Annotated in this window: 48 protein-coding genes, 3 pseudogenes and 1 riboswitch (2 of these 52 cut by a window edge); of the genes and pseudogenes, 18 read left to right on the top strand and 33 right to left on the bottom strand. The window is 34.6% G+C overall.

Annotation, left to right across the window (positions count from 1 at the left end; translation table 11 throughout):
• The 5 genes from NST14_RS02250 to NST14_RS02230 form a co-directional block, all read right to left on the bottom strand.
• Positions 1-2,409: the 5' portion of a YhgE/Pip domain-containing protein gene (locus NST14_RS02250; RefSeq protein ID WP_000810114.1), read on the bottom strand. It extends 597 nt beyond the left edge of the window; 2,409 of the gene's 3,006 nt are visible here — the first part of the coding sequence; its start codon is at positions 2,407-2,409; the stop codon falls past the left edge of the window.
• Positions 2,410-2,715: 306 nt separating this feature from the next.
• Positions 2,716-3,507: an endonuclease/exonuclease/phosphatase family protein gene (locus NST14_RS02245; RefSeq protein WP_061131268.1), complete on the bottom strand. Its 792-nt coding sequence runs from the start codon at positions 3,505-3,507 to the stop codon at positions 2,716-2,718.
• Between the two features lie 4 nt (positions 3,508-3,511).
• Positions 3,512-5,149, bottom strand: a complete 1,638-nt coding sequence (locus tag NST14_RS02240; protein WP_000705536.1) for a PTS transporter subunit IIBC — start codon at positions 5,147-5,149, stop codon at positions 3,512-3,514.
• Between the two features lie 205 nt (positions 5,150-5,354).
• On the bottom strand, positions 5,355-7,019 hold the full coding sequence (locus NST14_RS02235; protein WP_001044728.1) for a glycoside hydrolase family 13 protein: 1,665 nt from the start codon (positions 7,017-7,019) through the stop codon (positions 5,355-5,357).
• Between the two features lie 238 nt (positions 7,020-7,257).
• Positions 7,258-8,550, bottom strand: a complete 1,293-nt coding sequence (locus NST14_RS02230; protein WP_000410248.1) for a methyl-accepting chemotaxis protein — start codon at positions 8,548-8,550, stop codon at positions 7,258-7,260.
• A 207-nt stretch (positions 8,551-8,757) separates the two neighbouring features.
• On the opposite strand from NST14_RS02230, the gene NST14_RS02225 reads away from it, so the two are divergent.
• The 4 genes from NST14_RS02225 (at position 8,758) to NST14_RS02210 (ending at position 13,127) form a co-directional block, all read left to right on the top strand.
• Entirely contained in the window at positions 8,758-10,482 is a 1,725-nt protein-coding gene (locus NST14_RS02225; protein ID WP_000912973.1) for a methyl-accepting chemotaxis protein, read from the top strand.
• Between the two features lie 170 nt (positions 10,483-10,652).
• Positions 10,653-11,375: an amino acid ABC transporter ATP-binding protein gene (locus tag NST14_RS02220; protein WP_000616931.1), complete on the top strand. Its 723-nt coding sequence runs from the start codon at positions 10,653-10,655 to the stop codon at positions 11,373-11,375.
• A 121-nt stretch (positions 11,376-11,496) separates the two neighbouring features.
• Positions 11,497-12,291, top strand: coding sequence for an ABC transporter substrate-binding protein (locus NST14_RS02215; protein WP_000823748.1), 795 nt, complete (start codon positions 11,497-11,499; stop codon positions 12,289-12,291).
• 143 nt (positions 12,292-12,434) lie between these two features.
• Positions 12,435-13,127 (top strand): amino acid ABC transporter permease, encoded by a 693-nt coding sequence (locus NST14_RS02210; protein ID WP_000461604.1) that lies wholly within the window; start codon positions 12,435-12,437, stop codon positions 13,125-13,127.
• A gap of 52 nt (positions 13,128-13,179) precedes the next feature.
• On the opposite strand, the gene NST14_RS02205 is transcribed toward NST14_RS02210, so the two are convergent.
• Positions 13,180-14,265, bottom strand: a complete 1,086-nt coding sequence (locus NST14_RS02205) for a fatty acid desaturase family protein (RefSeq protein WP_000661225.1) — start codon at positions 14,263-14,265, stop codon at positions 13,180-13,182.
• Positions 14,266-14,846: 581 nt separating this feature from the next.
• Here NST14_RS02205 and NST14_RS02200 point away from each other — a divergent pair.
• Positions 14,847-16,373 (top strand): FAD-dependent oxidoreductase, encoded by a 1,527-nt coding sequence (locus NST14_RS02200; RefSeq protein WP_000199956.1) that lies wholly within the window; start codon positions 14,847-14,849, stop codon positions 16,371-16,373.
• A 143-nt stretch (positions 16,374-16,516) separates the two neighbouring features.
• Positions 16,517-17,818: an MFS transporter gene (locus NST14_RS02195; RefSeq protein WP_073541579.1), complete on the top strand. Its 1,302-nt coding sequence runs from the start codon at positions 16,517-16,519 to the stop codon at positions 17,816-17,818.
• A gap of 13 nt (positions 17,819-17,831) precedes the next feature.
• Here the strand turns inward: NST14_RS02195 and NST14_RS02190 are convergent, their stop codons facing one another.
• The gene (locus NST14_RS02190; RefSeq protein WP_071743008.1) at positions 17,832-18,614 is read right to left on the bottom strand and encodes a nucleotidyltransferase domain-containing protein; all 783 of its coding nucleotides are present in this window, start codon (positions 18,612-18,614) and stop codon (positions 17,832-17,834) included.
• 121 nt (positions 18,615-18,735) lie between these two features.
• Positions 18,736-19,845, bottom strand: a complete 1,110-nt coding sequence (locus NST14_RS02185; protein ID WP_000147495.1) for a PRK06851 family protein — start codon at positions 19,843-19,845, stop codon at positions 18,736-18,738.
• 149 nt (positions 19,846-19,994) lie between these two features.
• Positions 19,995-20,107, top strand: a riboswitch (SAM riboswitch).
• Between the two features lie 86 nt (positions 20,108-20,193).
• On the opposite strand from NST14_RS02185, the gene NST14_RS02180 reads away from it, so the two are divergent.
• On the top strand, positions 20,194-20,826 hold the full coding sequence (locus NST14_RS02180) for a cyclase family protein (RefSeq protein WP_000862960.1): 633 nt from the start codon (positions 20,194-20,196) through the stop codon (positions 20,824-20,826).
• Positions 20,827-20,853: 27 nt separating this feature from the next.
• On the opposite strand, the gene NST14_RS02175 is transcribed toward NST14_RS02180, so the two are convergent.
• The 6 genes from NST14_RS02175 to NST14_RS02150 all read right to left on the bottom strand — a co-directional run bounded on the left by NST14_RS02175 (position 20,854) and on the right by NST14_RS02150 (position 25,455).
• A complete protein-coding gene (locus tag NST14_RS02175) occupies positions 20,854-21,234 on the bottom strand; it encodes a hypothetical protein (protein WP_000424100.1) in 381 nt (126 codons plus the stop codon).
• A gap of 425 nt (positions 21,235-21,659) precedes the next feature.
• A complete protein-coding gene (locus tag NST14_RS02170) occupies positions 21,660-22,925 on the bottom strand; it encodes a hypothetical protein (RefSeq protein WP_000434741.1) in 1,266 nt (421 codons plus the stop codon).
• A 237-nt stretch (positions 22,926-23,162) separates the two neighbouring features.
• Positions 23,163-23,831 (bottom strand): hypothetical protein, encoded by a 669-nt coding sequence (locus NST14_RS02165; RefSeq protein WP_001004282.1) that lies wholly within the window; start codon positions 23,829-23,831, stop codon positions 23,163-23,165.
• Positions 23,832-23,993: 162 nt separating this feature from the next.
• Positions 23,994-24,443: a spore coat protein gene (locus NST14_RS02160; protein ID WP_000432501.1), complete on the bottom strand. Its 450-nt coding sequence runs from the start codon at positions 24,441-24,443 to the stop codon at positions 23,994-23,996.
• A gap of 20 nt (positions 24,444-24,463) precedes the next feature.
• Complete coding sequence (locus tag NST14_RS02155; RefSeq protein ID WP_000051521.1) at positions 24,464-24,979, bottom strand: hypothetical protein; 516 nt, start codon at positions 24,977-24,979, stop codon at positions 24,464-24,466.
• A 236-nt stretch (positions 24,980-25,215) separates the two neighbouring features.
• Positions 25,216-25,455, bottom strand: coding sequence for a helix-turn-helix domain-containing protein (locus NST14_RS02150; RefSeq protein WP_001004507.1), 240 nt, complete (start codon positions 25,453-25,455; stop codon positions 25,216-25,218).
• A 181-nt stretch (positions 25,456-25,636) separates the two neighbouring features.
• On the opposite strand from NST14_RS02150, the gene NST14_RS02145 reads away from it, so the two are divergent.
• On the top strand, positions 25,637-26,005 hold the full coding sequence (locus NST14_RS02145; RefSeq protein WP_000235473.1) for a hypothetical protein: 369 nt from the start codon (positions 25,637-25,639) through the stop codon (positions 26,003-26,005).
• Between the two features lie 195 nt (positions 26,006-26,200).
• Here NST14_RS02145 and NST14_RS02140 read toward each other — a convergent pair whose 3' ends face one another.
• Positions 26,201-27,250 (bottom strand): NAD(P)/FAD-dependent oxidoreductase, encoded by a 1,050-nt coding sequence (locus NST14_RS02140; RefSeq protein WP_073536170.1) that lies wholly within the window; start codon positions 27,248-27,250, stop codon positions 26,201-26,203.
• 331 nt (positions 27,251-27,581) lie between these two features.
• On the opposite strand from NST14_RS02140, the gene NST14_RS02135 reads away from it, so the two are divergent.
• The 3 genes from NST14_RS02135 to NST14_RS02125 are packed head-to-tail and all read left to right on the top strand — an operon-like array spanning position 27,582 to position 30,592.
• Positions 27,582-28,499, top strand: a complete 918-nt coding sequence (locus tag NST14_RS02135) for an iron-hydroxamate ABC transporter substrate-binding protein (protein WP_000732578.1) — start codon at positions 27,582-27,584, stop codon at positions 28,497-28,499.
• A gap of 48 nt (positions 28,500-28,547) precedes the next feature.
• Positions 28,548-29,588, top strand: coding sequence for a FecCD family ABC transporter permease (locus tag NST14_RS02130; RefSeq protein WP_000823048.1), 1,041 nt, complete (start codon positions 28,548-28,550; stop codon positions 29,586-29,588).
• Positions 29,585-30,592 carry a FecCD family ABC transporter permease gene (locus NST14_RS02125; RefSeq protein WP_073541577.1) on the top strand — a complete coding sequence of 336 codons (1,008 nt, stop codon included), beginning with the start codon at positions 29,585-29,587 and terminating at the stop codon, positions 30,590-30,592. The genes NST14_RS02130 and NST14_RS02125 overlap by 4 nt, the downstream gene beginning before the upstream one ends.
• A 39-nt stretch (positions 30,593-30,631) precedes the next feature.
• Here the strand turns inward: NST14_RS02125 and NST14_RS02120 are convergent, their stop codons facing one another.
• From NST14_RS02120 to mtnK, 3 genes are read right to left on the bottom strand one after another with little or no spacing between them, the layout of a single operon-like run.
• Positions 30,632-31,273 (bottom strand): L-fuculose-phosphate aldolase, encoded by a 642-nt coding sequence (locus tag NST14_RS02120; RefSeq protein ID WP_000926545.1) that lies wholly within the window; start codon positions 31,271-31,273, stop codon positions 30,632-30,634.
• Between the two features lie 52 nt (positions 31,274-31,325).
• Positions 31,326-32,369, bottom strand: a complete 1,044-nt coding sequence (mtnA, locus tag NST14_RS02115; protein ID WP_000392482.1) for an S-methyl-5-thioribose-1-phosphate isomerase — start codon at positions 32,367-32,369, stop codon at positions 31,326-31,328.
• Between the two features lie 12 nt (positions 32,370-32,381).
• Positions 32,382-33,611, bottom strand: a complete 1,230-nt coding sequence (gene mtnK / locus NST14_RS02110) for an S-methyl-5-thioribose kinase (protein WP_000033261.1) — start codon at positions 33,609-33,611, stop codon at positions 32,382-32,384.
• A 588-nt stretch (positions 33,612-34,199) separates the two neighbouring features.
• On the opposite strand from mtnK, the gene ahpC reads away from it, so the two are divergent.
• Both ahpC and ahpF read left to right on the top strand, forming a co-directional pair.
• Positions 34,200-34,763, top strand: coding sequence for an alkyl hydroperoxide reductase subunit C (gene ahpC / locus NST14_RS02105; RefSeq protein ID WP_000924422.1), 564 nt, complete (start codon positions 34,200-34,202; stop codon positions 34,761-34,763).
• 14 nt (positions 34,764-34,777) lie between these two features.
• On the top strand, positions 34,778-36,304 hold the full coding sequence (ahpF, locus tag NST14_RS02100) for an alkyl hydroperoxide reductase subunit F (RefSeq protein WP_000599492.1): 1,527 nt from the start codon (positions 34,778-34,780) through the stop codon (positions 36,302-36,304).
• Positions 36,305-36,351: 47 nt separating this feature from the next.
• Here the strand turns inward: ahpF and NST14_RS02095 are convergent, their stop codons facing one another.
• Together NST14_RS02095 and NST14_RS02090 are read right to left on the bottom strand one after the other, a co-directional pair.
• A complete protein-coding gene (locus NST14_RS02095) occupies positions 36,352-36,960 on the bottom strand; it encodes an SAM-dependent methyltransferase (RefSeq protein ID WP_229143093.1) in 609 nt (202 codons plus the stop codon).
• A gap of 213 nt (positions 36,961-37,173) precedes the next feature.
• A complete protein-coding gene (locus NST14_RS02090) occupies positions 37,174-38,289 on the bottom strand; it encodes a M20 peptidase aminoacylase family protein (RefSeq protein ID WP_000853524.1) in 1,116 nt (371 codons plus the stop codon).
• Positions 38,290-38,582: 293 nt separating this feature from the next.
• Here NST14_RS02090 and nhaC point away from each other — a divergent pair, with 293 nt between their 5' ends.
• Entirely contained in the window at positions 38,583-40,004 is a 1,422-nt protein-coding gene (gene nhaC / locus NST14_RS02085) for a Na+/H+ antiporter NhaC (RefSeq protein ID WP_000711545.1), read from the top strand.
• On the opposite strand, the gene NST14_RS02080 is transcribed toward nhaC, so the two are convergent.
• Positions 39,993-41,264, bottom strand: a complete 1,272-nt coding sequence (locus NST14_RS02080; RefSeq protein ID WP_000972842.1) for a hypothetical protein — start codon at positions 41,262-41,264, stop codon at positions 39,993-39,995. The two genes, nhaC and NST14_RS02080, sit on opposite strands and share 12 nt — an antisense overlap.
• Positions 41,265-41,356: 92 nt before the next feature.
• Between NST14_RS02080 and NST14_RS02075 the strand changes: the two genes are divergently transcribed.
• Both NST14_RS02075 and NST14_RS02070 read left to right on the top strand, forming a co-directional pair.
• Entirely contained in the window at positions 41,357-42,466 is a 1,110-nt protein-coding gene (locus NST14_RS02075; RefSeq protein WP_229143092.1) for a mandelate racemase/muconate lactonizing enzyme family protein, read from the top strand.
• Positions 42,467-42,480: 14 nt separating this feature from the next.
• Positions 42,481-43,176, top strand: coding sequence for a GNAT family N-acetyltransferase (locus tag NST14_RS02070; protein ID WP_229143091.1), 696 nt, complete (start codon positions 42,481-42,483; stop codon positions 43,174-43,176).
• Positions 43,177-43,360: 184 nt separating this feature from the next.
• On the opposite strand, the gene NST14_RS02065 is transcribed toward NST14_RS02070, so the two are convergent.
• The 8 genes and pseudogenes from NST14_RS02065 to NST14_RS02030 form a co-directional block, all read right to left on the bottom strand.
• Entirely contained in the window at positions 43,361-44,068 is a 708-nt protein-coding gene (locus NST14_RS02065; protein WP_000233732.1) for a M48 family metallopeptidase, read from the bottom strand.
• A gap of 95 nt (positions 44,069-44,163) precedes the next feature.
• The gene (locus NST14_RS02060; RefSeq protein ID WP_001251709.1) at positions 44,164-44,682 is read right to left on the bottom strand and encodes a YehS family protein; all 519 of its coding nucleotides are present in this window, start codon (positions 44,680-44,682) and stop codon (positions 44,164-44,166) included.
• 77 nt (positions 44,683-44,759) lie between these two features.
• A complete protein-coding gene (locus NST14_RS02055) occupies positions 44,760-46,778 on the bottom strand; it encodes a GAF domain-containing sensor histidine kinase (protein WP_000947566.1) in 2,019 nt (672 codons plus the stop codon).
• A 314-nt stretch (positions 46,779-47,092) separates the two neighbouring features.
• Positions 47,093-48,082: a tRNA dihydrouridine synthase gene (locus NST14_RS02050; protein WP_000566689.1), complete on the bottom strand. Its 990-nt coding sequence runs from the start codon at positions 48,080-48,082 to the stop codon at positions 47,093-47,095.
• 255 nt (positions 48,083-48,337) lie between these two features.
• Positions 48,338-48,709, bottom strand: coding sequence for a hypothetical protein (locus tag NST14_RS02045; protein WP_229143090.1), 372 nt, complete (start codon positions 48,707-48,709; stop codon positions 48,338-48,340).
• A 14-nt stretch (positions 48,710-48,723) separates the two neighbouring features.
• Positions 48,724-48,909 (bottom strand): recombinase family protein, encoded by a 186-nt coding sequence (locus NST14_RS02040; RefSeq protein ID WP_431093765.1) that lies wholly within the window; start codon positions 48,907-48,909, stop codon positions 48,724-48,726.
• Between the two features lie 57 nt (positions 48,910-48,966).
• Positions 48,967-49,428, bottom strand: a pseudogene (locus NST14_RS02035) (recombinase family protein).
• Positions 49,429-49,547: 119 nt separating this feature from the next.
• Positions 49,548-50,323 (bottom strand): annotated as a pseudogene (locus tag NST14_RS02030) (recombinase family protein).
• 130 nt (positions 50,324-50,453) lie between these two features.
• Here NST14_RS02030 and NST14_RS02025 point away from each other — a divergent pair.
• Positions 50,454-51,740, top strand: coding sequence for a hypothetical protein (locus tag NST14_RS02025; protein ID WP_229143088.1), 1,287 nt, complete (start codon positions 50,454-50,456; stop codon positions 51,738-51,740).
• Positions 51,706-52,926, top strand: a complete 1,221-nt coding sequence (locus tag NST14_RS02020; RefSeq protein ID WP_229143087.1) for an SIR2 family protein — start codon at positions 51,706-51,708, stop codon at positions 52,924-52,926. Before NST14_RS02025 ends, NST14_RS02020 begins: the two co-directional genes overlap by 35 nt.
• Before the next feature lie 291 nt (positions 52,927-53,217).
• Here the strand turns inward: NST14_RS02020 and NST14_RS02015 are convergent, their stop codons facing one another.
• From NST14_RS02015 to NST14_RS02000, 4 genes and pseudogenes are all read right to left on the bottom strand, one after another.
• Entirely contained in the window at positions 53,218-53,409 is a 192-nt protein-coding gene (locus NST14_RS02015) for a hypothetical protein (protein ID WP_229143086.1), read from the bottom strand.
• Between the two features lie 98 nt (positions 53,410-53,507).
• A complete protein-coding gene (locus tag NST14_RS02010; RefSeq protein WP_229143085.1) occupies positions 53,508-54,911 on the bottom strand; it encodes a hypothetical protein in 1,404 nt (467 codons plus the stop codon).
• Positions 54,912-55,326: 415 nt separating this feature from the next.
• Positions 55,327-55,875 (bottom strand): annotated as a pseudogene (locus tag NST14_RS02005) (M48 family metallopeptidase).
• Positions 55,871-57,671 carry the 3' portion of an AIPR family protein gene (locus NST14_RS02000; protein WP_229143084.1) on the bottom strand. Its footprint extends 200 nt past the window's final position, so the window shows 1,801 of its 2,001 coding nt (coding positions 201-2,001); the start codon falls outside the window, past its right edge; the stop codon is at positions 55,871-55,873. The pseudogene NST14_RS02005 and the gene NST14_RS02000 overlap by 5 nt, the downstream one beginning before the upstream one ends.

The raw sequence follows: 57,671 nt of genomic DNA, 5'->3' as shown, positions 1-57,671 counted from the left end.
CATCGCTGAACCGTAGTTCGGCATTGCAAATAATTTATTCTCTTTTAAATTTACTGGATTCGCAAAGTAGTCACTTTGCTTCTCAACATCGTTTTTCAATAAGCGTATGATGTCTTTTAAATCCTCTTCAGATTCAAAATCACGAATTTTATCTGCCAATTCTTTAATCTTTTTCTCAGTAGCTGGCATTTCAGCTTTAATGTCTGCTAATTTCTTTTTACCATCTACTAAGCCTTTTGATGAATCTTCTAGTATTTTTTTAACATCTGGAAGCTTTTTGTCTGCTTCTTTTAAAATTTGAGATGTGTTTTTAGACATCTCTTTTGTACGAGCAATTGCTTCATTAAAGTTTGGAACGATTTCTGAATCGTATTTAGCTAAGATGTCACTTATTTGGGCCGAAGTACTTTTAGATACTGCGTTAATACTTTCAATAACATCTGCTGCTGGCTTTTGACCTTTATTAATAGCGTCAATTCCTTTATCAGTTAAATCGATTCCTTTTTGAAGACCATCTTTTACTTTATTCAATTTAGAAATCGTGTTATTCGTGTTCTTATCACTATTTACATCTGCTAAAACTTTATTTGTATTTTCCAGAACTGGAATCATATCATTAACTAAATTCCATGCTGCTTTGAACTGTCCATTTAAATCATTTAAGGCTACTTTTGTAGAGTCTAATCCATTAACACCTGCGTTGCTTAAGTCTTCTCTTGCTTTTCCAAGTTCTGTTTTTACTCTGCTGTAATCACTTACAGCCTTATCGTACTTTTCTCTACCATTGTCTAATGCCTCATTGGTTTGATTTACTAACTCATTCGCTTTTTTTATATCTTGATTTAAATTACCTCTAAGTTGCTGAGCATCTTCTTTTACATTTTCAGCTTTGTCTTTCAATTGCTCAGCTTGGTTTTTCAATTGCTCAGCTGTGCTTACTGCTTTTTCGAAATCTGCTACAAACGTAGCATTATAATCTGCTTCTGCTTGATTTACCAAGTTATTTATTGCATCTAGCTTTTTATTAGTAGCATCTCTTACATCTTGTTTCACTTCTTGCCCTGTACCAATAATATTGGCAATATCTTTAACGCCACCATTTGCATTTACAATTGCTGTTTTAAGGTTTGTTAATTTCTCTATTCTCTTTTGGAAGAATTCTTTTCCAAAATCAGTTGATGCCGACTCTTTAAATTTAGTAAAGATATCAATTACATATGAAACACTATCTGCTCTACCTTGTAGCGTCTCAGAAACATTATTAAGATCTTGTTTCGCTTTCTCTGGATCAAAATTACCATTTTGCAACCCGTTTATAACACCTTGTGCGTAAGTTGTTCCGACACGTATCGAACTAAAAACATTATTTACAGTTTGATTAATATTTTTAGCAATATTTTTATACCCCTCACCATTCACTTGCGGTAATGCTGGAATTTCTGGTATTTCTGGTATTTGTGGTATTTGCGGAATAGTTATATTAGGTAACACTGGTAATTTAGCTGGATCTGGAAGTGTCAGATTAAAATCAAATGAAGGATTTTTTAAGTAATCTGTAATTTTCGCTGCAGCATCCAATCCCTGCTTCGTTACAATTAAATTATTCTTAATAGTTCCTGGAGCACGATTCAATGTTTCATCGTTTCTCGCAAAGAATGCATCTAAGCTCTTAAGTGTATCCTGACCATCATTAATAACACTCTCTACAACCGGCAACTCTTTCTGCGCTACTTTCACAACATCCTCTGCTCGAGTCGCATCATCTAACGCCTTATCCATCAATGTATTCATTTCTGGGAACTGCGCTTCTAACTTAAATACAAGATCTTTTACTTTCTCAATACTTGGTAAGTTTGTTTCTAAATCGATTCCAAGGTCATTGAAGATTTTAAAAATCTCACCGTTCGCTGTTTTAACAAAGTTTTTACTAATTTCTTCTGTAATACCTGATGCACCTTTTGCTGTAATCTTCGGTGCAATCGCATTTACCTTTTCATTTACATAGTAATCAAGTTCTGGTTTCTGTGGATTTTCATCCAGAACAGTTGCAATCTTTTCAGAGAAGTCTTTTGGAATTGTAATGCTTGCATAGTAATCCCCGCGTTCCACTCCGTAAATTGCTTGTTTTTCATCTACAAATTTCCAGCCAAGATTTTTGTTTTTCTTCAGAGAATCTACAATCTCGTTCCCGATATTGATATCTTTTCCTCTTAAATTAGAGCCTGCATCTTCGTTAGAAACTGCAATGGGAACTTCTTTTGTATTTCCATATGGATCCCAAGAAGCTTTAATGTTAAACCATGCATATAACGATGGTAAAATCATTAACCCTACAACAATAACAATTGCAGCCCAATGTTTTGCTACATTCCGTAAATCTGTCTTATAAATACGCCAAATTTGTTTCATAGAAGTTATCACCTAATTATATATTTTTCCTTCTTTAGAAAATGATACATACATTTTGCAATTATATCACTTTCTACATCGTGGATTAACCAAAAACGAACTATTTTTTCCCATTAACTTTAACTTACTACATTATATAACGAAGTAAGTCAAAGTATGAATACAAAATGACCAAATCGGTTTTACATTCAATAATAACAAATATATAGGAAATGTCATAAAAAATACAAGTATTTTCTCTTGGAAATACTTGTATTCTTCAAAAAAATCCTCACAGCTTTTTATCAACTGTGAGGATTTCTTCTATTATATATCTACTTGTACTTCTACACCGAAATGATCTGAAATTACATTTCGGTTTGTACCATTAAAAATAACTTTTGAAGAACGAACTTTTTCACTTCGGTTACACAATATTAGATCGATTCGTAGATTATGTTTATTTTCATCCCAACCAGCAATTTCCCCTTGGACAGTTGTTCCTTCATCCTTCTCTATTGCTAGTTCATATGTGTCATGCAAACCTTTTTGCATCATATATTCATAGCCCTCACCTTGCAAACGGGCATTATTATTAAAATCACCCATTAAGAAGGAAATTCCATTGCTATCTACATGCTCCATCAAACGATTCACTTGATCTTTAAATGATTCTTCTTCATCATTCCACCAACCGAGGTGGCAAGAGTAAAACGTGATGTTCTTACCATTATAAGCAATTGTTGCACTTACAATTTTGCGTGTTTTCCAATACGTTGTATCCTTATTTTCTGAAATAAAGAACGTATCTTCTTTTACAACATTATGCTTCGTTATAATCGCTAATCCTTCTTCATACACATCATAACCAATATGAGAGAAATCCCAAGTAATATTGTAATCTTTTACATGTAACGCTTTTAACTCTTCTAATAGTAAAAGTCCAAAATTATCTTCTTTCTTGTTACCGCATACATTTTTAGCTCCTATCGACTGACTTACTTCTTGCAATGCGATAACATCGTACTCTTCTTCTTGAATGACTTTAGCAAGATATTTTATCTTTTCTATTTGATTTTCTTCTTGCCAAGAGTGACAGTTTAAAGTTAGCAATTTCATATTATTACGCACCTAACATATCTTGAATGTCTGACTTTAATACGTCAGCTTTCGGGCCATATACCGCTTGTACACCTTTATCTTTTACGATTAGTCCTAAAGCACCATTTTGTTTCCACTGCGCTTCTGGTGCAACAACATCTAAATCTTTTACTGTTACACGTAAACGTGTCATACAAGCATCTACGTCAGCAATATTTTCTTTTCCACCTAATAGATCAATAACTTTTGTTGCTAATGAACCATCTTGTACATTTCCTGTTCCTTCTGATGCCTCATCTTCGTTATCGATATAGTTACCTGCACGTCCTGGTGTTGGTAAGTTGAACTTTTTAATTAAGAAATTGAATAATGTAAAGTTCAGACCGAAGAATACTAATGAAACGATAACGAAATTGATTAAATCTCTAGTTAGTCCTGCATTAACCATCATCGGTGTACGAGTAATTAACTCAATAAATCCGAATGCGTGAACACGTAAGTTAATTAAATCTGCTAATGCGAATGCAAGTCCTGTTGTAATTGCATATACAACATATAATACTGGAGCAATAAACATGAACATGAATTCAATTGGTTCTGTTACACCTGTTAAAAATACTGCTAATGCTGCTGATAAGAACATTGGTTTATATTTTGAACGTTTTTCTTTATCAACATTACGGAACATCGCGAAAGCAATACCCATTAATGCTGCTGTTGAACCGATAACTTGTCCAGCTTTGAAACGAGCTGGTACAACGTTATTTAATAGATCGTTATATGCTTTTGTATCTCCATTTGCTAATAAGTTATTTAAATCTGTAATCCATGCAAGCCATAAAGGATCTTGTCCTGCTACAACTTGTCCAATTTTCGAGCCAGTTAACATCGTATATGTTCCACCTAGCTCAGTATAGTTCATCGGAATTGTTAACATATGGTGTAAACCGAATGGTAATAGTAAACGTTCTAACGTTCCATATACAAATGGTGCAACAATTGGTGCACTATCTTTTGAAGCTGCAATCCAGCGACCAAATTCATTTAATCCACTTTGGATGAATGGCCATAAAAGTGATAATACAATTGCAGTTACTGTAGACCAAACAATTACAACGAATGGTACGAATCGTTTTCCGTTAAAGAATGCTAATGCTTGTGGCAGTTTGTTATAGTTATAATATTTGTTATATAAAGTAGCTCCTAAGAAACCTGTGATAATCCCTACGAAAACTCCCATGTTTAATGCTGGTGCACCAAGTACAGAAGTAAAGTAATCTTTTACAATTAAATCTCCCGCTAATACTGAAGAAACTTTCGCTTTTGAATCCGCTAACATTTCAGCGTTTACGCCAAATATAGCTCCTGTAATTCTGTTGGTTAAGACGAATGCTAATAGCGCTGCAAATGCACCACCTGCACGATCTTTCGCCCAAGATCCCCCAATTGCTACTGCGAATAAGATGTGTAGATTAGTAATAATTGCCCAACCGATGTCTTCCATTACGCGAGCGATTGTATGAACTGCGTTAATATCCCCAGCAGACATTCCAATTAACTTACCGATAGAAATCATTAAACCAGCTGCTGGCATTACAGCTACAACAACTAATAACGCTTTCCCGAACTTTTGCCAAAAATCAAAAGACGTAATTTTCATCTGTTCTTCCTCCCCTTTATTTATAACAACATAATGATTTAAATTATAATTTCTGTTTCCTTTATGAAAACGATTCCTTATGTTACTTCATTTTTATCTTTACGCAACCGTTTTCATAAATCTATTTTAATAAAAGCGTTTTCACTTTGCAATAGAAATTTATTATTTTTCATAAAAAAAGATGCTCTAAGAGCATCCTTTTTTATTATGAAATGCGATAAACCCTTGTTTCATAAGGCTTTAACGTGATTGTAGTTACTTGTTCATGTTCCGCAACTTCATAGTTATTTAAAAGCAAACGTTTGCGTTCTAGTGCAAATGAACCCTCATTATATACAGCTTCCTCTTTTGAGATATTACTAATTACAATAATCTTTTCATCATTTAATGTACGAGTATATGCATAAATTTGCGGATCATCTTCTAAAAGTAAATCGTACGTACCATAATTGAGTACATCGTGCTCTTTTTTCAAGGCAATCATTTTCTTATAGAAATTGAAAATAGAGTTCTCTTCATTCTTTTGCTTTTCAACATTAATTTCTTTGTAGTTTTGATTCATACTAAACCAAGGTGCACCTGTTGTGAAGCCAGCATTCATCTCATCGTTCCACTGCATAGGTGTACGTGAATTATCACGGCAAGAAGCCCATATAATTTCCATCATATCTTGATGTGATACGCCCTCTGCAATTTTCTCACGATATAAATTTTTAGTTGCAACATCATCGTAATCTTCAACATTTGGTAATTGGACATTTGTCATCCCAATTTCTTGCCCTTGATAAATAAACGGTGTGCCATGCATAAAGAAGTACATTGCGCCTAGAGCCGTTGCACTTTCACGCCAATATTGTTTATCATCCCCCCAAGTTGAAACGATACGTGGTTTATCGTGATTCTCAATATATAAGGCATTCCACCCTTTATTTTCTAACCCTTTTTGCCATTTTGTTAATACCTTTTTCAGTCCTACAACATCAAGGTCTTTCTTCTTTTCAGCATCCCATAAGCTTAAATGTTCGAATTGGAATACCATATTAAACTTACCTTGCTCTTCTCCAACCCAAAGCTCAGCATCTTCAATCTTAACGCCATTCGCTTCACCAACAGTCATAATATCGTACTTAGAAAATGTATTTTCTTTTAACTCTTCTAATAACGGTTGAATACCATCCACATTCATATGTTTATCAAAGGATGGTACATACTTTAGTTCTTTTGGATTTGGCATATCTTTAAAGCCATCTTCTTTTTTAATATGGCTGATCGCATCCACACGGAAACCATCAATTCCTTTATCAAGCCACCAATTAACTGTGTCGTATAACACTTCTCGAACTTCTTTATTCTCCCAGTTTAAATCTGGTTGTTTACGCGAGAATAAGTGTAAATAATATTGTCCTGTTACTTCATCATATTCCCATGCCGAACCATTAAAAATACTTTCCCAGTTGTTTGGTTCCGCACCATCTTTACCATCATGCCAAATATACCAATCACGCTTCGGATTGTCTTTAGATGAACGAGACTCAATAAACCATGGATGTTCATCACTTGTATGATTAATAACTAAATCAATAATAAGCTTCATATCACGTTTATGAACCTCATCTAGTAAAGCATCAAAGTCTTCCATCGTACCAAACTCATCCATAATATCTTGATAATCACTAATGTCATAACCATTATCATCATTAGGTGACTTATACATTGGACAAATCCAAATTACATCTATTCCTAAATCTTTTAAATAATCCAGTTTCGCAATAATACCTTGTAAATCTCCAATACCATCGCCATTTGAATCCATAAAGCTACGTGGATAAATTTGATAAGCAACCGCTTCTTTCCACCATGTCTTATTCATAGTCATTCTCTCCTTTTGCATCCCATCGGAATTTTATGCAAACGTTTTCGTAACACTATCATAACAAAATATGAATAGTTTGCAACTGTTTTCATTGAACTCTATGTAGTTTCTTGATTCTTATGCTTTATTTATTTCTCACAAAGGCAAATCTCATTCTTCTCATCTCCTTGTCCACGCTTATTACAAACCTTGTTCATATATAAAAAAGGAAGAACAAAAATGCTGTTCTTCCTTTTCACATTGAAAATCTTTCAATTGTCTGTTTCAATTCTGTTGCTTGTTTCTCTAAATCCTTTAATAATTGATCGATCGCTATCATATTTTTAGATTGTTGCAACGTTACACGTGCTACTTCTTGTGAACCAGCTGACGTTTCTTCAGCAATTGCTGCTACGGCCTTCGTCTGTGCCCCTGTTTGATGAATGTGACTCACTTGTTCATTCATATAGCTACTAATTTGCTTCGTTGCATCCGCTACTTCCATAACACTTGATGACATTTCTTTTAAAATTAATTCGGTAGCTTCCCCACGTTTCGCCTCTTCCTTAGCTATTTTCACTTGTTCTGTCATTTTCGTTGCAACTTGTTGCACTTCCTCTTGCATATTCCTTAATAACTGCGATATATTTCTTGCAGAATGGTCACTTTCATCTGCAAGTTTACGTACTTCTTCAGCTACAACGGCAAAGCCCCGTCCATGCTCTCCAGCACGAGCAGCCTCAATAGAAGCATTAAGTGCTAATAAATTCGTTTGGCTAGCAATCTCACTCACCACAGATACAATGTGTTCTACTTGTTTCATTCTTTCCTCTAACTTCTGTACATTTTGCATTGAATCTTCATTTTCTTTCGCCAATGTTTGAATACCTTGAATTAAAGACGTAAAGACACGAGTACTATGCCCTAAAGCTTGAACCATTTCTGAAGACAACTCATCAGACTGTTTCGCTTTCTCTTCTACTTCACTTGCAATAGAAGTTGTTGTATCAACAGCGGAAACAATCGCTTGAATTGATGCCGCTGATTGCTCAGCGCCAGAAGAAATCTCTGCAAGAGTTTCAGAAACACCTTGTGCTTGTTTCGTTGCTTCGCCTGTTTGTTTTCTAATTTGCTGTACTTGATTGTTTGTATACGAAAATGTTGTATCAATATTTTTTACCATGCCCCTTAAGTTCCCAAGCATCATATTAAATGCAACACTTAAAGATTTAATTTCATCATCAGTCTTCGGTAACGGAACATCTTCACGAATGTCTCCTTCAGCCGCTTTTCTCGCCGCCTCCTCTAACTTTCGAAGCGGTTTAATTAAAAATACGGCTGCTCCATATGCTAAAATTCCAGACCATACTACTCCTAATAGCATAACGATAATATTATATGTAGTTTGACTTACATAACTTTGAAAATAATCATATATCACATAAATAAAAAATATACTTGTTGAATATGTAATTAAAGCTAAAACTGTAGTGAATAGCATAAGTTGTGTACGTAAGCCAAAGGAAAATACCTTCCTTTCTTTTTCCATCTCTTCTTTCCCCCTTTTTATAAGTAATATAAGTACTACCTATATATTATTATCCATATTTTCTTTATAGAAAGATATACAGATTTCCATTTTTTTATTTACATATTAATTACATTACTTTTTCTGTATATAATATGTAAATAATGTATAATTTTATTTGGATGCCCATTATATATTCAACTAAATAATTTAAGGTTAGGTGATTCTATGTTAAAAATTCTATATCGGTTAAACGTTATAAACAGATTAATATTATTAGTAGCAGTACCCATTATTTCCATATTAATTATTAGCGTTGTAAATTATATGAATTTACAACACATGCACAACCAACTTCAAACAGTATATGTCGATCGGCTACAACCTATTAAATGGCTTGGATCTATTGAGAGCAGCCTGTACCAAGAATTTAGTTATGTAAAGGAACTCATTATTACTGAAGATGAAAATCGACGTACTACAATTTTAAATAAATTAAATGATACAAATAAAGAAACCGAAAAATTACAGGCTCAATACGAAAATACATATATAACAGGCGAAGAAAAAAAACTCCTTAGCCAATATAAAGAAAAACTAGAAAACTATAAAAAACATCGTGCTCAAATGCTAGATTTCATTAAAGAGAATAAACTGAATCAAGCATATTCATTCTACCTAACTACAGTTGAACCTAATTTATCAGCTACAGTAGGCGCTTTAAAAAATCTTAGTGATTATAATGAAAAGTTAGCTGAAGGTCTGTATAACGACAGCGAACACTCTTATAAACAAGTGATAAGCATAACTATTATTTTATTCATTGCCTGTTTAGTTCTTTGCATTCTTATCTCCTTATTTACTGCTAAATCAATTATAAATCCAATCAATTCATTACGGAGCATAATGAATACAGCTGGAAAAGGGGATTTAACCATTGCCGTACCAAAACAATATCATCATGAATTTGGTCATATGTTTAATAGTTTTGATCAAATGATATCAAACTTACGACAAATTATTAACAATGTGATTCAAACAAGTGCAAAAGTCAAAAGCTCTACAAATCATATTGTTGAAACAGCAACCGTTTCCTCTTCCACTATGGATAACATCGCAAATGCAATGAAACAGTTGTCTCACCATATTAATGATCAGTCTGCAAATATTAAAGATAGTTCTACAGCAATGGATGAAATAGCAAATGGAGTGCAAAGCATAGCTGAATCTTCTACAACGATTTCAAACTTAGCTATTTCTACTTCTGATAAGGCGAATGTAGGAACTGAAATCATTGAAAAATCCATTTCTCAAATGACAACTATCCATACTGTCATGGATGAAATATATAAAGTAGTAGATCAATTGGTTGTTCGTACGCAAGATATCGATAAAGCATTACAAACTATTACTTACATTTCTGAACAAACAAATCTATTATCTTTAAATGCCGCAATTGAATCTGCCCGCGCCGGTGAACATGGAAAGGGATTTGCTGTTGTGTCTGAAGAGGTTCGTAAACTTGCTGAACAGTCAAAACAAGCAGCTACAGATATAACCAAACTGAACTTACTCGTACAAGATGATACAAAAGACGTAGTCAACGTTATGGGAAAAGGACAACAAGAAATTCAAGAAGGCATTCATGCCGTTCAAAATGCAAAATTAGAATTCCAAAATATCGTAAATCATATTAATGAAGTTACAGATCAAATACAAGATATTACAGCAAGTGCAGAAGAAATGTCAGCAAGCTCAGAAGAAATAAATAGCGCACTTATTAATATCTCTTCAATTTCACAAAATATAGTTTCGGAGACTAATTATACATCCCAATCTTCACAAGCTCAGTCGGTATCAATACAGGATATTACAAATATGTCTCTTCAAATGCAAAAACTTGTTGAAGAATTAGAAACGTTCGCAACTCAATTTAAAATCAAAAACTTATAAGTATATAGAAAGACCACCAATTTAGGTGGTCTTTCTATATGAATTATACATTCAGATTTACTTATATAAGAACTGTCACCTAAAAAAAATAAAGGATTCTGACAATTTATGACTAATAACAGAAATAAGGGGCAACATTTGTAAAATATATTTTTGACTGGGGGTTTTGTATGATTCAAGTTCGAAATCTAGTAAAATCATTCGGCTCACTTGATGTTTTAAAAGGAATTGATTTAGAAGTAAAAGAAAAAGAAGTTGTTGTTTTAATTGGCGCCAGTGGTTCCGGTAAAAGTACATTACTTCGCTGTCTTAACTTTTTAGAAATGTACGATGAAGGTGAAATTCACTTGCAAGGTGAACGAATTGATCCAAAACATTCAAATTTAAACAAAGTCCGTGAAAATGTCGGTATGGTGTTTCAGCACTTTAACCTCTTTCCCCATATGACCTCACTAGAAAACATCATAGAAGCACCAATTCATGTAAAAAAATTAGAAACAGCAAATGCAAAGGAGATTGGAAATCAGCTTTTGCAAAAAGTCGGCCTACAAGATAAAGCAGATGTAACTCCTCACCTCCTGTCAGGTGGTCAAAAACAGCGTATTGCCATTGCACGAGCTCTTGCTATGAACCCTAAAATTATGCTATTTGATGAACCTACCTCAGCCTTAGACCCTGAACTTGTTGGAGAAGTATTGCAAGTTATGAAAGAACTTGCTGAAGAAGGAATGACTATGGTTATTGTTACTCATGAAATGAATTTCGCAAGAGATGTAGCTGATCGCGTCATATTTATGGATGATGGAAAGATTGTAGAGGACGCTCCGCCAGCACAATTCTTTTCGGCTCCATCACATGAACGAGCAAAACAATTTTTACGCAACGTTTTATAATGTAACTTCTGTTTCAAACGAAAAGAAATACATTCATACGGTGCACAACCAATCATCTAAATAAAATATCTCAATACCATACTTAAAACCACCCGTATGATCAATATATAGGAGGGGTTTTATGAAAAGAAAATTATTAACCATTGTTGCGAGTATTACGTTATGTACATCCTTCATACTAGGAGCCTGTAGTAAGGAAAGCTCTACTACTTCTTCAAATGGTGAAAAAGAATTTCGGTATGCAATGAGTGGCTTATATAAGCCTTTTAATTATAAAGAAAATGACGGAAAACTTGCCGGATTTGATGTAGAAATAGGTGAGGCACTTGCAAAAAAAATGAATATGAAGCCTACTCCTATTACAAATCCATGGGAAACGCTAATCCAAGGCCTCAAAGCAAAAAAGTATGATGTAATACTGGGCAGTATGGCCATTACAGAAGAACGTTTAAAAGCTGTTAATTTCTCAAATCCTTATTATCGTTCTGGTGCCCAAATTTTTGTGGCTAAAAAGAATACCTCTATCTCTTCTCCAGAAGATTTGAAAGGTAAGAAAATTGGTGTTGTAAAAGCTAGTACCTTTAAAGACCTTGTTGCAAAACATACAGATCAAATTACAGAATACGATAGCGATATTACTGCACTTATGGACTTAGAGCCTGGGCGTATTGACGCAGTAATCACAGATCAAATGGTTGGCTTGCGCATGATCAAAGAAGGTAAGTCAAATATAAAAGAAGCTGGAAAACCATTAAACCTTGATGAAATGGGAATTGCTATTCGTAAAGATGATAAAGAAATGGTTGAGAAAGTAAATAAAGCTTTAGATGAAATCATTAAAGACGGTACGTATGAAAAGATCAGTAAAAAATGGTTTGGGCGTAATATTCTTGGTGAAGAGGAAAAAACAAAGTAAACTAGCTAGTAAAATGTTTCATGAATTATGCCCCACTTTTTATCCCGCAATTTATGGGCAGTAAAACTCCCAATTGGTGCGGGCTAATAATTAGTGGGGTATTTCATTCCCTACCAAAATCCATACAATATGAGGTGACACATATGTTTGAAATTTTTATGTCTACTTATCCCACACTCTTAAAGGCTACTATTCTCACATTACAATTAACAATAACATCCCTATTACTCGGCTCACTAATTGGATTACTATTCGCTTTTTTTCGAATCTCTAACAATAAAGTTTTAAATAGTATTGCTCATGTATACATCGCCATTATTCGTGGTACACCTTTAATTGTTCAAATCGCTATTCTCTATTTTGGGATTACATCCGTTGTTGTTTTTACCCCTTTTTGGGCAGGAGCCATTGCTTTAGCAATTCATAACGGTGCATATATTACTGAAATTTTCCGCGGCTCTATCCAATCTGTCGATCGTGGACAAATGGAAGCTGCTCGCTCTCTCGGTATGCCGTATCCTTTAGCGATGCGCCGTATCGTATTACCGCAAGCATTTCGTCAATCTCTTCCTCCTTTAGGAAATCAGTTTATTATTGGATTAAAAGATTCTTCACTTGTTGCTTACGTAGGAATGGCCGAATTATGGGGATCAGGTTTATCTATTGCTGCAGGTAACTTCCAACAATTAGATACATATATAATCGTTGGTTTATATTATCTCGTGCTTGTTCTCCTATTCACTTACCTTGTTAACCTTTTGGAAAAACGACTACAGCGAAAAGAAACAAACTCAGTTCAAGTTAGTGCAAAGAAGAAAAAAGAAGTCTCTTTATAAGAAAAAGCAAGCCAGAGATGGCTTGCTTTTTCACTGCAACATATATCTATTTTTATTGATTTACTTTTTTAATACTCTCTTCTTCCTCTATATGTTCCTCACGATATGAAATATTATGAGGATCTAGCCCATTTCCTAAAGAACCATAGAAATGCTCTCTATGCGGATCCACTAATTCACTTCCTTGATAATACACACGTGGTGTATTCCATAGCGCTGCCAAAGCTTTTGTCATCGGCATCTCATGATAGCGTTCCGGCCACATTTCTTTAATTTTCTCTTTTACTAACGGGTAGTATTTAGAGCTCATAGCAGGGAACAAATGATGTTCTGTATGATATGAGAAATTGAAATGTAAAACGTCTACCCAACGCGGCACTGTTACTGATAAACAGTTTGCTAACGGATCATTTACTGGAACAATTGGATTTAAGCGGTGATTTGTTGCGATATATGCCATTACAATAAAGTTAGCAATTAACAATGGAATCACATATGCAAATAACCATTTTCCAGGTCCCATAATAAACAATAAACTAATCCAAACAGTCCAAGGCAAAAGAAGTTGAAGCCATACAGATTTTTGATTGGATGACTTAAACTCTTTTATAAAATGAAAGAACATTCGAGTCGAATGCAATGTAAATTGAATTGTTAGTGACAGAAAACTAAAGAATGAACGTACATGAAGAGGCATGCGATATACCCAGCTCAAAAACTTACTCTTTTTAAGCTTCTCAAGTGTAGGCCATGCATCTGGATCATTCTCTTCATGTTGTGTATGAACGTGATGCGTTGCATTATGCCACTTTCGCCAAAGTTTAGGACCTGTTGATAATGGCATAAATGCAATCGCTCCTAAGAAATCACGAAGCCATGCCTTTCTTACAACAGTTCCATGTAAAATTTCATGCCCTAAAAACCCAAGTGAAGCAAAACATAATCCAAGAACGATCGCAATTCCTAGATTAGCCCACACATTCAATTCAAATACACCAATCGATATTAACCCCGCCAATGCCACAAGTAAATAAGCCAGTCCGCCAAATAAACGAGTAGGAACTGGTTTAAATGCTTTTTTCGGCAAATGTGGTGATACACGTGCTGCATACCACCCAAACGTATGAAGCTCCTTCATCCTTTTGCCCCTTTCTTATGCCGCGCCTTGCGCAACTTACATATATCAATTCTTGCTTCCAGATTGATTTTACTAGGTGATTAAAAAGCATCTAGTATAAGGAAAATATACTCACTCTATCGTCACTTATTTTTCGCTTTTATTATCAATGAAAAACATTTATCTTTTTACTCTCTATCAACCTTTCCACATGATGAATCATATCAATAGAATTTCTACATTGTCAATAACTTTTATGACCTAGTAATAAAAGTTGGTTATATTTTTATAATTATACTTTATTTCAATAAAGAAAAAACACATATTTTATAAGGTTTTATCTATTATACATATACGTACCTTGACATGCTATAGACTCTATCTTATTCAAGAACCCTCTGTGTAAACAACAAATACACTCACTTAAATTTAAGCTTTACACAACTTCTACCTCTTCATACCAACAAGACCTAATAATTATACTGAAATAATTTTATCTTTCTTTTAAATAAAAATAGCCTTCCTCTAAAACAGCACACATGAATTTCATCTCATATGGAAATATTAAAAGGAAAATTGTTCTAAATCAGGAGGTTTCCTTAATGACAAGCGATACATTTCCACAATTCCCATCATCTTATTGGATTGAATCTACTCAACTCCCTGCTTTTCCCCCTTTATCTGAAAATATAAAGACAAAAGTCGCTATTATAGGTGCTGGTATTACAGGTATTACTACTGCCTATTTACTTGCAAAAGAAGGCATCGATGTTGTATTAATTGATTCTGGTCTTATTTTAAACGGGACGACTGGACATACAACAGCGAAGATAACAGCGCAACATGATCTTATTTATGATGAATTAATAAACCATTTCGGTATGGAAAAGGCCGGGCTTTACTATGAATCAAATAATCATGCCCTACAATTTATTAATGAAACTTTGCAAACATATAAAATCGACTGTAATTTCTCAAATGAAGATTCATATTTATATACAACTACTGATAAGGGATTAAGAAATTTATCGAAAGAATATGAAGCTTATCAAAAATTAAATATACCTTGTGACTATGTTCAATCTCTATCGATTCCAATTCCAGTACAATCTGCACTTGTCATGAAAAATCAAGCCCAGTTTCATCCCCTTCTTTATTTGAAAACGCTTTTAGAAAAGTTTGTGGAGATGGGTGGAAAAGTTTATGAACAAACGACTGCTATGGATGTAGAAAAAGGAGATTCTCCACAAGTCATTACAAAGGACGGACATCGCATTACGTGTGAATATGTTGTCTCTTGTTCACACTTTCCTTTTTATGATGCGAATAGCTTTTTCTTTACGCGAATGTACGCAGAACGCTCTTATGCTCTTGCTATTAAAACAAAAACAGATTATCCAGGTGGCATGTATTTAAGTATTGATGACCCAAAACGCTCCTTACGCTACACAACAAGCAATGGGGAAAAATTAATTTTAATTGGCGGAGAAAGTCATAAAACAGGCCAAGGAATAAACACGATGCTTCATTATGAAGCACTGTATTCTTTTGCAGAAGCAACGTTTGGGGTAGATGAGGTTCCTTATAGATGGTCAGCACAAGATTTAATCACGCTAGATAAGGTCCCTTATATCGGACATATTAACGAGAGCAATCCAAATATATTTGTTGCAACTGGATATCGTAAATGGGGGATGACAACTGGAACTGCTGCCGCTCATTTACTGAAGGATTCCATTCTAAAAGTAGACAGTCCATATAAAGAACTATATGCACCTTCACGCTTTCATGCAAATCCAGATATAAAAACGTTCTTCTCCCAAAACATTGATGTTGCGAAACATTTAATTGAAGGAAAGATTGAAACTGCATTACGTAAGCCAGAAGATCTCGAAGTTGGTGAAGGATCTGTCGTACATGTTAACGGGAAACGAGCAGGTGCTTATAAGGACAAAGATGGAAAATTACATATTGTCGATACAACTTGTACACATCTCGGCTGCGAAGTGGAATGGAATAATGGTGATTGTACTTGGGACTGCCCTTGCCACGGTTCCCGTTTTTCAATTGAAGGAGATGTTATTGAAGGTCCGGCAGATCAACCGTTAAAACGAGTTGATAATGAGTAAATAAATAAAGAAGTTCAACAGAATGACTGTTGAACTTCTTTATTTGCTATAAAACTTTTTCATATAAATTCCGACATAAGAAGGGAAATATTAACATCAAATGAAATAATATATTCATCTACAAATCAAAAGGGGTGAACATTATGCAACCTTCAGCTCCACCTCATCTAGAACCTACAAAAACTATTTTTTCGAACTCTATTACAAAGCTTGTTGTTTTTATTTGTTGGCTAGCCATTCTAGCTGACGGCTATGATTTAGGTATTTACGGGGCCGTTCTGCCTAAGCTACTGGAAGACAACAGCTGGGCACTATCACCAGCTCATGCTGGTACAATTGCCAGCTATGCTTTGTTTGGAATGTTTATTGGCGCTATTCTAGTTGGAACTATTACAGATCTAATTGGACGAAAATGGACACTTATATGCTGTTTAGCACTTTTTTCTACTACAATGGGCCTAGCTGCACTTGCTCCTTCTCCTGAATTATTTGGACTATGGCGATTTATCGGAGGAATTGGACTAGGCGGTGTCATTCCTACAGCTTCCGCACTTACTGTTGAATATTCACCCAAAAAGCGACAATCTTTTATTTATGCTCTTATGTTTACTGGCTATCCTTTAGGTATCGTGTTAGGCGCTATTTTGTCCATGTTTATGTTAGAAGACTTCGGATGGAGAATTATGTTTGGCATCCGAATGATTCCACTACTCCTCATTCCTTTCATTATTCGTTATTTACCTGAATCCATTCAATTTTTGTTATCACGTAACCGCCAAGAAGAAGTGGATAAAATTCTTAATCGTTTTCAAATTGAATTCCATGCAAAAGAGAAAACTCATCAACCCCCATCTAATATACGAAAGAAAAATGGATTTCTTACTTTATTCTCAAAAGAATACATAAAAGCAACGCTGCTTTTTTGGATCACTTATATAATGGGGATGTTTTTAATATACGGTTTAAATACTTGGTTACCTCAGATGATGCGACAGGCAGGATATCCTCTTGGATCTAGTTTATCATTTCTACTTATGCTAAATATTACCGCCGCTATCGGTGCATTATTTGCTGGAGCAATCGCAGATCGTATAGGAGCCAAAATTGTTATTAGCATTTCCTATCTTATGGCAGCTATATGTATTGGACTATTAACAATTAAACCATCTGTTACAATCATTTATCTTTTAATTGGTCTTGCTGGAATTGGATCGGTCGGTATTACTCAAATATTAAATGCATATGTGACACAATACTTCCCATCCCATATCCGAGCTACTTCCTTAGGCTGGGGACTTGGACTTGGCCGAGTTGGCGCAATTACTGGTCCTATTCTTGTCGGTATTATTATGACAATGCAATATGACTTAGTATGGAATTTTTACTTATTCTCATTTGCAGGTCTTCTTGCAGCTATATCTGTTTTCTTTATTCCTACAAAATAAAAAGAGCACAAACTTACTTGTGCTCTTTTTCGTATACCGCAAACAACATATCTCGAAACAATGTATTTAAACTCTCAATATCGATCCCTGATCCCTTTTCAATTCCTTTTACATATTGCTGATAGTAATGAATTTGTTCTTCTAAAAATTGATTCAACACATCAATTTTTAATCCAACATCTAATTCAGTACCTGCCTTTTTCTTTATTAACAACTGTTCAATTTCATCTAATACGCTACGCTCCAATGATAATTCTGTAATTAATCGATCGAATTCTACAGGAGGCAAAGTTGTTTTCTCCTCTAGCCACTTACAAGCCAAAATAGGACGCAATACATAAAAGTACTTTTTTAATTTTACATTCTCACCTTGCAAAAATTCACGATAATTTTTTGAAGCCATATGTAAGTAATGATATATCGTTGCTTTCGGATCGAAGTTCTTTTCACTCATTTGCTGAAGCTGTTCTGGAAAATTAGAGTTTTTCGAATAAAAAATGGGTGATCGAATCCATTCGAGTAAAGCTGGGTTTGACTTTGCAAATAGTTGTAACGCTTTTTTAATATCCCATCCGCTTATATCTAAATCATCACTAATCGGATACTCAATTACATCTCGTTTATCATGAATGGATAAATACCATTCTACCGGGTGCATATAAACGAATCTAACATCATAATCACTATCTTTTGATGGAAATCCCCATGCACGACTCCCTGACTCCACAGCGAATAAAATTTTCACATCATTTTCTTTCTCAATTCGTTCTAACTCCAACTTAATTTTCTCTCTCATTTCATACCCTCTCCATTTTTTGATTATTTCCTTGGAAATTCGACAAATATATTACTAAGTTTACTACATACTAAAATAGCTGTCAGAAAATTTCCGACAGCCTGTCAAAATTCGTTATTTTTTACTTGTTCTTTTCAGTTACACTAACCGCAATTCGTTCAAACTCTTTTTGGATCTCCTCTTTGTATGCATCTACTTTTGAAAAGTCCATAGCAGCAATATAAATTCGTTCTAATTTATCACGAACTGATTTCGCTTTCGCTAAAAAAGACATTGCCTCATTCATTTTTGCTTTATATTGAATAGAGACGTCACGAATTTCCTCCGCATACTTCTCATCCGTCCCTGGTGTTACAATAAGGGCATACATATCTATAATTTCATCACCTTCGCGGCTCGGAAAATATTCATGTGGTGCCGTGCTATCGAAAATCGCAAACCCTAATTCTCTTACGATCACCATATCAAGACTATTTGGATCAAACCCACAATGATATACTTCAACTTCAAATCCTTTTTCTTCTGCTGCCTTAGCTAATTTTTTGAGCATTGTTGATTTCCCAGAACCTGGGCGTCCTTTTATAAAATAACGATGTGGTAATCCTTCTGTTAAATTAGGAACAAAATCAACTGCTCCTTTCGGTGTAGCTGCTCCTAAAAACCGATGTTTCACAAGCGATTGTTTCCCAACTTTATCTGTAAATAATTTCTGAATGAGCTGCTCGGTTAGTTCGTTCGCTTTATTAAAATCAATATTACTAATATATATTTTCTCCCACTCATCATGTATAACTAATGCCTCGTTAAAACGAGCGTAAGCAGCTTGAAAAGCTTTGCTTGCTTCTGAAACAAATCGTTCAATTTCCACTTTCTGCTTTCTTAACTTATCTGAATCCCAAGCAATTCCTAAATTAATATACTCCTCGACAACTCCTGGCATTTTTGGCTCAATAACATGCGGTGATGTTCCATCAACAATTCCTACTTTTAACTTCGGGATAATGACACCATCAACCGATTTATTATCAGAAGAACAGTGTAAAAATTCAATATCATATCCCTTTTCAACCCATTCACGACCTATTACCTTAATTAAAGAAGATTTTCCCGTTCCAGGTCCACCCTTTAAAATAAATAATCTGTTTAGTCCTTTTAAATTCTCTTCATATAAATTATGAAATCCTCTAGCTGTATTTCCACCAGCATAATAATTCAATACATTCCCTGTCACTGCACTCACTCCTTCGCAGCATTCTATTTACATAAGCTACAATATGCGAGCAACTTTATTTGGGTGAATACCTATTTTGTGTTGCACAGAAAAAGGAAATGAATTACAATTTTATTATCACGAAAATTCCGAACTTTAAATTGCATATACCTTTATCAAGAGAGGCAGAGGGACCGGCCCTTTGAAGCCCAGCAACCTCAGTTTATACAAACTGAATAGGTGCTAATTCCTGCAAAATGCATTGCATTTTGAAAGATAAAACGTAACTATTGTGTGCAAAACTCATCTTTCTTGATTATGAAAGGTGAGTTTTTTATATTTCAAAATATATACTTGGAGGTATTTAAAGTGAAAGTAATTGACCTATCCCAAACATTTGAAAACAATATGTCTCAATTTCCTGGAACACCAAAAATCAATTTAGAAGCCATTACAAGCGTTGAAGAAACAGGTTATCAAGTTACAGATTTTCATTCTGTCGTTCATGTTGGTACACATTGTGATGCTCCTGCTCATTTCATTTCAGGCGCAACGACTATTGATCAATTGCCCCTAGACCAATTTGTAGGTGAAGCTGTTCTTATCGACGTAACTCATGTACAAGAACGAAAACTACCTAAAGAAGTATTACACAATGCTGACATAAAAGAAGGTGATATTGTCATTTTCCATTCCAACCTATCTAATAAATGGAATACAGAAGCGTATGAACAAGAAGCCTTTTATCTTTCTGAAGAATTAGCTGAAGAATTAGTTCAATTAAAAGTAAAATCTGTCGGTTTAGATTTCATTTCTCCTGACGAGGTAACGACAGAAACATCGCCAATTCATCACATACTACTTGGGAATAATATTTATTTAATCGAAAACTTAACAAACTTAGATGCCATTAATGCGAAACGTTTCTTTTTCTCAGCGGCACCTTTAAAAATTAAAAATAGCGACGGTGCTTTCGCAAGAGCATTCGCTGTAATTTTTTAAACAAACTATACAAAAAAGCAAAGATCATCATTGACCTTTGCTTCTATTTCTTTTATTTAAACTAAGAAAGAATTGCTCAACGCGAGGACGTAACCAAGCTAAATAATCTTTCTCTTTCTTCTTTGTACAAGCTATTTCTTCCCCATCGACCATTCCGACAAGTTCTAGCTCTAACAGTTGCCTCGTAAATGCTAACATATTTATTTCTTCTTCCGGATACTCTTCTTTTAATTTCTCCTCAATTTCCCCTAATAAAAAACCGTCACGCATCATTGCCAATGCATCAATCCAAAGTGGCGGCATTTCATATTTTTCTCCTGTAATTGTATCTTTTACAATATAATTCTTTTGCTCTTTTCGAAATTGAATCGCGTGTAAGCATACAGTCGAATTTAATGTTAATTCCATCATACCACCTCTTTCATAATATCTGCATAGAAAAAAGGATGCGCGTGCACCCCTTCTTTTTCTAACACTACCGAACCGTTACATGAATAACAAATCTCATGTCGATATTTTCCTCCATTATAAACGAAGTATTTTATAAAAAAAACCCTTCTCGAAACATTTTATAAAATGTTTATATTTACGCAACAAGAACACTTTTCTGAAAAATATTTTCTTCTAGCGCATTATGCTATCGGTAAAAAAATCTCCACCTTCATTCCTAGCTCTCCGCTACTTTGAATCGCAATACTTCCTTGCTACTCCTCATGATCAATACAAAAACTCTACATATTATCTCATTAAATGATAAGGAAATTACTTTCAGAGCAATCTGTAACCTTATAACGAGAAAAGGAAGGAGATTTCCCCTTCCTTTTCATCACAATTTATATCCACCTTACTCGATCATGTAGCAATCCATCCGTAAAGTCATTTCCACCAACTACAAAATCATTCATATATAAATTCAAATATTCTCCGTACTTACTTTCTGTATTTAATAATAATTCCTCTACATAATAGGCACCTTGTTTAAAGTTATCGAACAGTAAACTACACAAGCCAGCATAAATGCCACATCCTACTTGGAAGTATGTCGCATTCGTTTTATATTTATGAAAAACTTGACTGCTATTCATCACGTTATACATATAGGTCTCGCTATTTTCATAAACGAGTAATACACCGACTAGATCCTCGCCCGCAATCTCTTCTTCGGCTGGATTAAATACTTTACGATTCCAATTCCATAGATCTTCTACCTTATCTAAGTTCTGTCTAATTATATTTGTTGTATACTCGTTAATTCGGTAAAGAAACCCTACTTCCATGTTAAAGTTTTTCCCTAAAATTAAAACTTCCTCATGCGGCATCAAACAACCATAAAATTCTTTCTCTCCCAACTTTACTTTATACTCTGAAGCATATACATCTTCATAAAAGTAAAGAGGACGATGATGACTCATATACATCGGATAACTCCATATCGCTTCATCTAGAAATCGCTCTACTGCCCATGAAGCATACAGTGTATGAGGCTTTATAAGTGCTGTATCATTCAAAAATGACGTATCATGTTCTACTATATAGCATGCTCTTGGCTTTTCATTCGGGCGTTCCTTCATAAGTTCAACAACCATCCATTGAACGACACCTGGATTCATACCTGAGCCTATAATTGCTTTTGTATTTTTAAATTTATCTTTTTCCTTCTCAAATCTCGTATATCTTTCCGTAAGCTGAAAGCCGATTAAACTATCGTCCTGATCTACTGCCTCGTTTTCCAAAGCTGAATTAATATAACAAATTCCAAGTTCATTACAACAGCTTAATACTCTGATCGTATCTGCCCCTGAAACATCAATCACAACGCTCGTACTACTTTCTTTTAAATGTTTTTTAAATGTCACTACATCTTGGAGATCTATTTCGGATAAAAACAATTGATCTTCCAAATTTGGAAACAACTCGTCATAATACGTCCTATCTTTTTGTTTTATATCAACCAAATAAAATGTAACATTCTTTATCACTTCATAAATCGGGTCTTTTTCATTTACTATCGCTTGATTTAAAATCGCTAAAACTGCTTTTGCTGCTCCACCAGCACTACCAAGTAATGTAATCGATAACGAATTTGGAAACTGCTCCACCAACAAAACCCCTTTAATATATTAGTTAAGCAGTTCTCCCTCAAAAAAATAAATTGAATACATCAAAAGATAGCTCGTACATATTCTTTATAATTTAGTACAAAATTTCCTCTTCAACAGCCATACTAACATATTTATATTCAATTCATTTTTCCCCTCATATTCAGATCAAGCTAAACAAATAGGCTCGACCTTTTCTTCTGCATATAAAAGAGAAAGCCAGCCCTTTCAATTAACTTACGGACAATGGACAGATTTTACATGTTGAATATTTACATACATTTTCGCATCACGCGCTTTTAATATTTCAATATGCCCTTCATCAATCTTCGCCATCTTTCCGATTTTATTATATTCCTCACCTAAATCGAACACCATAATTTTTCCAGACATTTTAATAAGTTGTTCTTCAAACGTTCGAGCTAACGTAATATTTAAGGGATTCACGGGGAGTTCATTTTTATTGAGGGCGTAAGGCACTTGATTTTCTTTATACGGAATTAACCATTTCAAGTGTTTTAAAGATATATATACAGTTTTATAAACTGGACTATAAAAAACAATATAATCGTTCATTACACTTGTAACATACCCATGTATTGGAGCATTTCCTGCTACATAAATTTCCGTAAAAATCCCTTTGGAAGTACTTAATACTTTCCTCAAAGAAATTGAAGGTGACTCTCTCTTAATTACAGAATCCACATCTGGTTTTAAGATTTCTTCATCATGTGATCGTAAAAATTTATAATATTGTACATGGTATAAAGATATATATACGTAGTCTTGTCCATTGTAAAGAACAACGATATCATTTCCTACGTCTATTAATACACCTTTAAACCTTTTTTCACCAATTAATTTAACATATATATTTTCTCCAATACTTTTGTTTAACTCATTCATCTATATCCTCCTTCCTATGAATTTCTTCTTTCCTGTCTTTCATTTCTAAAAAAATAATCAGGGCAAAGTTCTGTTTTAATAGTAAGTAATTCCTTTTCATACTATTGAAATAAGAAATTGTTCTTCTCTTTCCCTCATAATGCCCCTCTTATTTATTAAACATTATTCATCTTCATTCTTTTTACATTTAACTACTTGACTCACACTCTTAATATGAGACTTAACTACATAAATCACTTCATCGCAGTTTACTAGTGTAATGCAGCCATGGTGTACCTCACTTAACAAACCTTCCACACATTCTGGACCACCACGATTAATTTTTACCCACTTATACTTCAAGTCTTTTAATATATCTAGAAAAGTATCCTCATCAGAGCAGAAACATGAACTATAGCAATCACCACATTTACTTTCTTTTACTTTCTTAACTAGACTCTTCACATGCTTCAAGTGATAATATACTAATTCACCATGTGGTAATTGTAACGTTAGATAATCTTTGCCTAACGATACAAGCTCACCAACTCGACTTTCTGGTCCGCGAAGGTTTACTTTGACAGTCTCACCAACTAAACATTTAATTTGGTCACAACATAATACATTCTCCAATTTCGTATCCCCCTTTCTTATTATCTTCCTCTACTTGATTGTCTTTGTGCACGAGCACGACCTGAATTATTGCTACTTTCCTTACTATCGTCGCTCTCATCGCTCTCTCCACAAGCTAAAGCATTATAGTTAACACTTTTAATATGCTTTATTGCAATTAAGATAATTTCTTCTTTTACGATTAATGTTACGAAGTCACAAGAAACATCTTGTAAAATGCCTTCCACTTTCTCTGGACCACCGCGATTAATTTTCACCCAGCAATATTTGAAACTTTCAAGCAGTTCTTCAAAGTCTTCTGCACAGGCGCAATCTTCCCACTCGCAATCACTTGATCCACATTCTTTCGCATTTTTTGTGATACTCTTTAGATGTTTAAGTTGATAGTAATAAAGTTCACCTTTTTCATTCTGCAATACGAAGTAGTCCGGACATACTGATATTATTGTTCCTTTTTGAGATTCTGGACCACCCCTGTTTACTCTCACAAAAGATCCAATTAAGTCTTTCAAAAAATCACAATGAAATAAACTCACGAGAAAACCCCTTCCATTAATTTATAAGCTTTTGCACTGATAGTATATGTATCTGTACAGGTTACGTTCTCTATGTTTGTCCTAGCTAGAAAAAAATATGCTTTTAACATGGTAGACTACTACCTATCAAAATTTGAGGAAAGGCTAAGAACTCCTTATGCTTTTAATATCTTTAAACAAAAAAATCCCTTATGAAGATACATTTCTGCATATCTTCATAAGGGATTTCCCATAGTTTAATCTTCGTCTTTAACATCCATATCTTCTGGAATTGGTTCGTTCAATATTTCTTCCACTAATTGCTTATATTTCTCCATTTGTTCTAAATGTGTATTGAATTGTTCTTTATTTAATAAATATTGCTCTCCATCAAATAGTGCACGAATTTTCTTTTGCTGAATTAACTCTTCAATATACGACTTTGGTAAATTCAAATACTCCGCAGCTTCTTCTACTGTTATATACAACTCGTTCATTCCTTTATTATTTTTTCCTATATACTGTATCTTACTTTATTTTTGTAAACAAATAAAAAAGATTTTGTAAATGCAACCTAAAAAGCAGGTAGATGCATTCCATATATTGTATAATAGTGTATAGTAAGAATTTTTTAAATATAGAATGGTATTACCCATTTACACAAAGGAGAGTTAACATATGGCTACTCGTCACATCATTACAATGTTAGAAAAAACATTACAAATTGAAACAGAAAACACAATTTCTCATTTAACTGCATCTTTATCTGATCGTATTCTTTCTCAAAGCGTAGCAATACAGGAAAACAATTGTTACCATACAATTGGAGAATGGTACAAAAATCATTTCTTATTCCAACAAGATGATTTCCTTTGGGCTAAATACGTTTTCTATGACGCATATTGTGAGGAAATAAAAAAACAAGGTCATCTTACAAAACGTGTTCGCCAAATATTAGAATCATTAGCTCGAATGCATGGAAAACAGTACATTGCTTCTATATTAAACATGCCATTTCCTAACGAACGAGCTAAAGGAACAGCATAATGTAATACAGTTCTGCGTCAGCAAAACATAGATTCATTATTTTCTAGGAAGATTCACAAATAAAATGTTCATGTCACATGAACTGATGAAACCGGTGTCATTATAATGATTGAAAATATAGTAAACAGGAAAACCCCCATTTACCTCTCTCGTCATTCGAATAGAGAAGTAAATGGGGGGATACTTGTTCCTTTACTATTTCATCATCTGCTTAATCAATTCTCGATTTCTCTTCTTAAATACCTCATTATGCGAAGAAACCATTCCATACTCACTTGCATCTGGCTGAATAAATTGTTTCGCTTTATTCACAGCATTTCCAGCATCTTGGAATGCTCCCGCAATTAAGTGTAATTTTCCTTCATGCTTTAAAATATCCCCAGCAGCATATAATCCGTCTACTGAAGACTCACTATTTGCATTCCCTGCAATATAAAAATTATCTATAATCGCAACGTCTAACTCACTATTTTCTAATAATGTAATGTCACGTTCATATCCATGATTAATAATAACTTCATCAATAGGTAAATGAGAAACTTCACCTGTCTCATGATTCGTTAATTCTACATATTCAATCGCTTCATGACTATCACCAGCAATTAATTTTGTAATCGATGTATGAAAGAAACACTCAGCTGAGCTGTTCAGCAGTTGCTTCACTTGTGCTTCATGACCAGATAATTCTTCTTTTCTATATGTTACATATACTTTTTTCGCGATTGGTTCTAATTCATTTGCCCAATCAACGGCAGAATTTCCTCCGCCGGAAATAATGATCGTTTTATCTTTGAAACGCTTTAAAGACTTCACTGTATAATTTAAATTCGATACTTCAAATCGCTCAGCACCTTCAATTGATAACTTTTGTGGTTTCAATATACCACTTCCAGTTGCCACAATAACTGTTTTTGAAAAGTGTTCTTTTCCATCGTTTGCTTTTAACGTAAAAGTGCCATCTTTATTACGAATAATCGATTCTACTTTTGTATTTAATACAACTTCCGGCTTAAATGTTAACCCTTGTTGTACAAGTTGCTCAATTAATTTATCACCTGTAACTGGTAATAGTCCTCCTACATCCCAAATCATCTTCTCTGGATAAACATGTATTTTTCCACCTAACTGTGGTTGAAATTCTATTATTTTCGTTTTCATTTCTCTGAGTCCACTATAAAAAGCTGAATAAAGCCCTGCAGGTCCTCCGCCTATCACAGTTACATCAAACAATTCTTCTCGATTCATTCGTGCTCACTCCTCAGCTACTAATCATTGATTATCATTCTCAATAAAATATAACCTGTTTCCGCAAAATTTACAATTAAAATTACTATTGACAATACAACTAGATAAAATTATATTATTTAATGAATCAATAGTGATAATCATTATCAATTTGTTAATAATTAGAAAATTTGAGATTACATCTTCTTTTATTAGTATGGTTAATACTATATTGTGACATCTCACATTCAAAATTTTTAATAAACATTTTGTATTACCACTACTCTTTCAAAAAGATTGCAGTTAAACAAATTATTGTATACACATATCATCTATTTAAAGGAGACAGACGATGAAAAAGTTATTTATTTCACTAACAGTTCTTTTCGTCCTTGTTATGAGCGCTTGTAGCAATGGCTCTACAGACAAAAAGAACGATGCAAAAGGTAGTAAATCAGAAACCATTACATACCAATCTGAAAATGGTAAAGTAGAAGTTCCTGCAAATCCAAAACGCGTTGTTGTTTTATCATCATTCGCTGGTAACGTAATGTCATTAGGTGTAAATCTTGTTGGGGTAGATTCATGGTCTAAACAAAACCCACGTTTTGATAGCAAACTTAAAGACGTTGCTGAAGTATCAGATGAAAATGTTGAAAAAATCGCTGAACTAAATCCAGATTTAATCATCGGTTTATCAAATATTAAAAATGTTGATAAGTTAAAGAAAATCGCTCCTACTGTAACATACACTTACGGAAAAGTTGATTACTTAACACAGCATTTAGAAATTGGTAAGTTATTAAACAAAGAAAAAGAAGCAAAAACTTGGGTTGATGACTTCAAGAAACGTGCACAAGAAGCTGGTAAAGAAATTAAAGCAAAAATCGGTGAAGATGCTACAGTTTCTGTTGTAGAAAACTTCAACAAACAGCTTTATGTATACGGCGAGAACTGGGGCCGCGGAACAGAAATTCTGTACCAAGAAATGAAATTAAAAATGCCTGAAAAAGTAAAAGAAAAAGCATTAAAAGAAGGTTACTACGCATTATCTACTGAGGTATTACCTGAGTTTGCTGGTGATTACTTAATCGTAAGTAAAAACAAAGATACTGATAACTCATTCCAAGAGACAGAATCATATAAAAACATCCCAGCAGTAAAAAATAATCGTGTATACGAAGCAAACATGATGGAATTCTATTTCAACGATCCACTTACATTAGATTTCCAACTAGACTTCTTCAAGAAGAGCTTTCTTGGTAAATAATACAAACATGAGGAATTCTTATTTTAAGAATTCCTCTTCCTTTATTCTATGAAAAGAAAAGATGTGAAACGAATGACAAAAGAACATGACAATACACGTTCTATAGCTTTTACATACAAATTAATTTTAAGCATAATTGCATTCTTTCTTATTTTTATGGTAGCAATGGTATTAGGTGCTGCAGATACTTCAATAAAAGACGTATGGTCAGCACTCACTTCCTCCGCTAAAGGGGATAAAATATCTATCATTCGCGAAATACGTTTGCCCCGTGAAGTTGCCGCTATTTTTGTAGGAGCTGGACTTGCTGTTTCTGGAGCAATTATGCAAGGATTAACAAGAAATCCACTTGCAGATCCTGGATTACTCGGGCTATCTGGTGGAGCAAATGCTGCGCTTGCACTAACACTTGCTTTCAATCCTTCCATCAGCTATCTTTACTTAACATTAGCTTGCTTTATCGGTGCTGCCGTTGGTGCAATTATGGTATTTGGAATTGGTATGGTGAAAAAAGGCGGTCTCTCCCCTCTTCGAATTGTATTAGCTGGTGCTGCCGTTTCAGCATTTCTACTCGCAATTTCAGAAGGAGTCGGCATTTACTTCAAAATTTCACAAGATGTATCACTTTGGACTGCTGGAGGCGTAATTGGAACTACTTGGAGCCAATTGAAAGTTATTATTCCAGTCATTTCAATTAGTATCTTTATCGCTATCTTACTAGCAAAAAAATTGACAGTTCTTAGTTTCAGTGAAGAAGTGGCTATTGGACTCGGTCAAAAAATTATTGTTATTAAAACCATTCTATTTATCATTATTATCTTACTTGCAGGTGCGTCTGTAGCACTTGTCGGAAATATGGCATTTATCGGTTTAATGGTACCTCACATGGTACGCCCAATTGTCGGTCCAGATTACCGATTTGTTATACCGATGTCAGCAATTGCTGGGGCTTCCTTTATGCTACTTGCAGATACAATCGGACGTACCATTAACGCTCCGTACGAAACACCAGTTGCTGCTATTGTCGCAATTGTAGGATTACCATTCTTCCTATTCATTGTACGTAAAGGAGGAAAAATGTTCTCATGATACCATCTATTCTAAGAAAACAACGTCTTATCATACTCGCTTTACTTATACTAACCATTACAACTATTGTAATTGGAATGGGGCTCGGTTCAGCATCTTTATCTTATGATCGACTACTCCCAACGTTAATGGGACAAGGAACTTTTAAAGAGGAGTTCGTTTTATACTCTTTAAGACTACCTAGAATTATCATTACATTATTAGCTGGTATGGCTCTCGCTTTATCAGGAGCTATTCTGCAAGGAATTACCCGAAATGATTTAGCTGAACCTGGTATTCTCGGAATCAACTCTGGGGCCGGTGTTGCTGTTGCTATTTTCTTTTTATACTTTCCAATAGATGTAGGTTCATTTCTTTACTTACTACCTATCGTTGGATTTATCGGAGCGTTTCTGACAGCTGTTCTAATCTACGTATTTTCATATAGTAAATCAACTGGACTTCAGCCGGTGCGATTAACATTAACCGGTATCGGTTTTGCATTTGCACTATCTGGAATGATGATCGTCCTTATTTCATCCGCAGATCGTATAAAAGTGGACTTTATTTCCAAATGGATTGCCGGTAACATTTGGGGAGATGACTGGATCTTCGTTTTAGCAATGCTTCCATGGTTAATCGTATTCATTCCGTTCGTTTTCTATAAAGCAAACCGATTAAACATTCTAGCATTAAACGAACCGGTCGCAATTGGCGTTGGAATTGAAATTGAAAAAGAACGCAGATACTTATTAGTGGCAGCCGTTGCGCTTGCAGCTGCTGCAGTTTCCGTAACAGGAGGAATTAGCTTTATCGGACTGATGGCTCCTCATATCGCGAAATCTTTAGTAGGTCCAAGGCATCAAATCTTCATGCCTATCGCCCTTTTAATCGGCGGATGGCTATTACTATTAGCAGACACAATTGGACGAAATATCGTTGAACCTAACGGTATCCCAGCAGGTATTGTTGTCGCTTTAATTGGTGCTCCTTACTTTATGTATTTGTTGCTTAAGAAGGCGTAAAAAACACCCTCAAGATCTTTTCTTGAGGGTGTTTTTATTCTACTGCTGCCCATACCCTTCAAACTTCTTCGCCAAATTCTCCATCTCGTCTTCTGGCAATAGCTTCGGTTCCCCAATGCTTTTCGTTTGATAATAAATTTGCGCACAAAACTCAATTTCTTCCGCAACGGTAAATGCCATTTTTATATGATTTGCACCTGCAATTAAACCGTGGTTCGCAAGTAAAACGGCACGACGATCGATCATCCCTTCAAAAGCAGCCTCTGCTAATTGCTTCGTACCAAATGTTTCATACGGTGCACAACGAACATTTGGGCCTGCGAAAGCAATTAAATACGATACTGCGGGCAGTTCCCATCCTAATGATGCAATCGTCTTTGCATAAGGAGAATGTGTATGCACAAGCGCATTTATATCTTCACGCTTTCTATAATAAATAAGATGCATATCAAGTTCGCTTGATGGTTTTCTCTCTCCCTCTACTACATCGCCATCTAAGTTTAATATAACTACATCTTCAGGCTTCGTTTCATAATAATCTAAACCACTTGGGCTAATGGCAACAAGACCTTGCTCCCGATTGAAAATACTAATATTACCGCCTGTCCCCTTTGTTAAACCGCTAGAAATCATTTTCTTTCCATACGCTACAATTTCTTCTCTCTCTTTTTGTAATAACATATACATCCCCCTAAGTATGAAGCTTATGATGACTGACTTTGTATCTATCTACTTATTGAAATAGCTTTTTTAAGTTTTCCGTAAACGGTGCTTTTACAATCCCTTTTTCCGTAATAATCGCTGTTACATTTTCATGTGGCGTGACGTCAAATGCTGGATTATATACTTTACTTTCTTTCGGAGCAGAATATTGCCCAAAGCGATTAATCACTTCAGAAGCATCCCTTTCCTCGATCGGAATTTCTTTTCCTGTCGGTGTTTTTAAGTCGATTGTCGGTGTTGGTGCTGCTACATAAAACGGAATGTTGTAGTATTTCGCTAAAATAGATACGCCTAATGTCCCAATTTTATTTGCTATATCACCATTTGCTGCCACACGGTCGCATCCAACGATTACCGCATCAATCTTCCCTTGTGACATAACCATAGCTGCCATATTATCTGTAATGACAGTGACGTCAATTCCCGCTCGCTGCAATTCTAATGCTGTTAACGTTGAACCTTGTAATCTAGGACGTGTCTCATCTGAATAGATTTTCAAGTCCCATCCTTTTTCTTTCGCTAAGTACATTGGAGCTGTCGCAGTACCATACTTAGTCGTCGCTAACGCACCTGCATTACAATGTGTTAATACTCCCATTCCATCATGGAATAATGTTAGTGCATGTTCTCCAATGTGACGGTTAATTTCTTCATCTTCTCTATGAATCTCTTTTGCCTCTTCTAGTAATCTATCTTTCAACTGGGCGATTGATAAGTGTGCGTTCTCTGTCGCGACTGCCTCCATTCTTTCAAGTGCCCAAAATAAGTTTACTGCTGTCGGTCTTGATGTTGCTAAGTATGCACATACCTTTTTTACTTCCTCTATCAATTCTTCCACCGTATTTTGAGTAACTTCCTTGGCTCCTAAATACACCCCGTAAGCTGCTGAAACACCAATCGCTGGCGCACCTCTTACTTTCATTACTTGAATGGCATCCCACACACCTTCAGCTGTTTTAAAAGATTCATAGACAACCTCATTCGGTAATAATGTTTGATCTAATAAAACTAAAGCATCATCTTTCCACTGGATTGGTATTAATTGCTCTTCCATCATCTTCTCCCCTTACTTCGCGTAGTGCATTGACTGTTCTTTTAACGTTTCTACAAAGCTTGTACCTGTTTTATATTGATTCGCTCGTAAAATAAATTTCTTCGCTACTTGAAGACAAATACGTTCCGCTCTAGCACGTGCTTCCTCATTCTCAATACAAGTAATGTCTTTTACTTTCGCTAGCCCAACAATACGACGAATTAACTCAAGTCCCGTCACCGCAGCCGTATCCTCTAATACAGATTGTAAATAGATTTCGTTAAAGCCTTCTTCCTTCGCCATAATCTCTGTCACATGAATATCCCAAGCGTCTAAAAACTTCTTCTTAAATAAATCAATTACCTCTATTATTGTCGATTGTAACCAATCCATATACGTATCTTTCTCAGCTCCAGCTGACATCATTGCATCTGCATTTACCCAAGCAAACATTAAATTCGCCATTACATTCCCAACGTCATATCCCATTGGTCCATAAAAGGCAAACTCAGGATCGATTACCTTTGTGGAATCATTTTTTACAAAAACAGAACCAGTATGCAAATCACCGTGAATAAGCGCCTGTGCATTCGTCATAAAAGAAAACTTAAGTTTAGCTACTTCTATACGGAGCTCTTTATCACTATAAATATGTTCTCTAATCCATCCATCATTTAACGGAAATAACTCATTACGCTTATTATGATTTGTAAATGGCTCAGCGTATACGAGTTCTTCTGTAATCTCACATAACTCAGGATTTATATAATTCTTCACAAGCTCCTTCTTCTCTTTATGATTCATTACAACATCCGATGTTAATAAGAGTGTATTTACCATAAAGGTAGTTAAATCATCCGCAAGCCTCGGAAATATTTCATGATTTATAAGTGCTGTACGTAATATTGTGTGATCCGATAAATCCTCCATTACGCAACAATTCATCACACTATCAAACAAATACACCTTCGGAACAAGTCCAGGTGCTAACTCTTCCTCTAACTGCAAAACATCTGATTCTATACGAATACGATTCGTCGACAACTTAAACTCATCTGAAATACGTGCTGTATCCCCAGCTTGCTTTACAATGACAGAAATGTTCTTCTGTTCATCCCAAACGCGGAATACATAATTTAAATTACCATCGCCTATTTCTTTACACTGTAACCCCTTTGCATGTTCAAACTTACATAATTTCTCTTTCACATATACAATCACATCGCTAGCTTCCATTAAAAAATACTTCGTGAACTTAGACATGGTTTCCCCTCCACACTAATTGTAAGCGTTTTCTAAAAGCTATAAAAAATAATAGGATTAAATCTTTCATCCTATAATATATGTTCTTCTTTTTGAAATGTATATCTAGGTTTTATTATATCTTGTTAATATCTTGAGTCAATGTTTCTATATCATTGCAATATGCTTCCTAATTATATATTTGAGAGGACAAAAATTGTTCAAAAAGATTCTAGTTCATTTTATTTTATTTATCACACAATTCTTTGTAAAATAGAAATACGCAGTTCCTTTTCAAAAAGACAACTTCTAAGAAATATTTCCTTCCTAAGAATTTATACTTACATCATATCTCTAACATACACACTACTCATTCAAGCACTCATTGAAAATTTATAAACTTAAAATTACCTTTCCATTCCCTGTTATCCTTAATTGAGAATAAATATTAATTAAATTGATATAAAGTTCGTTTATTCGCTTGACAAAATAACCACTTCTATATGATAATTAATATCGAATTAGAATTATTATAGTTAATTAAAAAATATATTTTATGAGCACACTATTTTTTGATGCTCAAAACCAACATTTAGGAGGAATTTTAATATGTTATTAATCGGCACAGAAGTAAAACCGTTTAAAGCTAATGCTTACCATAATGGAGAATTTATCCAAGTTACTGACGAAAGTTTAAAAGGAAAATGGAGTGTAGTTTGTTTCTACCCAGCTGACTTCACATTCGTTTGCCCAACTGAACTTGAAGACTTACAAAACCAATATGCAACTCTTAAAGAGTTAGGCGTTGAAGTATACTCTGTATCTACAGACACTCACTTCACTCACAAAGCATGGCATGATAGCTCAGAAACTATCGGTAAAATCGAGTACATCATGATTGGTGACCCAACTCGCACAATCACTACAAACTTCAACGTTTTAATGGAAGAAGAAGGTCTTGCTGCTCGCGGTACATTCATCATCGATCCAGACGGCGTTATCCAATCTATGGAAATCAATGCTGACGGTATCGGCCGTGACGCAAGCATTCTTGTTAACAAAATTAAAGCAGCTCAATACGTACGTAACAACCCAGGTGAAGTTTGCCCAGCTAAATGGCAAGAGGGTTCTGCTACACTTAAACCAAGCCTTGACCTTGTAGGCAAAATCTAAGGAGTTCGATCAAAATGATACTAGATGCAGATATAAAAACACAACTATCCCAATATCTTCAATTAATGGAGAACGATATTTTACTTAAAGTAAGCGCAGGAGACGATGACGTATCTAAAGATATGTTAGCTCTAGTAGACGAATTAGCTACTATGTCATCTAAGATTACAGTAGAAAAAGTTGAATTAGAGAGAACACCAAGCTTTAGCGTAAACCGCCCTGGTGAAGACACTGGTGTCGTATTCGCTGGTATTCCATTAGGACACGAATTTACTTCATTAGTGTTAGCTTTACTACAAGTAAGTGGACGCGCTCCAAAAGTTGAACAAAAATTAATCGATCAAATTAAAAACATTCAAGGCGAATATCATTTTGAATCTTATATCAGCCTAAGTTGTCATAACTGTCCTGATGTTGTACAAGCTCTTAACGTAATGAGCGTTCTTAACTCTGGTATTACACATACTATGATTGATGGCGCTGCATTCAAAGAGGAAGTAGAAAGCAAAGACATCATGGCAGTACCAACAGTTTTCCTAAACGGCGAATCTTTCGGCAGCGGTCGTATGACACTTGAAGAAATTTTAGCTAAAATGGGTAACGGTCCAGATGCATCAGAGCTTTCTGATAAAGATCCATACGATGTTCTTGTTGTTGGTGGCGGCCCTGCTGGTGCAAGTGCAGCAATTTATGCAGCACGTAAAGGAATCCGCACTGGTATCGTTGCTGAGCGCTTCGGCGGTCAAGTAATGGATACTATGGGCATTGAGAACTTCATCAGCGTAAAACGCACTGAAGGTCCTAAGCTAGTAGCAAGTCTTGAAGAGCACGTTAAAGAATACGACATCGATGTAATGAATCTACAACGTGCGAAACGTTTAGAGAAAAAAGAACTTATTGAAGTGGAACTTGAAAACGGCGCTATTCTGAAAAGTAAGAGCGTAATCGTTTCAACAGGTGCTCGCTGGCGTAATGTTGGCGTACCAGGTGAAGCTGAGTTCAAAAATAAAGGTGTAGCATACTGCCCACACTGTGACGGTCCATTATTCACTGGAAAAGACGTAGCAGTTATCGGTGGAGGTAACTCTGGTATTGAAGCAGCTATCGACTTAGCAGGTATTGTTAAGCACGTAACTGTTCTTGAATTCATGCCAGAATTAAAAGCTGATGCTGTATTACAAGAACGTCTTAACAGCTTACCAAACGTAACTGTTCTGAAAAACGTTCAAACAAAAGAAATTACTGGTACTGATAAAGTAAACGGTATTTCTTACATCGATCGTGAAACTGAAGAAGTTCATCACGTTGAATTACAAGGTGTATTCGTACAAATCGGTCTTGTTCCAAACACAGACTGGTTAGGCGAAACAGTTGAACGCGTTCGCGGTGAAATCGTAACAGACAAGCACGGCGCTACAAACGTACCAGGAGTGTTTGCTGCAGGTGACTGTACAAATAATCCGTACAAACAAATCATCATCTCTATGGGTTCAGGTGCAAACGCAGCTTTAGGTGCATTTGATTACTTAATCCGTAACTAATTATATAGACGTGAGTAAAAAAAGCGGGTGCCTTGGCACCTGCTTTTTTATAATCTTAATGTATAAATTAAAAATCTCTCATTCCCATTCTTCTCATAAGCACCTGGCAATCTAACTTCTTTCTTCAGCTCAAACGCAGTCTGATTTTCTAAGAAGAAAATATAGTCCTCAGAAGGATAATACAAAATAATATCCACTTCTCTCCCCTTTTCTTCTACTGAAAGCAAAATGTTATTTACTACATTCATAAACACTTGTACAGAAAATGGATTAAAGAAATAAAAACGGTTATCGCGTGGATCAATTTCATATTCCTGCGCTAAACAACATTGGAATTGAATTTTCCCCTTACTGTTTCGTGCCTTTCGTTCATAACGATCTCGATTTTCAATCGCTTCTTTATAAAACTCTTCATTCATTTCAATTCCAACCGCTGAAGCACCGCACTTATGGTGCATGTAAAAGTTTAATCGTCCTTTTCCACATCCAAAGTCTACAATCTGGTCGCTACTTCTTATTTCATATTGATTCAATAACTCATCTAATCCGCTATACGGCGTCGGTTCATAACGATGATAATGCATAGACTTGTTAAACCCTTTTTGCTCACCGACTGTTTTTATATGTAAAACTGCATCGTAATATTGTTCGTTCATTCGTTTTCTCCTATTAAAAAATGGTACTTATTATTATACACCATGTACTGGATGCTCATTTTTCATCAAATTAATAGGTACGTGAAATTATATCGACGATTTTCTCAATATATCTATCGTAATTTCAAATATATCAACGATTTTTTCAATATATCGACGTTTCGACAAAGGATATCGACTTAACGACAAATTTCTACAAAAAACAGGAGCTCCCTAGCCCCTGTCTTCTAACACTTTCAATACAGTTTGTTTTAATATTTCTACCCCATCCATAATGCAACTATGATCGAACTTCATATACGGATGGTGTAATCCAGGTTGTAGGTCTGCTCCTAATCCAAGCATGACAGCTTTTAAATGTGGTCTCTTCACTGTGTAGTAATGGAAATCATCGCTTCCTGTCGTATAAAGTGGTCCCGTACATTTATCTTCCCCATACACTTCAAGAATACCTTTACGCATAAATCGCTCAGCTTCTTCTGAAACTTCAGCTCCTGGCGCGAGATCAATCCACTCATATGAAGTTTTCGATCCCATCGATGCAGCTGATTCTATGACATGCTCTATTTTTTTCTTCAATTCTTCTAATAATGTATTACTCTCCGCTCTGACATCTAGGCTAAAATGCCCGTTACCCGGAATAATATTTAAATTATCACCACCAGCTTGGCACCTCGTCATCTTTACTGAATAGGAATTTTGCGGTGGTAGCCATATGTTTTTCAAACCGATATTAATCATGGAAATAACATCAATCGCATTTATCCCTTGATGTGGGCGTGCTCCATGTGCATCTTCTCCGTGAATCATACCCTCTAAAAATCCTGCTGCTCCGTGACGAATTGATGGGGCAGCCTGTTTCAAAGATAGTTCTTCAATCGGGCGCAAATGAACACCGAATAGGAAATCCGCATCATCCACAGCACCTTTCTCTACCATTTTTAAAGCGCCATTCCCTTTCTCTTCTGCTGGCTGAAAAATAAATCTAACTGTACCACTTTTCCATCTCATATTCTTTAATTGTAAAATAAGTCCCATTACAATCGTCATATGAGCATCGTGACCACACGAATGATTCGCTTTAAATTCTCCATTCACTTCTTGCCAAAGTGCATCCATATCAGCGCGAATTGCAATAACAGGATTTCCGCTTCCAATTTCAGCAATCACCCCTGGGCAATCATCAAATATTTTATATGAAATTCCTTCTTCTTTTAAAAAGTTAGTAATATACGCTGTCGTTTCATACTCTTTCCAACTCACTTCAGGGTTTTCATGTAAATGCTGAAAAATTTCAGTTAAACGCTCTTGTAGTTCTAATGTTTTCAAAGCTACATTCTCCTTCCCAAATTCCAAACCATTCAGGTTAATTATACTTATGAAAAACAGATGTTTTTATGAACATATTGAATTTTAAGAAAAAAGTCAATTGTTTATTTTTAAACACTAAAAAAGCTTACTCTACATCTATATTACAAACTAAACAAACAACTAGAATATTACTTATTTTCTGTCTTTTATGTTGACGCTTACATATATTTTTAGTTATCATAACCTAATAAACGTCTATTTTACGACAATTCTAAAAATACAAACAAACATACATAACAAGGAGGACATTTATGAAAAAAGAAATACCTTTTGGTGTAGCCATGATCCCTATTATCATTACAGTTGCAGTTATGATGGTCACAATTGTTGTATTAAAACAAAGCCCTCACGTCCCACTTATTATCGGTACAACCGTTGCTTCCATCGTCGCTTGGCGTTACGGTTACAAATGGAACGACATTGAAGAAGCAATGTATAAAGGAATTCGCCTCGCATTACCCGCTATCGTTATCATTATTCTAGTAGGTTTAACGATCGGTGCTTGGATTGGTGGTGGAATCGTCGCAACAATGATTTATTACGGTTTAAATCTATTAACACCATCACTATTTTTAGTTTCAATTACAATTATTTGTTCTATTGTTGCATTAGCTATTGGTAGCTCTTGGTCTACAATGGGAACAATTGGTGTTGCAGGAATGGGTATTGGCCTAAGTATGGGAATCCCAGCTCCGATGGTTGCCGGTGCTATCATTTCCGGTTCTTATTTCGGCGATAAAATGTCACCGCTTTCAGACACAACAAACTTAGCCGCAGGATTAACAAATACAGATTTATTCACACATATTCGTCATATGTTATTTACTACAATTCCAGGTTTAATTATTACTCTTATCGTTTACGCGTTCTTAGGAAGAAGCTTCGGTGCTAACAATATCGATGCAAAAAGCATCGAGCAAACATTACAAGTATTGCAACAAAACTTTGTTATCTCACCTTTCCTATTAATCATACCTGTAGTTGTTATGGTATTGGTCGCTAAAAAAGTTCCTGCTATACCAGCTATTCTCGTAGGTATTATTTTAGGATTTTTATCACAAGTCTTTATTCAAGGTGGTTCTGTCTCATCAGCTGTCGCTGCACTCCAAAGTGGATTTGTCATAGACACTGGCAACAAGCTAGTAGACGAGCTATTTAATCGTGGTGGTTTAAGCTCTATGATGAATACCGTCTCTATGACAATTGTCGCTATGACTTTCGGAGGAGTATTAGAACATACAGGTATTCTTCGCTCCATTGTAAATCAAATTTTAAAATTAGCGACATCAGCAAAAGGACTTATCGCTTCAACTATCGCATCTTGCTTTGCAACAAATCTTACTTGCTCTGAACAATATATTTCGATTGTTGTTCCTTCAAGAATGTACGCGAATGCATACACAGAAAAAGGACTACATTCTAAAAATTTATCCAGAGCATTAGAAGATGGCGGAACATTAACTTCTGTTTTCGTACCTTGGAATACATGCGGCGTATTTATACTCGCAACACTTGGCGTAGGTGCCTTCGAATATGCTCCTTATGCTATATTGAATTTCATCGTACCTATTATCTCGATCATTTACGGTATAACTGGTCTCACAATTACGAAACTATCTGACATTGAAAAAGCAGAACTACTAAAAAAACAAAACACTCAATTAGAAGCTTAAAGATAACGGTAAATTCAGTTCATATATTGCGCGAGGACGCCCTTGTTGATAAGGCATTTCCTCGCCGCAAATATGAGCATACCCGTAATCAACTAATTTCTTTAACAACCTTTCTGTCGATCTTCGAGTCACTTGTAAGTACTCAGAAAGGTCAGCTGCTGTAAACTTTAATGACGGATGCGATTGACTAAATTGAATGATTTTTGATAAATTTGCTGGGCTAAGTTTCGTTTCCTTCGCTATTTTCATTAGTTCCGGATTATCATTTTTCAAACTTTGTACTCTCTGTTCTTTCGGGAACGGACCAAATAGTTCTTTATCACTTGTTAGTATATAAAAACAGTGGTCTATTGGATTATTCTTCGCGAAACCTTGGGCGATTTTAGCATTTTGCTCCGCTTCTTTCACAGTTTTTCCGTAACCAAATCCAATAGCTATCGTTCCTTCTATACTCGCAAATAAATTATTCATCGTATTTGTTTTTATAATGGATTCAATATCACCACGAGTCGTATATAAAATGAACGTCATTTCATCAATTGTTTTAAATGAACCACGTAGTTCTTTTGAAATAACATCTAATTGCTCAAGCAAACCATCTCGTAATTCTAAAGAAGAAATAATACAAGCACCAACAGTAGCTGAATGGCTTCTTGCTAACTCAGCTTTTATTTTTGCATCTTTTAGCCCATGTATAATAGATTGCTTCGGATCTATCATACGTTCTGAAGGAATACCTATTTTTTGAAGTTCATCATAGACAGCGTGAATACTAGTTAAAGCTAAATGAGCTTCTCCAGATTGATATTTAGCTACATGAAAATCAATAACTCTATTTATTTCATCTTTACTCCACAGCATATTTTCATAATCAAACACTTGTGGACTTTCTTTTATGCCAATATCATGGAACACATTTATAATGAATGAACGGTCTACTAAATCAATTGAAATGTTATGTGGTTGAACCCCTTGGTGATACATGACAGAAAGAATAGAAGATGCGACAGTCGTCTCGTCTTGCTGTAAGTACGTACTTGGAATTCGTAATTGTTCTCTTATTTCTTTTGCCATATAATAAGGTAAAGCACCTGAGAAAAAGATGAAATCACAAGGCTTTAAACGCTTTAATAGTTCAGAAGATTCTGCCGGATGAAGGTAAACATATGGATCAATTTCTATTTCTTCTAGTTTATGAGCAATAGGTAAAAGTGTCTCCATAAACTCTTTTGAACCGACAACTGCAATTTTTATCATCATTTCTCTAACTCCTTATCATTAATTAACGACTATTTAACGTCAACTATATCAAATGTACAAAACCATTGTAAACAGGAAGGGGTCTCTACCTAATGAAAATTACAGCTATTCATCTTTATGCAATTCGTTTACCGCTTCGCGATCCGTTTGTTATTAGTTACGGTTCTTATTCTGATATGCCTTCTATTATTGTCAAAATGGAAACAGACGAAGGCATTATCGGTTACGGTGAAGGCGTCGCTGATGATCACGTTACAGGCGAATCTTGGGAAAGTACTTTCCATACTTTAAAGCATACACTAGCTCCTGCTCTTATCGGGAAAAATCCAATGTATATCGAGAAAATACACGATATGATGGACAATACAATTTACGGTGTTCCTACTGCAAAAGCTGCGATTGATATTGCTTGTTTTGATATAATGGGTAAAAAATTAAATCAACCTGTATATCAATTAATTGGTGGACGATACCATGAAGAATTTCCTATCACTCACGTATTAAGTATCGCAGATCTAGAAGAAATGGCTGAAGAAGCTGCCTCTATGATTCAGAATGGTTACCAATCTTTCAAAATGAAAGTCGGTACAAATGTAAAAGAAGATGTAAAACGAATTGAAGCAGTACGTGAGCGTGTAGGAAATAACATCGCAATTCGTGTTGATGTAAACCAGGGGTGGAAAAATAGTGCAAACACATTAACAGCACTTCGTTCATTAAGTCATGTAAACATCGACTGGATTGAACAGCCTGTCATCGCAGACGATATTGACGCAATGGCTCACATTCGTTCGAAAACAGATCTTCCACTTATGATTGATGAAGGATTAAAGAGCTCTCGTGAAATGCGCCAAATTATTAAATTAGACGCTGCTGATAAAGTAAACATAAAACTAATGAAATGCGGCGGCATATATCCAGCTGTAAAACTTGCTCATCAAGCTGAAATGGCAGGTATTGAATGCCAAGTTGGATCCATGGTCGAATCATCCGTTGCCTCTTCCGCGGGATTCCATGTCGCTTTCTCGAAAAAAATTATTACGAGCGTTGAACTTACAGGTCCATTAAAATTCACGAAGGACATCGGAAACTTACATTACGACGTACCATTTATTCGCTTAAACGAACAGCCAGGACTAGGTATCGAAATAAATGAAGATACACTACGAGAACTCACCGTCTTTCAAGACAGTGTACGCTAAAGGAGGGCTAACGCATGACAGTTCTATACGAGGGCAGATTAAAACAAAATAACGAGCTATTTCACGTTACATTACTATCACTAGAGCACATCGAACAAATTTTATTACTACAAAACGTTGTAGTTGAAGCACTAGAAGATAAAAGTCGCTTACAACCACTCTCATTAGAAGAATTTCAATACATTCTAGAAGGAAACGGTATGATGATCGGTGCTTTTATCGAAAACGAACTCATCGCATTTCGCGCCCTGCTCGTCCCTCCTATCGACGATGAACATTTAGGACTCGATATTGGCATACCAGAAAGGGAACTGCACCGCGTCATCTATCAAGAAATCTCAAACGTTCATCCGAACTGGCGTGGAAATGGTATGCAAAAAATATTAGCGACAGTCATCATGGATGAATTACAAAAAGAAGATAGCAAATACGACTACGTTTGCTGCACCGTTGCCCCTTTTAACATTCCAAGTTTGAAGGATAAGTTCTCACAAGGGATGAAGATTGCTGCGCTGAAGGAGAAATATGGTGGTAGTATGCGGTATGTTTTTGTGAAGGAATTGAGTGGGAACAATGAAAGGGATTGGACCGATATTAAGAGCATTCCAATGACCAATGCTGGTGGACAGCAGGCGTTGCTTTCAGAGGGGTATCGCGGGTATGAGATGGAGAAGGTGGATGGAGATTTTGTTGTGAAGTTTGGGCGATAATTGCTACGCTAGAAAAAAGGAGATGTCTGCTGTGACATCTCCTTTTGCTTTCTCTTCCTTGAACATATCGATTGCAACTTCAAATATATCAGCGATTTCCAAAATATATCGGCGCAACTCCAAATATATCAGCGATTTCCAAAATATATCGACTTACCGACAAAGATTGACAATAAGTGCACCACTAAACCGTCATCTTCCAACTAGATAACGCTAACCAGTTCTCCATTTCCTTATAATCAGGCATGATTTTCCCGACAAGACGCCAAAAAGAGCGATCATGATTTAAATGAACCATATGACACATTTCATGAACAACTACATAATCAATTACTCGCTGTGGTGCCATCGCTAGCTTCCAATTGAATGTTAGCTGTAAATTTGAATCGCAAGTGCCCCACGTACGACTACTATCTGTAATACGAATAGAACGCGGTTTTGTTTTAAAGTTACTTTGATGTGCTTTAATACTCTTCTCTACTAATGACTTACACTGTTTATAGTAAAATCGCTTTAAAGCTTGTTGTATTTTCTCATCCTTTAGCTCTTTCACATAAATATGTAGCTTATCCCCTTCAAAAATTGCATTGTCTTGCTCAATGCTTGCATCTTGGGAAATCTGTATCGGATACGTACTTCCTAAATACAAAAAGCCTTCTCCTTGATCATAATCCTTTTCCTGTGGTCCACGCGCTCGCTCCGCCATTTCCTTACGTGTTGTCTGAATCCAATCCCACTTCTCTTCTAGCAACTGGACTAAATATTCAACAGGTGTCCCTTTTGGAGCTTGCACCTCAACATTCCCGTAAGAATCCACCAAAAAACGCACCGATTTTTTCTTTTTATAAGTTATATGAAAATTAATTGTTTCGCCTAAATATGTATGTACCATTTCCTCACCTAGCATATTATTTTTACAAATAAAAAGGAGTAGGATACAAACGTCCTACTCTACCTATTATATCATTTACCGCTTTAACGGAATCATTATCCTCTATACTTTACAGCTAATCCTTTAATGAAATTCCTTGCGTATCTATCGCCGCACTCTTTGTAATTTTTATGGCCTTTTTTTCTTAATAGAGCGCCTAGTTCTCCCTTAGTCACCGTAACGCCTACGCTATCTAATATATCAAGTACATCCTCACTCGTTAAAGATAGTGCTATTTTCATTTTCTTTAGAAGAAGGTTATTCGCACTTTCTTTGCTTTGTACAGGTGCCGGTTGCCCTGGTTTCGGATCTTGCTTACCTCTTTTTAAAGTAATAAATCCATTTAAAAATGCCTCTAACATCATCATATCGCATGTTTTTACGTACTCATCTTCTTCCACATCAGGGTTTTCAGGTTCATGCTGAGGCGCTCTCTTTATTTTTGTAAGCATATCAACTACGTCTTCTTTCGTTACTTCCATTCCGCCAAGTTTAAAAATTTCTACCATATCTATATCTTTTATATCTAAAGCATATCTTACTCTTTTTAATATATCGTTGTTGCTCATTGCCATTGGGTTTCCTCCTGAAATGTTGATTATTTTTAACTTTTTATTTGTAATACAGTTTACCGTAACTAATCTAAATAAGATTAGTTTTTATTATTTTCATAATTAAATTTAACAAAAAAGGTAGTGCCTTCCGATCCTGTTTGAATTTCTATTTTTGCATTATGACGGGTAGCAATGGCATAACATACGCCTAATCCCAATCCAGTTCCATTATCTTTGGTTGTGTAAAATGGAGTCCCCAGTTTCTCTAATACTTCAGGGCTGATACCTTTCCCTTCATCCCGCACTGCAAGCACCACACAATTTTGCCCTTCCTTATAGGTGCTAATGGTTAGAGTTTTCCCTGTACTCATCGCTTCTAAGCCATTACGGTATAGGTTCATTAATAATTGCCGTATCTCATTACGATTTAAAAGTAATGCTGGAACGTCATTTGTATCGACTTGAATATATTTATTTTGATTATGCGTATCTATCTTTATTAAAGGAATAATATCGTGGATAATTGAGTTTAAATCTAACATCTGCAAATCTGATTTCTTTGTATTACCTATTGAGAGAAATTCAGTAATAATAGAATTGGCACGGTCAAGTTCTTCAACCATTAAATTAAAGTAGTTATTATGTTTCTCATAGTTATTCTCTTCTTTTAATAACTGCAAAAATCCTCGTATTGTTGTCATTGGATTTCTAATCTCGTGGCTGATACCTGCTGCCATTTGCCCTATTAACTCTATGTTGGATAACCTTTTCAATTCCTGCTCATATTGTTTTTTTTCTGTTATGTTTTTACAAATACAACAAATACCATCATCATACGGATATGCAATAACTTCATGCCAATATTCATCAGAGGTAGAAAAAAATTCAAAATGAACTGTAGTTCGCTCTGACATTACACGATGAAGCTCCTTATATATAACTGTATCTACGCTACTTGGGAAGACCTCCCATATATTCTTACCTAATACGTCTTTTGCTGTTTTTCTTTGTGGGAAATGTTGATGTTTATTTACATAAGTAAATTCCCATTTATTATTCAAAGTCAAGAATCCATCCGTAATACTTTCAATCACACTTGTGACTTTTTCATTAGCAGCAGCCAGTTCTCTCGTTCGTTCTTCCACCATGCTTTCAAGTTGATCCATATATAACAAGTTTGAAAACGTAGGAGCTGTGGCATCAACGATAGATTTTGCCAGTTGAATTCGGGAATCATCGTAATTATGAGTTTTTTCCTCTTTGCCAACGACGATTACCCCTAATACTTCTCCCATTGAAACCAATGGCATCATCAGTAAACCCTTACTATCTATATGTTTTGTTCGAATAATCTCTTGAATCTTGGCTTCATAGCTTTTCTCCATCCAATCTGCTTCTATCCAATCACAGCCCGAGCTTAACTTCGTTGTCTTAATCGTTGTTTTGTCTAGCGGATCTAAAAGGTGGGCAGCCATGTTTTTACTCTCTAAAATCTGTCCTAAGTAAAAAAAGCATTTATCAAAACTCTCCTGTATTGAGGAACACATTGATAAATCACGGGTAACATTTAGTAACAGCTGCTTCTCGGCAATAAGATTTTCTTTTTGGGTTAAATTTTTTGCGTTTTGAATGGCGACCGCCGCCATGTTTACATAAGCTTCAACACTTTGAATTTCTGAATCTGTTAAGTTCATTGGAACTCCATAATCAAATAAAAAAACAAGACCAAATAACTCTTGCCCAAATGAGATAGGCAGAGCTAATAAAGACTTAATTTTGAACGCATCGACTGGTCTCGGATCCGGTCGATGATCCTTTGAGGTATCAGGAATATAGATGGTTTTTTTAGTTTCAATAACTTCTTTTGCCAGTAAGTCTACTTCAGGGTCAATTACTTGAGTATCGAGCATTACGCCATTTATGGTCTCTGGTTTTCCTGCAAACCCTCTAAATGTTCCATCTTCTTCAGGTAAATAAATTCCAACAGCGTCACACCTAACAATCTCCTCTGATATCGCCATTGTTACACGCTGCAATACTTCACGTAGTTCTAATTTTGTATTTATTATTTTGGTTATATTCGCGAGCCTAGAATATCTCGTTTGATCACTTAACATTTGCATAGCCTCCAATTATAGGCGTAATAAAGTGCAACTTTAATAAGTGAGGGGTGATTCATCCCCCACTTATTATCAGCCTGAATCCAACCTAACCCCTTTGCACTAGCAGAATTTTGAGGTGGGAGTTTTACTGCCTGCAAATAGCGGGATAAAATAAACATGCTAATATCAGTGAAAATCAAGATCAACCTACCATTTTCTCCTGTATTCTTTTCTTACCCTTGTTTTATATAGAATACCTCACTTACTTCTGATACGGTTCACCTTACACTAATAAAATTACTACACTCCATCCCTCTAACTTTCAAAAGTTACACCGTTTCACTACCCTGTGTCTCACTAACACTCGCCTCAAACTTATTAAGCAATGCGCGTACTTCATCCGTTGACTTCGTGCTCATCAATTGATTTCGTAGTTCAGCAGCCCCAGGGAAGCCTTTTACATAAATTTTGAAGAAGCGATGTAATCCTGTTATGGATCTTGGTAATACTTCTGCATATTGATCTTGAAGATCAAGTTGTAGTCTTAAAAGATCTAGATGTTCTTTACTGCTATGCTCTCTTGGTTCTTTTTCGAAAGCAAATGGATTTTTAAAGATTCCTCGTCCAATCATTACGCCATCAATGCCGTATTTTTCAGCAAGTTCCAGCCCAGTTTTACGGTCAGGAATGTCTCCGTTTATCGTTAGGAGCGTATTTGGTGCAATACGATCACGTAATTTTTTAATCTCCGGAATTAGCTCCCAGTGTGCATCTACTTGGCTCATCTCTTCTCTTGTACGTAAGTGAATAGAAAGGTTTGCAATATCTTGTTTAAAAATGTGCGTTAACCAATCTTCCCACTCGCTTAACTCTTTAAAGCCAAGTCTTGTTTTTACGCTGACAGGTAATCCGCCCGCTTTTGCAGCTTGAATAAGTTCTGCCGCAACGTCTGGACGCAAGATAAGGCCACTACCTTTTCCTCTTGATGCTACGTTTGGCACAGGGCAACCCATATTAATATCGATGCCTTTAAATCCTAACTCTGCCATACCAATACTCATTTGACGGAAATATTCAGGATTATCTCCCCAAATATGTGCCACCATTGGCTGTTCATCTTCTGTAAAAATTAAACGACCACGTACGCTTTTCATACCTTCTGGATGACAATAGCTATCTGAGTTTGTGAACTCTGTGAAGAATACATCTGGACGACCAGCTTCACTTACTACGTGACGGAAAACAACGTCTGTCACATCTTCCATTGGTGCAAGTACGAAAAATGGTCGTGGTAAATCACGCCAAAAATTATCTATCATTTCAAATTCAAATCCTCTCACTATGAATACAATTTCAAACTCTCAATAAACCAAAAAGCAGATGGTATAGATTTTCCTATATCAACTGCTTTCCTATTATACCAACTTAAGCCAAGCTACACACTCTACGTGACTGGTGTGCTGAGCGTAGATAAAATATAATAATGTTGATGTAGTAGTGTCCACCTAATATTAATATGAATATTTTACTTATAGTACGGTTCTCCCCTCTTTAATAACTAGTAAAGCGGTATCTTAACCATTATCACAATCAAACCAATAGGTTATTCCCTTTATTTCTTTACGATTAGGTTGAACCTCTATTTTCTTAATTATCGCTCTCAATAGAAACTTTTTTTGTTCATAAGTAGCATTTTCATATAGATCAGTGAAATTTTCAAGTGCGCTTATAATTATTTCTTTAGTAATCGGTACTTCTGCACTTTCAATTTTTCTATCTAATTTATTTTTTTCACTTTCTAGTTCACCTATCTCTTTTCTTAACTGTTCGTATAATTCTGCATATTCTTCTACTCGAATTTTCTCATCAAGATAATCCTTATTTAGTTTATTTAGACGATATTTCCCTCTTTTTAACTCTTCATTTTTCTTCTTTCCACGCTCCAATTTTTATGCCATCCCTATCTAAAGAATCCAATATATAGTGGGTTCTCTAAAATCGTTTTAATTGTACATATGCTAAATAACCTTCCTCTTTTTGTTTTAAAACATTGTTGATTTAGAATAATAGCAATCGATTTATATCCCTTCCCCTCAGCCCTTAAATGAAATATCTTCCGCACAATATCTGCTTCTGCTTCATTCACTTCTAGCTTTTTATTCTTAACGTCATACCCAAGTACGCGTCCCCCGTTCTAATATCCTTACTCTGCTCGTTTAGACATACCAGCTTTCACCCTCTGCACAATCATTGAACGCTCATATTGAGCAAACGTAGCTAAAAGTTGAATAAATGCAGTTCCTCCGGTTGTAGAACTATCTAGATTATTATCACTTATTACTATATAGCTTTTTCTTGGCACAAGAACATCGTCTATTCATTTAGTAACATCACTTACTTTTCTAGATATTCGGTCAACGGACTTAACCAAAATACCTTTAAATTTCTCTTGAGAAAGGTCTTTAAATAAACTTTGTATTTCAGGACGATTATAATCCTTACCCGAATAACCCTTGTCACTATAAATATCATATACCTCGTAACCTTTAGCTTTGGCATATAGTCTTAAATGATCTTCTTGAGCTTGTAGTGAGAAACCTTCATTGGCCTGTTCATCTGTTGATACTCTAATGTAGATTGCAACTTTATCCTTATTACGATTCATATTTCTTCCCCCGATTAATTAGGGATGATTATATCTGAATTTTCAGTTATAATTATCCCTAATATTTCTATTAATTGAGCCCATTTCTTCCTTTTTCAAATTCCTCATCCTCTTAATTTCTAAATAATAGGTTCATGTTTCCCTTTTACGTTTATATTTCTATAACTATACATTCCCTGATAAAAAGATTTTCTATCCAGAATTCGCCTAACTTTTACTTTCGTAATTTTTTTCCTTTTGCAGTAGTAAACCCCTCATTATTTAATTCATTGGCTAAATCAGTTAATGACCACTTAGGATATACCTCTCTTAAGTTAAATACACGTTGTACAATTTCCGCCTTCTTATCGTCAATCTCAATGTACTTTTTGCCTTTCCTAGCCTTTATATAACCAAAAGCAGCCCTTCCTCCATATCCACCTTCTTGAGCTTTCTTATTGCGACCACGACCTAGCTTAAGTGCAATTTCTAATCTTTGATATTGGTCTAACAATTCCATTAATCCATTAATTAAAAAATCATTTGGATCTTTCTTATAGATACTATAATTAGATTGTTCGATACTTTTCACATCGACCTTATTTTTATTAAATTCACGATGTACCAATACTTTTACGATATCAGAACGCCATAAACGGTTCGTATTCAGCACAACTACATAGTCTACTTTCTTGGTTTGGAGCATCGAAAGCATATTTTGGAATCCTTCTCTTTCTACTTCCATGGCTTCTTCATCTACTTTCGCACCACTAATTCCAAGGCCACTGTATATATCAATTAGAGTCCAATTATTTTCCTTACAAAAATTCCTTATCTCATCTTGTTGGTATAAAGTACTATAACCTTCCTTCGCCTGACCTTGAGTTGATACCCTGACATAACCAATAACATTCATATAAAATCCCCCTATTGTAACGATATTTAAAATTAACGTTATAACTTGATTTATATGTCTTTATTAAAGATTTAACTTAATAAAAACATTTTACATTATGCTATAATTTAGTAGTTAAGGGGGACTTAAAATGGAAGTTGCAAATGCTATGTATGTTTTTAATGGATATAAATTTCTTGATTTCATAGATGTAGAAAATTTTAAAAAGGATGCTTCATCAACGTATACTATTCCTGAAGAAATACAAAATCTTGATTTCCCAAAATATTACACTCACCTGATGGAAAATTTCCCTAATCAGTCTGAAGAAGCAGGGAAAATTTTCTTCGAAAATATTCTATATAGTCATCTCAAAAACATTTTTGTTGAAAAAATTTCTTCACATCCGAACCTAGAAGTTACTTCTTTTAAAAAAAATATAAAACGCTTAATAGAAGAAATTAATATTAGTGGATCTATTCCTCACACATTTCATAAACAAATGAGTGAAAATGGGTTTTATTTAATGGATGTTTTAAATATAACTATCCCTAATAGTACTTTCATCGCAGGACTTGATTATACCGAGAGTAATGGTATAGTAACTAATGCTAGATTTTTATTTGTTGAAGTAGTCCCGCAAGGTACAAAAAGCCCGACGTATTTCATCGCAGGAATTGAACTTGATTTTCTAAATAACCTTGCTTTAACCATGGTTAAAAATGTTGTAGGTTTAACAAAAGAAGATTCAGATACAGCTACGACTATTCACCAAATTCGCAAACACTCTTATCGAGCAATTCTTAATACCCTTGGTTTATCTTTACAAGAGCCTAAAGTCAAAGATGATCGCCTAGGTATGTATAAATTTTGTAAAGAACTAGATGACCGTCTATTACAGGATATACGGCAAAGTTTACATTCCCAGACAGATAACACAGTTAAAGATAGTGTTAAAAAATTAAATAATGCCTTATTTAATAAAAAGGAGAGTCTTAAGGCGACAGACAAGAGGGATTTAAGAAAGAATATAAGTTCTTTATTACTATCTTATTATATTGAATATAAAATTGAACCTATTGCTTTAGTAAAAAAAGCAAAAAAGGATAGACTTGTTGGATATCCTACCCGTATTAATTTCACTTCTAGTAAATCCGGTAGAAGCTCCACTCAATCATCTAATTCTAAATACCCTGTTTCAGCCTCTGACATGTTCCATAGTCTCTATTTCAGTTTTGAACAGGCATTAGGATTAGATAACTGGTCAATTTCCTGGTTTACCGACTATAATTTTATTGATGAAGCAGATATAGATGTGATTCAAACAACAATCTATTCTACAAGCAAACAATTTAGAATAGTTTTCCTTGCCGGCAGACCCCTAAATAAGGAGGTAATTCATTATGTTATTAGAACAGTTAATTCATACCGTGAGTAATAAACTACATATAAGTGAAGACGAGGTACTCGAAAAGTTAAACACCTTAGCTGAAGTTGTAAAATCTGAAATTTTCCCCAAAGAACGCTTGGTACATTATGACTTCGAAATACCTGAACTTGATATTATTCTTAATGAATTATTGCGAACAAGATTTATTTCAAAGTACATTTCCTACGATTGTGAAATTACAGATTCAATTGATTTTGCCGTTAGTATCAATGAAACTTGCAAACACTGTGGTGGAAATTTAGCTGATTCAGAAAATCATATAATAAATGAAACTTATATGTTAAACTCCAACTTTTTAGAAATAATCGGAGAACATAAAAAAGAAAATTTAAAAAAATATCTAATAGAGGATTTTCGAAGTAACTTAGATAGATTAAAAAATCGTACTGATAAACTGATTCCTTTTCTTGGTGCAGGAGTATCAATTCCTTTTAATTTACCTAGTTGGGGCGATTTACTCTTTGAATTAGATAAAGGTCTTGTAGACTCGAATCAAGAAAAATATAGAGATTTAATAAAGCGCGGGAATTATCTCAAGGCTTTAAGCTTTTTAAAAATCTACTCTGGGTTATATAAAACTGAACAATTAATAAAAAAAGATATTAGAGATATTATTAAATCTCGCTATATTAAGGAGACTAATAGTAATAACCATAACATCTTAGATATTTTAAAATTAGATACACAATTTATTCTTACTACCAATTACGATAACATAGTATCTGATTATTTGAGAGACTATACTGGTGAATTTATACTCCCACAAATATTAGAAAATGTTGATGATTTACAGGATTTAATGGGGGACGATTCACAAAAAGTAATTCACCTTCATGGTAATGTAGAAATGCCTAATTCAATGATAGTCACAAAAGATGATTATGATAAGCTCTATGCAGCGGAGAAAATAAAATCTGTTCTCAATGGAGTTATGAGTAACAAAACATTATTATTTATTGGTTTTTCATTTAATGATGAGTATTTTAAAGACCTTTATGATAAGATTTTCGCACAAATAAAAGGCGAACATTTTATTATAATTCCAAATTTACATCCTTTTGATTCTGAAGAATTATTACAAAGAAATTTAATACCAATAGGCATAAATGTAGATAAAACTAAGAAACATGATTTTGTAAAAGCTATAAAAACAGTTTTAGAAGAATTACATTAGAGCGCTTATTATAAGCGCTCTTTATTATTTATTCTCTATATCCCTTTTAACTCCATTAGAAATATAGAATCTATAACTTTTAAAATGAAATTTTTAATAATTCGCAATTGAAAATTCTATTAATAGCAGTATCTTTTATAAATGGAATGCAAAAAGTGCTAAAACACAAGAATAACGTATAAAAATTTGCATATTTTAGGCTCTTTTATTTTATTACTTATTGGGTTAAAATCCCCATTACTTTAAGTAAAGTAATTCATAAACTTACCTTTTTGAAAACCCTTCATATCATTACATGGTTGAAAACTGGGTGAGAACAAGTATTAGTAATCTGTTTTTAACTGATTTCGGATTTTTCTCAAGTAGTTTCCAATCCACTTTTTCAACAAGTTCATTTGTTAAGTTTATAGCTGTAGTTAAGAACTCCTCTTCGGTAATTCCGGTTAACCTCTTTCTGACCAATTCTTGCATTTCATCTTTCAATTAAAAACCTTCCAATATGCCAGAAGGTTTTTTAAGCACTATAAAGAGGTACAAAGACCTTCCTAAAAGAAAGGTCAAATCTAAATTCGGTTATATAATTATATTAACTCAAGGAATTGAGCAAAAAACTCTTCTGGGAAATTCTCTGGATAATCCATATGATAGTCAGTCAGTAATTCAAAGGTTTGTTCTTTCTCTTCTATAGTTGGATGCTTTAAATCAAGAACATATTCACAAATTATAAAATTATTCTTTTTTAAACTTAAAGTTAAACTACTTGATTCTCCAAAACCTCCATCACAATATGAAATGGAGTCAATTGCTATTACATCAGTTGATACAGATTCAGTAAATTCCAAGAGAGTTACCTCCGTGTCAATCTTCAAACTGTTTCGACAATAGTAAATATCCATAAATTCTAGTCTTTCAATAATGTCATCTAACAGAGGGTCAATTACATTTTCGTATTGATTTAAAACTGTTTGTTCATTAGGTTCCTTATACCCAGTATCAGCTTCAACTGCACTATAATATTGCTCCGAATAGACTTTTTGTAATTGGGCTATCTCTTCGGCTGAAAGGTTTTGAGGATCTCTATTATATTTTCGTATTGCATTATCCAAGATTTCATTAATATTCTCACTAAGAGATTTTATCTCATTGTAGAGAGATAAATCTAATAATTTATTATGTGCAACATGATTTCTATAATCAGTAAAATTTCTCCATTTAGTTAAAAAGTCAGCGTCTTCTATAAATTTTTCAAATATATCTGTCCAAAGTTTCTTTTCAACAACCATCTGATTTTTTATGAACGTAAGTAGCCTTTCTGGTTCATTATTAATTATTGCTTCCTCAATTTTTACATCATATGATGGATTCCATTTTTCTATTGATATATTAATTACTTTTAATAAATCATCTATATCAAGACCCAAAAGGTAAATATTAACATTATTGAATTCGGTTATATCTTTTCTATACTGTTTAATTCTTTTTTCAAATTTGGTTTTTAAACTATTCGGCGCGATTTTAGCCCACCAATTACTACCGAAGACTTTTGCTAAAACTTCGTTAATAAAATTACGAAACTTATTTTCTATACTATTTATATTTGAATAGAGCTCGTTACATAAGGCCGTTGATTGCTCATCTTCAAACCAAATGCATTCCTCCCAATCTCTGATAATTAAGTTTTTTATCTTGTACTTTAAATCATGAATGTTTTGTTCGAATCCTATTGAGTTCCCTTCAAATTCAGTATGTATTTGCACCCTTAGCTGTAAACTGCTATATGTACGGAAAGAAAAGTCTACTAGATACTCCTTGGCGTTCTTGTTAAGTGTTAATAAGAATCCATCAAAATCCTTATCATAATCAAAATCTGATATTTCAAACTGAAGGGTTTGTTCAATTTGCTTGATTAGTTCATTAAGATAATCCTCTCGATTATTTATTGAATTTTTATTGCAAATAAATGAAAATGAAACTGCTTGTTTCATAATTTTACCTCAATCTCCTTCTGATCATAAAATTTGTCTAAATCTTTTGAAGTGGCTAGTTTGGTAATAATAGCACTTGGTATTATTTCCCTCTCAAATCATATTAATTTTAAAAGATTTCTTATGATAATATTAGGGGATCTTTCGATATTTATAGAATAATCAGCCTTTTTTAAATTGAATACCTTACAGAATTAAAATAGGATCCCCTCTATATCCCCATAAGGCCTGTTGCTCACTATTTCTCCTTAAGAATAGTGCATCTACGTGTCTAGAGTATATGCAGCAATGCAATGGGATGTTTGTGAGTTCAGTTATAAGAGAAGAAGCAATTATAAACTAAAACTGTAGTACAATAGTAATCGCTCCAACGATATCACTGCTAAACAGTCATTTTCCAGCTTGATAATGCTAATCAGTTTTCCAGTTCCTTATAATCAGGCGTTATTTTCCCAACAAGACACCAAAAGGATCGATCATGATTTTGATGGACCATATGGCACATTTCATGAACGACTACATAGTCGATCGCCCTCAGTGGTGCCATTGCCAGATTCCAATTAAATGTTAACTACAACTTTGAATCACAGGTTCCCCATGTACGGCTACTATCTGAAATACGAATTGAACGCGGCTTCGTTTTAAAGTTGCTTTAATAGGATTTGATACTCTTCTCTACTAACGCTTTACACTGCTTATAATAAAATCGTTTTAAAGCTTGTTTAACTTTCTCGCCCTCAAGCTCTTTCACATATATATGTAGCTTATCCCCTTCAAACACTGCATGGTCTTGTTAAATACTTGCATCTTGAGAGATCTGTATGGGATATGTATTCCCTAAATACAGAAAACTCTCCCCTTGATCATAGGCCTTCTCTTGTGGTCCAAGCATTCTCTCATTCATTTCTTTGCGTGTTTTCTGAATCCAATTCCATTTCTCCTCTAGCAACTGGATTATATTAATCTGCTACAAAATTTAGAATATCTTTAATACGATCTTTACAGTCAGTATATGTTTTAATAATATTTCCATCTATTTTAAATGCATTTGAATCCCATTTCCCACTATCTGTCACCGACTTATCCCATGAATTTGCTAATATCGTAATAATTTCTATATACTTTTCATCTGAAAAACCTTTGACATCACCAGCCTTATAAGTCCATTTTTCAAAAGTTTCACCCTCTTTTAACGCTTTTACAACTGAATAAATAATTAAGTATTTCCCATATTTATTTATACATTCCCCCCATCCTTTGGATTCTGTTTTACCTTCCTGATCTTTTTTCTTTTCTTTAATCTTATTTTCAACCTCTTTATTTGTTGAATACATATCAATCACTTCAAATAAAGCCATCGCAAAGTTTACAGGTTTATAATTTTTCACAAAAACATCCTTAAATTTCTCATCGTCATTCTGATCATCATTTTGATAGTCATTTTGAATTGTAGGGAATAATTCTTCTTTTTTGAAATGATCTCCTTTGTCGTTAATATCAATTAATACTTTATTACTTGCATTTCTAGCTGTACCAGGTTGATCTAATAATAACGCATATAAAATACGAGGTAGTACCTTTAGTGTATACCGTTTATTTTTTATAGATGAAACATCTCCTCTTCGTACAATCGAGAATACATAATCTGATAAATCTTCCTCTTGTTTCTTAGATTGCTCTTGTTCATTTTTCTCTTCTGTTATTACTTCCTCTTCCTTTGCTGACGCTATCTCATTTTTGGCATCAAATTCAATTCGTGTCTGCTCATATTCTACAGTGTTAATATCCACTTTAGTTTGTTCATTTTCTTGAGCTTTTCTCTCGTTCTTAGATTTATTTATATTAACTTTTTCTCTTAAATTGTTAATATGCTTAACAACAGGTAAGGTAAATGCAATATCATCTGCTATAATAGGCTTTTGTCGATTAAGAGAAATAGTAATTTTATCGATAACATCATCAACAGCTTCTGTTTTATTACTTGTAATCTCAATTACTTTTAGCATGACAAAAGCATGTTCCCTTGCATGTTTCTGACTCTCTTCTTTATAGAAAAACTTCGCAGCAGAATTCAATGTTTGTGCCCCATTAATTACTGTAAGTTGGATTCCATTCGATTTTTCTTCTGCATCAGATAAACCGATCATCTCATAGTTTTGCAAATTCAGATTGTTTTTTTCAAGAATCAATGTAATCCCATTGTTTAAATACCAAAATTCTTCTGGTCTCTTCATTAATGTTTCATTAATTGCTGAATCAACATCTAACTCATCAGCTATGCCATAACGAATATTTTTTAAAAATAAAGTTTTCCCTTTTTTATTATAAAGCTCAACCAAATCAAATAAATTCGCTGAAAAAACGTACCCTTCTGCCGCAGGATTGTTTAATGACTTGGATTGTGTGGCTCGTGTACGGCTTAATACACCTATTTGGCTATTTTGAATTCGCTCTACTGACTCAAGATAGTCAAAAGTAGCTGTAATATCTCTTTTATAATATTTACCCATTTTATCTTTCATAAACTGCAATACTTTTCCCCTAATATCTTGATCTTCTAAAGATTTTTGCGAGCAAATAGCTGTTTTTAAATTTTTAGAGATAAAGAATAACTTGACAATTGGATTAGGCGTTTTATCCTCTACAATAATCTCCTTAATTTTCTTAAGAACTTTTTCTATATTCCCTTCACTAAAGCCTTCATTAGCATAACAAAATATAAATAATATAGAAGAGTTTTTCTTATCGCCCCCTTTAATT

The sequence above is a fragment of the Bacillus sp. FSL W8-0519 genome, assembly GCF_038005585.1.
Lineage (GTDB): Bacteria > Bacillota > Bacilli > Bacillales > Bacillaceae_G > Bacillus_A > Bacillus_A paranthracis.
This window is presented reverse-complemented; position numbering and strand designations above follow the sequence as displayed.

Coding starts and splice junctions, on each gene's coding strand:
- NST14_RS02070 (WP_229143091.1), top strand. CDS start 42,481: ATGACAGTTCTATACGAGGGCAGATTAAAACAAAATAACGAGCTATTT.
- NST14_RS02140 (WP_073536170.1), bottom strand. CDS start 27,250: ATGAATCGAGAAGAATTGTTTGATGTAACTGTGATAGGCGGAGGACCT.
- NST14_RS02230 (WP_000410248.1), bottom strand. CDS start 8,550: ATGGAAAAAGAAAGGAAGGTATTTTCCTTTGGCTTACGTACACAACTT.
- NST14_RS02215 (WP_000823748.1), top strand. CDS start 11,497: ATGAAAAGAAAATTATTAACCATTGTTGCGAGTATTACGTTATGTACA.
- NST14_RS02135 (WP_000732578.1), top strand. CDS start 27,582: ATGAAAAAGTTATTTATTTCACTAACAGTTCTTTTCGTCCTTGTTATG.
- NST14_RS02210 (WP_000461604.1), top strand. CDS start 12,435: ATGTTTGAAATTTTTATGTCTACTTATCCCACACTCTTAAAGGCTACT.
- NST14_RS02165 (WP_001004282.1), bottom strand. CDS start 23,831: ATGAATGAGTTAAACAAAAGTATTGGAGAAAATATATATGTTAAATTA.
- NST14_RS02220 (WP_000616931.1), top strand. CDS start 10,653: ATGATTCAAGTTCGAAATCTAGTAAAATCATTCGGCTCACTTGATGTT.
- NST14_RS02205 (WP_000661225.1), bottom strand. CDS start 14,265: ATGAAGGAGCTTCATACGTTTGGGTGGTATGCAGCACGTGTATCACCA.
- NST14_RS02025 (WP_229143088.1), top strand. CDS start 50,454: ATGGAAGTTGCAAATGCTATGTATGTTTTTAATGGATATAAATTTCTT.
- NST14_RS02195 (WP_073541579.1), top strand. CDS start 16,517: ATGCAACCTTCAGCTCCACCTCATCTAGAACCTACAAAAACTATTTTT.
- mtnA (WP_000392482.1), bottom strand. CDS start 32,369: ATGGAAGAGCAATTAATACCAATCCAGTGGAAAGATGATGCTTTAGTT.
- NST14_RS02235 (WP_001044728.1), bottom strand. CDS start 7,019: ATGAATAAGACATGGTGGAAAGAAGCGGTTGCTTATCAAATTTATCCA.
- NST14_RS02080 (WP_000972842.1), bottom strand. CDS start 41,264: ATGATGATAAAAATTGCAGTTGTCGGTTCAAAAGAGTTTATGGAGACA.
- NST14_RS02190 (WP_071743008.1), bottom strand. CDS start 18,614: ATGAGAGAGAAAATTAAGTTGGAGTTAGAACGAATTGAGAAAGAAAAT.
- NST14_RS02020 (WP_229143087.1), top strand. CDS start 51,706: ATGTTATTAGAACAGTTAATTCATACCGTGAGTAATAAACTACATATA.
- NST14_RS02065 (WP_000233732.1), bottom strand. CDS start 44,068: ATGGTACATACATATTTAGGCGAAACAATTAATTTTCATATAACTTAT.
- NST14_RS02120 (WP_000926545.1), bottom strand. CDS start 31,273: ATGTTATTACAAAAAGAGAGAGAAGAAATTGTAGCGTATGGAAAGAAA.
- NST14_RS02150 (WP_001004507.1), bottom strand. CDS start 25,455: ATGAACGAGTTGTATATAACAGTAGAAGAAGCTGCGGAGTATTTGAAT.
- ahpF (WP_000599492.1), top strand. CDS start 34,778: ATGATACTAGATGCAGATATAAAAACACAACTATCCCAATATCTTCAA.
- NST14_RS02050 (WP_000566689.1), bottom strand. CDS start 48,082: ATGATAGATAATTTTTGGCGTGATTTACCACGACCATTTTTCGTACTT.
- NST14_RS02225 (WP_000912973.1), top strand. CDS start 8,758: ATGTTAAAAATTCTATATCGGTTAAACGTTATAAACAGATTAATATTA.
- NST14_RS02010 (WP_229143085.1), bottom strand. CDS start 54,911: ATGAAACAAGCAGTTTCATTTTCATTTATTTGCAATAAAAATTCAATA.
- NST14_RS02240 (WP_000705536.1), bottom strand. CDS start 5,149: ATGAAAATTACGTCTTTTGATTTTTGGCAAAAGTTCGGGAAAGCGTTA.
- NST14_RS02200 (WP_000199956.1), top strand. CDS start 14,847: ATGACAAGCGATACATTTCCACAATTCCCATCATCTTATTGGATTGAA.
- NST14_RS02245 (WP_061131268.1), bottom strand. CDS start 3,507: ATGAAATTGCTAACTTTAAACTGTCACTCTTGGCAAGAAGAAAATCAA.
- nhaC (WP_000711545.1), top strand. CDS start 38,583: ATGAAAAAAGAAATACCTTTTGGTGTAGCCATGATCCCTATTATCATT.
- NST14_RS02125 (WP_073541577.1), top strand. CDS start 29,585: ATGATACCATCTATTCTAAGAAAACAACGTCTTATCATACTCGCTTTA.
- NST14_RS02075 (WP_229143092.1), top strand. CDS start 41,357: ATGAAAATTACAGCTATTCATCTTTATGCAATTCGTTTACCGCTTCGC.
- NST14_RS02130 (WP_000823048.1), top strand. CDS start 28,548: ATGAAAAGAAAAGATGTGAAACGAATGACAAAAGAACATGACAATACA.
- NST14_RS02145 (WP_000235473.1), top strand. CDS start 25,637: ATGGCTACTCGTCACATCATTACAATGTTAGAAAAAACATTACAAATT.
- NST14_RS02060 (WP_001251709.1), bottom strand. CDS start 44,682: ATGGCAATGAGCAACAACGATATATTAAAAAGAGTAAGATATGCTTTA.
- NST14_RS02095 (WP_229143093.1), bottom strand. CDS start 36,960: ATGAACGAACAATATTACGATGCAGTTTTACATATAAAAACAGTCGGT.
- NST14_RS02175 (WP_000424100.1), bottom strand. CDS start 21,234: ATGGAATTAACATTAAATTCGACTGTATGCTTACACGCGATTCAATTT.
- mtnK (WP_000033261.1), bottom strand. CDS start 33,611: ATGTCTAAGTTCACGAAGTATTTTTTAATGGAAGCTAGCGATGTGATT.
- NST14_RS02055 (WP_000947566.1), bottom strand. CDS start 46,778: ATGTTAAGTGATCAAACGAGATATTCTAGGCTCGCGAATATAACCAAA.
- ahpC (WP_000924422.1), top strand. CDS start 34,200: ATGTTATTAATCGGCACAGAAGTAAAACCGTTTAAAGCTAATGCTTAC.